The organism is Nocardia yamanashiensis NBRC 100130, from assembly GCF_001613325.1.
Taxonomy (GTDB): Bacteria; Actinomycetota; Actinomycetes; order Mycobacteriales; family Mycobacteriaceae; genus Nocardia; species Nocardia yamanashiensis.
The window spans coordinates 57,672-115,342 of record NZ_BDCD01000008.1 but is presented as its reverse complement, the minus strand read 5'-3'; the positions used below and the strand labels follow the sequence as shown (position 1 = coordinate 115,342).

Below are 57,671 nucleotides of genomic sequence, written 5' to 3'. Positions count from 1 at the left end.
TTCGTCCCCTTCGGCACCGACTTCCAGAACCCCGACTTCGCCAAGGTCGCGGAAGCCATGGGCGCCAAAGGCATCCGCGTCGAAGACCCCGGCGACCTCCGCTCCGCCGTCCGAGCAGCCCTGTCCCACAAGACCGGCCCCGTCGTCCTTGACGTCCTCGTCGACAAATACGCCCTGGCCCTACCCGGCCACGTCCCCGCCGAAACCGCCGAAGGCTTCACCCTCAGCATGGCCAAACAAACCCTCCACGGCGACCTCGACGACGTAATAGCCACCGCCACCCACAACATCCGCCTCCTCTGAGCGGTCACCCTTCGTCAAGAGGACCTCCCGTAGCTCATGACGGGGCATGTCCGAATCGGATACGTTCTATGAGTGTCGATGATGAAGGGTTCCAACGTTCCGGTTGCGGCGACCGCGGTCCGGGTCGAGCTGGGGTGGCAGGCCGGCCCCGGCGGGCGACCCGACGCGGACGCCTCGGCGCTCCTGCTGGCCAATGGGAAGGTGCGGTCCGACAGCGACTTCGTCTTCTACAACCAGCCCGCCCACGCCTCGGGCGCGGTCCGCCACGACGGCAAGCGCCCGGGCCCGCAGACCATCGACGCGCTGACGGTGCACCTGGCCCAGGTGGAACCGCAGATCGAGGCGATCGTCATCGCCGCCTCGGCCGACGGCGGCACCTTCGCGCAATTGCAGGGCCTGCACGTCCGCGTGCTCGATGCCGCCTCCGGCGCCGAACTGGCCCGTTTCGACAGCACCGACGCCACTTCCGAGACCGCGTTCGTGCTCGGCGAGCTGTACCGCCGCCAGGGCGCCTGGAAGTTCCGCGCCATCGGCCAGGGCTACTCGTCCGGACTGGCCGGATTGGCAACGGATTTCGGCATCACCGTCGACGACCCCGGCACGCCCGCGCAGCAGGCCGCCCCCGCACCCCAGCAGGGCTACAACGCTCCCCCGCCGCAGCAGGGCTTCAATGCCCCTCCGCCGCAACAGGGTTACGCCCCTCCGCCACCGCCCTACGGCCAGCAGCCGGGGCAGTCGGCGTATCCGCCGCCGCCTCCGCCGAATTACGCACCGCAGGGTTACAACCAGCAGCCGCCGCCGTTCACTCCGCCGCAGCAGGGCCAGTTCCCCACTCCCCCGGGGCAATACGGCCAGCCCTGCCAGTTCCCGCCGCCCGGTGCACCCGCGCCCGGCGCGGCCCCGGGCGCCCCGGTGAATCTGGGCAAGATCTCCCTCACCAAGGAAGCCCCCGCGGTCTCGCTGACCAAGCAGGGCGCGACCGGCGGCATCATGCGGGTCAATCTGAACTGGATGGTCCCCGGCGCGACCGGCGGCCTGTTCGGCCGCAAGCGCGGCGGCAACGGCGGCCTGGACCTGGATCTGTGCTGCTTCTGGGAGCTGGTGGACGGTTCGAAGGGCTGCATCAGCCCGCTCGACACCATGGGCAATCTGCACCGCGCCCCGTTCATCGAACTGGACAAGGACGACCGCACCGGCGCGAACGCGGCGGGCGAGAACCTGTCCATCAATCTCGACAACACCGCCAAGTTCAAGCGCATCCTGGTGTTCGCCTCGCTCTACGAGGGCGCGCAGGACTTCCGCGGCGTGCACGCCACCGCCACCCTGTACCCGCGCAATTCGCCGCCCATCGAGATGGAAGTCAGTGGCTGCGTGGACGATTCCCGCGAGATGGTGCTGGCGCTGATCGAGAACGTGAACGGCGAGCTGGTGGTGCGCCGCGAGGGCGTCTTCGTGCGCCCGCCGGAGGGTCACCGTTTCTGGGGCAAGATGGCGGTCGATCAGGCCTACCACTGGGGCCTGAAGTGGGGCACCTCGAAGGGCAAGAGCTAATCCGCCCCGAGCGCTCCTGCCGCCCTGCGGATCTCGTCCCGATCGCCCTGCCTGCCGAATAGCTGCAGCAGGGCGTCGGGGATGAGGTGCTCGGCGTACTCGGGCGCGCCGCCCTCATCCGACCGCATGCTGATCACCGCTTCGACCATCCGGAACGGCAGCAGCTCGACCCCCGGCACGCCCTGGTTCCCGGATTCCACGATGGCGGCGGCCGCCAGGCGCTCGTAATGCCGCCTCAGCTCGTTCCGCCGCTCCCGGAACACCGCGAACCGTTCCCCGCGTAGCTCGGGCAGCAGGTACAGCGCACCCAAATTCCAACGGGCGGCGCACAGTTGACGCACGTCGTAGGACGCCAGCGCATACAACCGAACCACCGCCGGCGCCGCCACCCCCGCCAGCCGCTCCGCCAATTCCAATGCCCCGGTGATGGTTTCGGCCAGCAACGCATCCAGGATGTCGTCCTTGGCCGAGAAGTGGTGATACAGCGAAGCCTGCCGGATCCCCACCGCGTCCGCGATCATCCGGGTCGAGGTGTTCCCGTACCCGTTTGCGGTGAACAATTCCGCCGCCGCATCGAGGATCTCCGCACGCGGGGTCTGTCCCGCCCGGCGGCGAGGTTCCAGGCGAGGGCGTCCGGGTCCGACTTGGGTCACGCCCCTCATTCTGTACCACCCCGGGATCCCACCGCCTTTCACCAGGCCGTGAGATTCCTGTCATCCGATAGAAACTCAGGCAACGCAGAAGTTACGCCCCGCCATCCAACGGATACATCGCCATAACCGGCCGAGCGATCGCGAACGCAAAACTTTCAAGCGATAGATATTCGCCGCTCGCCGAAAGGCCCCCCGATGGCCGCCACCCTCGACTCCGTCGCCCCCGACCCGTCTATCTCCGCCGACAGCGCCGACCTCGAACGCTTCGGCTATCAGCCCGTCCTGCACCGCAAACTCGGCCGCTACGCCTCCTTCGCGGCCGGTTTCTCCTTCGTCTCCATCCTCACCACCATCTTCCAATTCTTCGGTCTCGGTTACTCCTTCGGCGGCGCGGCCTTCTTCTGGACCTGGCCGATCGTCTTCGCCGGCCAGTTCCTGGTGGCCCTCAACTTCGCGGAACTCGCCGCCCGCTACCCGATCTCGGGCTGCATCTACCAGTGGTCCCGGCATCTGGCCGGTGAGCTGGTGGGCTGGTTCGCCGGCTGGATGATGATCATCGCCCAGATCGTCACCGCCGCCGCGGCCGCCATCGCCCTGCAGGTGGTGCTGCCCTCGATCTGGAGCGGCTTCCAGTTCTACGGCACCGACAGCGCTCTGACCTCGCACGACGGCGCGGTGAACGCGGTCATCCTGGGCAGCGTCCTGCTCATCGTCACCACCTTGATCAATGTGGTCGGCATCGACTGGATGGCGCGCATCAATTCGCTCGGCGTCACCATCGAGATCATCGGCGTGCTCGCGGTGATCGCGGTGTTCTTCACCCATACCGATCGCGGACCGGGCGTGGTGCTGGAAACCGATCAGGCCGCGCCCGGACCGTACTGGGCCGCCTTCCTGGTCTCCGGCCTGATGGCCGCCTACGTCATGGTCGGATTCGATTCCGCCGGTGAGCTTTCCGAGGAAACCAAGAACCCGCGCCACGTCGCCCCGCGCACCATCCTCACCGCCCTGTCGGTCTCTGCGCTCGGCGGCGGCCTGATCCTGATCGGCGCGCTGATGGCCGCGCCGAGCCTGAGCGACGGTTCGCTGAGCACCGGCGGCCTGGCCTACGTGATCGAGGCCAAGCTGGACAGCCCCGCCGGCAAGGTGGTGCTGGCGTGCGTCGCCTGCGCTATCACGGTGTGCACCTTGGCCATTCAGACCGCCGGCTCGCGCCTGATGTTCTCCATGGCCCGCGACGGCCGCCTGCCCTTCGCCAAGCAGCTCGCCGCCGTGCACCCGCGCTTCGGCACCCCGGTGTGGCCCGCCGTCGTGATCGGCGCGCTCGGCATCGGCCTGCTGGTGCTGAACCTCGGCAATGCCGCCATCTTCGCCACCCTGGCCTCGGTCTGCATCGTCACGCTGTACCTCGCCTACCTGCTGGTCACCGTGCCGCTGCTGATCCGCCGCATCAAGGGCTGGCCCGCCGACGATCCGGCCGCGCAGGGCGAGGGCCTGTTCTCGCTGGGCCGCTACGGGATCCCGATCAACGCGGTCGCGGTGGTGTGGGGCCTGGCCATGGCGATCAACCTGGCCTGGCCGCGCGCCGAGGTCTACACCCCCGCCGGCGGCGGCTGGTGGATGCTCTGGGCCGCACCGCTTTTCGTGATCGCCACCGTGCTGGTGGGCGTCGTGGTGCATCGCCTGGTCACCCCGGCTCGCACCGCCGCCGTCACCGAAGCCGCGGTTCAACCCGCCTGATCGATTCGTAATCGCCTCGAACACAAGGACATCCGATGGCCGAGCTCGACCCCGACTACCGCATGCGCGGACGCCCCGAACTGGCGATGCTGCTCGCCGACCTGTTGCGGCGCGGCTACCTCCGCTGGCGAAATCGCGGCGGGCTCGGCCCCCGGACCGAACTCACCAGCCCGTGACCCTCCGTCATTCCGGCGGGCTCTCAGCCGGAATCCACACGCACCCGATCCCAGACCAGCACCCAACGCAGGGAGCCCCATGACCAGCACAGCCAACAGCCAGCCCGGCACCGCCGACACCGGCGCGGCCCGCGCCCACGCCCGGTCACAGGCTGCGGCCGCGAACATCACCGGCCCGGCACTGCCGGACGGCATCGACTCGGCGAAAGTCACTTTCGCACAACGCATTCCGTCGGGCGGCTACGCCAACGTCGTACTCGCCCGGGGCACCCGGATACGACTGTCGGATCCGGCGGGCGCGGCCTGTGCGCATCTGCTCCTGCTGCGTGACGGATCCCCTTGGGAGCGGCTGAATGTCGCCGACACCGTGAAGGTGCCGTGGCAGGCATACCTGGGCCCCGGCCATCCACTGCTGTCCGATCAAGGCCGGATCCTGGCGACCATCGTCGCCGACACCTCCGCCCACCACGACACCCTGTGCGGCCCTTCGCCGCTGGCCCGGCAGCAGCTGCGCATGGCGGGGTCGAAGCAGGGCTTGGAGCCGCGCGATATCGGCCCGAGCGTGACGTTCTTCCGGGGTGCCCGCGTGGAATCCGACGGCGGGCTCACCCCCACCGGCAGCGCCGGAGCCGGGGCCGCCGTCGAGCTGATCGTTCACCTGCCCGTGACCCTGCTGGTCGCCAACGCACCGCATCCGCTCGACCCCAGCCCGGTCACCGAACTGGACGTCGTGGCCTGGGCCGATCCGGAAGCCCTGGCCCGGCAGCACAATTCCGATCCCGAGTACCTGCGCGCGGTGGAGAACACCGAGCAGGACTGGACCGCACGGACCCTGGAGGCCCTCGTATGATCACCACTCGCACGGTCGTGCTGGACGAGACCGTCCCCGCCAACGCCCCCTGGTCGGCCGTGGTCCGGGCCGGCGAACAACTGGAGATCATCGACCTGCACGGCAATCAGGCCGTGGACTGCCTGCTCTACTCGGCCGCCGATCACGCCGACCGCTACAGCGCCCAGGCCACCGTGACCGCGCAGCGCAATATCTTCCTGACCACCGGCAGCACGCTGCTGACCGATGCGGGCACCGCCCTGATGACGGTGGTCGCCGACGAGGTCGGCAATCACGACACCGTGGCGGGCGCGTGCTCGCAGGAATCCAACACCCTGCGCTACGGCCATCACACCCGGCATCAGCACGCGTGCGTGGAGAACTTCCTCGCCGAGGGCATGAAATGGGGCCTGGGCAAACGGGATCTGGTGTCGAACATCAACTGGTTCATGAACGTGCCGGTGGAGGCGGACGGGACGCTCGGCATCGTGGACGGGCTGTCCGCGCCCGGCAAGACCATCACGCTGCGGGCCGAGATCGACACGCTGGTGCTGGTGTCCAATTGCCCGCAGATCAACAACCCGTGCAACGGTTTCGACCCGACGCCGGTGCGCATGGTGGTGACCCGATGACGACGATGCTCCCGCAACTCTCGGAAACTTCTGTGGCACAGCAGGATTCGGACCCCACGCGAACCTTCTCGGTGCTGCGCCCGGGCATGCAGACGACCATTCAGGACTGGCCGGGGCGCGTCGGCTACTGGCATGTCGGCGTGCCGCCGTCCGGGCCGATGGACGACCTGTCCTTCCGGCTCGGCAATCGCGCCCTCGGCAATGACGAAGGCGCGGCCGGGCTGGAGTGCACACTCGGCGGACCGGCTCTGCGCTTCGACGCCCCGACCTGGGTGTGCGTGACCGGTGCGCCGGTGCCGATCACGGTGAACGGCACGGCGGTTCGGCAGTGGCGCAGCGTGCTGGTGCCGGCGGGCGGCGTGCTCGACGTCGGCATGGTGCGCGGGCCGGGTATGCGCAGTTACATCCTGATCGCGGGCGGCATCGAGGTGGCCGAATACCTCGGCAGCAAGTCCACTTTCACGCTCGGCCGGTTCGGCGGCGGCACCGGTGCGGCGCTGGCCGCGGGCGATGTGCTGCAAGTGGGCGCGGCCGCGGGCCGGGTGACGGCGGGCGTGACCGGCGACGATCAGCCGGTGCTGACCCGCCGCTGGGAGCTCGCGGTAACCGAGGGGCCGCACGGGGCGCCGGAGTTCTTCACGCGCAACGACTTCGACACCATCATCAGCACCGATTACGAGGTGCATTTCAACTCCGATCGGACCGGCGTGCGCCTGGTCGGGCCGCAACCGCAGTGGGCGCGCACCGACGGCGGCGAAGCCGGGTTGCATCCTTCGAACATTCACGACAACGCGTATTCGATCGGCGCGCTGGACTTCACCGGCGACACCCCCATCCTGCTCGGCCCCGACGGGCCCAGCCTGGGCGGATTCGTCTGCCCCGTCACCGTGGTGGCCGCCGAACGCTGGAAGCTGGGGCAGCTCTGCCCCGGCGATACCGTCCGCTTCGTCCCCGTCCGGGCGGACCGCGCCGCCTCGCCGCGCGAACTCGGTGCGGAACGGCGGGCCTCCTGGCCGATCGTGTTGTCCTCGGGCAGTGACGGCGACGACGGCGTACTGGGCCGCCGCGAGGGCGTGGACACCGCGGTGACCTACCGTCGCCAGGGCGATGACGGCGTGCTCATCGAATACGGTGATCTGACACTGGATCTCGAATTGCGCGCCCGCGTGCACGCGCTGCATCAGGCGCTGCTGGAACGGTCGGAACCCGGTATCACCGAGCTGACGCCGGGCGTGCGGTCGCTGCAGGTACGCACCGACCCGGACCGGCTTCCCACCCCCAAGCTGCTGGATCTGCTCGCCGAAGTGGAGACCGATCTCCCGGCGGCCGCCGAACTGGTGGTTCCCAGCCGCACCGTGCGACTGCCGCTGTCCTGGGACGACCCCACCATCCAGGAAGCCATCACGCGCTACATGCACGGTGTTCGGTCCGATGCGCCCTGGTGCCCGTGGAATATCGAGTTCATCCGCCGTATGAACGGATTGCCTTCGGTGGACCAGGTTTTCGACACCGTCTTCGCCGCCGAATACCTGGTGCTCGGCCTGGGTGACGTCTACCTCGGCGCGCCCGTCGCCACCCCGACCGATCCGCGGCACCGCCTGGTGACCACCAAGTACAACCCGGCCCGCACCTGGACCCCGGAGAACGCGGTCGGCATCGGCGGCGCGTACCTCTGCATCTACGGCATGGAGGGCCCCGGCGGGTATCAGCTCGTCGGCCGCACCACCCAGGTGTGGAATCACCGCTCCACCGGAATCGGCGAAGACCCTTGGCTGCTGCGGTATTTCGATCGCATCAGCTGGTATCCGGTGACCGCCGAGGAACTCGGCGACCTGCGCGCCGATTGCGCCGCCGGGAGCTGGGAACCCGAGACCGCGGAGGGGGAATTCCGGCTCGCTGACTATCGCCACTTCCTCGCCGACAATGCGGATTCCATCGCCGAATTCCGCGCGGGACAAGCCGAAGCCTTTGCCGCCGAACGCGATTCCTGGCAGCAGGCCGGGGAGTTCGCCGAAAAGCCCTGAGGGCTCGTCCCGTACACCGCATCGGAGACGACGTCTCCACCGACCATCGCCCCGCCGCCCGCGCCGGAAACGGCGCACCGGGGCCGAATACCGAAGGGCACGCACATGACAGTGTGGATCCACCGCCGCTCCGACAGCGAGATCAGCGCCGAAACCGCCGGCGCCACCGGACCGCTCGCCGGTCTGCGTCTCGCGGTCAAGGACAATGTGGACGTCGCGGGCCTCCCGACCACGGCGGGATGCCCCGAATTCGCTTACACGCCGGTGCAAGACGCGGCAGCCGTCGCGGCGCTGCGTGCCGCCGGTGCGGTGGTGGCGGGCAAGACGAACCTGGACCAGTTCGCCACCGGGTTGGTCGGCACTCGTTCCCCGTACGGCGTGGTGGAGAACGCCGTTCGGCCCGGGTACGTCTCCGGCGGTTCGAGTTCGGGTTCCGCCGTGGCCGTGGCGAGCGGTGAGGTGGATTTTGCCATCGGCACCGATACCGCCGGCTCGGGGCGGGTTCCGGCCGCTCTGCACGGCATCGTCGGCATCAAACCCACGCTCGGGGTGGTATCCACCGACGGCGTGGTGCCCGCCTGCCGCTCCTACGACTGCGTGACCATCTTCGCCGCCGATCTCGGGACGGCGAACCGGGCCATGGCGGCAATGGCCGCCGGCGCGGCCGCCCGGCCCTTCCCCGCGGATGTCCGACTGGCGGCGCCGCCGAATCCGGTGGTCGCGATCTTCGACTCGCTCCCGGATCTGGATCCGCAGTGGCGCAGTGCATTCGATCGCACCGTCGCCGAGCTGCGGGAGGCCGGGGCGCGCATCGTGGAGATCGATCCGGCGCCGTTCCTGGCCGCCGCCCGGCTCCTTTACGATGGGGCCCTGGTGGCCGAAAGATACTCTGCCGTGGGTGAATTCGTGGATTCGCATCCCGATGCCGTGGACCCCACCGTCGGCGCGATCATCAGCGCTGCCCGTGACGTTCCCGCCCATCGCTTGGTGTCCGACCAAGCCGAACTCGACCGCCTGCGCAGCGCCGCCATGTCCGCTCTGGCGGGCGCCGACGTCCTGCTCACCCCCACCGTCCCCGGCCATCCGACCATCGCTGAAATCGCCGCCGACCCCATCGGCGAAAACTCGAAACTCGGTACCTACACCAACTTCTGCAACCTCTTCGACCTCTGCGCCGTGGCTGTCCCCGCCGGGCAGGTCGAGGACGCCCACTTCGGCGTCACCGTCCTGGCCCGCGCCTTCGAAGACGCGGTCGCCTACGACGTAGCCGCCCTCATCACCGGCACCCCCGGCGCCGAACCCGCCTGGCCACTCGAAGTGTGTGACCCCCAAGAACTCATCGTCTTCGGCGCCCACCTGCGCGGCCAACCCCTCGAACACCAGCTCATCACCCTCGGGGCCCGCTGGTCCGGCCCGGTCCGAACCAGCCCCCACTACCGCCTGGCAGCTCTCGACACCACCCCACCCAAACCCGCCGTAACCCGTGTCCCCGAAGGCGAATCCGGCGTCCCCATTGCCGGGGAACGCTGGCTCCTCTCCCCCGCCGCCCTGGGCCACTTCCTCGCCTCACTCCCCTCCCCCATGCAACTCGGCAGCATCGAACTCGCCGACCACACTTGGCACATCGGCTTCAGCTGCGCCGGCGCGGCCGCCCAATCCGCCAAGGACATAAGCGAATACGGTGGCTGGCGGGCCGCACTAGCTGCGGGCGCGGTCGGCTGACGGTTTCGGGTGATCGCCCGCGACCTGCGTGTTCGCCCGAAAGTTGGGATCGGTAGGGGGCGGGTGCCGACGTCTACTTACGGCATGACATTTTCTCAGCCTCCCGCCGACCACCCGCAGTCCACCGGTTTGAACAAGAAGACGAGCGCCATTCTGTCCTATGCCTTCGGCTGGGTCACCGGCATCATCTTCTTGTTCATCGGCAAGAACGACCCGGACGTGAAATTCCACGCCGCGCAATCGGTTGTGTTCTTCGGCGCCGTGTCGGTGCTGAATATCGTCCTGAGCATCCTGGGGTCCTTCCTCGGCGCCCTCGGGATCATCTTCAGCCTCGCCGGACTCGTCCTCGGGCTCCTGACCCTCGTCGTCTGGATCATGGCGATGGTGCAGGCCAACAACACCGGCGGTGTCCGCGCCCCGCTTCCCATCGTCGGAAAGTTCATCGCCCCCTATGCCGATCAGCTGGCCGACTCGGTCAAGTAACCACACACTCGAAAAACCCACGGCCCGAGTTTCGCTCGGGCCGTGGGTCGTTCACGTCGGCTGTCGCGCCGCGGCCCATTGTGCAAAATTGCATTTTATGCCCTGGTCGGGGACCTAATACCGTCGAATTCATGGAACGCAGCTTTGATTCGGCCGAGGAACTTTCGACTGCTTTGCGTGCGGGTGCGGTGACGTCGGTGGAGTTGACCGACGAGGCGATCGCCCGCATCGAGCGCGAGGACAAGGAGATCAATGCGATCTGTGTGCCGGACTTCGATCGGGCGCGAGCGGCGGCGCGGGAGGCCGATGCGGCGCTGGCGCGGGGTGAGGATCGGCCGCTGCTCGGTATTCCGGTGACGGTCAAGGAGTCGTACAACATGGCCGGGCTGCCTACGACCTGGGGCATGCCGGAGCATCGGGACTTCGTGCCGGAGCAGGACGCGGTGCAGGTGTCGCGGTTGAAGGCGGCCGGTGCGGTGATCCTCGGCAAGACGAATGTGCCGTTGGGGCTGCAGGATATCCAGAGCTTCAACGAGATCTACGGCGTCACCAACAACCCGTGGGATCACGCTCGTACCTCGGGCGGGTCATCTGGCGGGTCGGCGGCGGCCTTGGCATCCGGGTTCGGTGCGCTGTCCATCGGCTCGGATCTCGCGGGTTCGCTTCGCACGCCCGCTCATTTCTGCGGGATCTACGCGCACAAACCGACGGTCGGGCTGGCTGCCACGCGCGGCATGGTCGCGCCGCCCGCTCCGGCTCTTCCCACCGATCTCGACCTGGCCGTCGTCGGCCCGATGGCGCGTACCGCGCGCGATCTCACCCTCCTGCTCGACGTCATGGCCGGACCGGACCCGCTGACCCACGGCATGGCGTACCGGGTGACGCTCCCGCCCGCCCGCCACGAACGGCTCTCCGATTTCCGAGTCCTGGTCATCGAAGACCACCCGTTCATCCCCACCGGATCCGCGGTGCGGACAGCCGTGAACCGTGTCGCCGACGCGCTCGCCGACAGCGGCGCCCGCGTCGAACGACACAGCCCCCACCTGCCCGACTTGGCCGAAGCCGCAGCGCTTTACCGACTCTTCCTCTTCTCCGGCAACTCCGCCCGCTTCCCCGTCGACGCCTACGAGCAACTGCAAGCCCAGGCCGCCGCCTTGAACCCGGCGGACCAAAGTCTCGGCGCCGCACTGGTGCGGGGCATGGTCCTCACCCACCGCGACTGGCTGGAAGCCGCCAACCGCCGCGAACTCCACCGCCACGCCTGGCGGCGCCTGTTCACCGAATTCGACGCCGTCCTCTGCCCGATCACCCCCACCCCCGCCTTCCCGCACGATCACGACCCCAACCTGCCGGAACGCCGAATCACCATCGACGGCAACGACTACCCGTACTTCGACCAGCTCGTCTGGGCGGGCCTTGCCACCATGCCCGGCCTGCCCAGCACCGCCATCCCCACCGGTTCGTCTCCCGAAGGTTTGCCGGTGGGCGTCCAGCTCATCGGCCCGATGTTCGAAGACCGCACCCCATTGCGTCTGGCCGAACTGCTCGAACAGCGGATCGGCGGCTTTCGAACCCCGACCGTCGATTCCGGCCGTCAGGGCCCCGGAGCGGTTGCGGGCTAACGGATCTCCAACTGGTAGGTGACTTCGACCCAGAAGCCGCCGGGCTCGTACTCGCCACCGAAGGTGAGGACGTAATCGCCCGGGGCGAGGTCATCGAGGCGGACCCAAAGCCCCCAGGCCTTGGCCTTGAACCGCCCGGCTTCACCGAAGGGTCCGCCTGCCGCCGCCGTGACCCGAAATGCCTTGCTGTTGTTCACCACTCGCACGGGCAGCGAAACGCCGTTGAGAGCGGCATGACCGGTAGCCGCGGGCGCAACCGGCACTTCGCCCCGCGCGAAGAATCCGTCCGGAACCTTCTGGAACATATTGAATGCCGGAAAGAAAATCGGCCGCCCATGCGGCACCGTGCACCGCCGCTCGGCCCGCCCACCGAAAGTCCCCGCCAGAAACCACACATCCGCCGGCTGATCGATCGCGGCGAACTCCCCCGTCTCGTCCACCACCGGATTCTTGGCATTCGGCACGGACATAGCCCACTGCCACCACCGAGCCGCCAATTCGACGTCGCTACTCGCCATCTCCACTACCCAAACCCTCGCTGCATAATCGAACCAGCAGGAGGCTATACGAACCATCCGGTCTGCGCCGGTCCGCGCGGAACAGGATCGGCCGGAAGGATATTCGATGCAACCCTGGGTGACGATCTGCCTACCACCCGACGCACTCGCCGACCTGAAAACCGCGATCGCCCAAGCCCTGGCCCCTTTCGACCGCCACCAAGGCTTCCCCCACCAAAACATGTGGACCACCTGGCAAACCCGCCCCGCCGAACCAGCAGCCGGCTTCTACGTCCGCCCCGGCCACGAAAACGACCCCCGCCTGATCCACGACGCCCCCAACCAATTCGGCATCACCCTGATCCCCACCCCCCGAGAATGCGCAGGCGGCCCCAAGTCCCTCCTCAACATCCCCACCCACAACCTCTCCCACCCCGACATCCTCACCCTCGACGGATGGTGGATCGAGCCGAACGGCACCCACCGCTATAAGGACAACGAATCCAACCCCCCGCCCCCACCCACCGACATCGAAAACTACCTGGATTCCTTACCGGACGACACCGTGCTCGTCCGCGTCTACTGCCATGTTCGAGGGTCGGAGCTACGAACGCGGCATTCCCCCATGCGGGCTGTTGAGCACTAAGGGGGCCGAGCCTTCCCGCAGGTAGCCGAACTGCGGGAAGTACTCGATGTGCTGGTGTCCGCCCACGGTCATGGCCCCCACCTCACGAAGGTCCTCCGCCAGCAGCACACGACTTTCCCGATCGCCCACCACCACCAACACCCGCCGCGACTCATCGACCCTGATCAGAACCCCTGGACCAGCATCCGAACGAACCTCGACAGCAACAAGCTCCTCGGTCTCGACTCTCCCCTCCCCCCTGACCACCACGGCAGCAAGCTCCACGAATTCCGAAGCGGCACCACTGATGTCGACCATCCCGTCACTGAACTCCTCGACCCGCAAACCTCTCCTATGACAACAGCGCAGCCAGTTTCACCCATCAAACGCACTATTCTGCCGAATGGAGGGTGTCCAGCTGGCGGCTCTACTCGTCGTCCTCGTCCCACCCGTTCTGATCTTCCTCATCCTGATCGTCCCGAAGCTGGTCCAGCCACCGTTGATACAGCGGACCGTTGAACACCAGATTGACCGCCCCGGTCAGGGGCGTCAGGCTGATCACGACCTGAGGTAGTTCCCAGGCGGTCTCGATCTCCAGTCCGCTCGTGTGCCATGTCGGCGAGCCGAGTCCAGCAGCAAGTGAATCGCGAACTCTCGAATAGTGTTCTGCCACTTCAGCATCAGCAGGTGGTTGCGCCCCCACGGGGCTGGTCGCGACATAGGCGGAGATGAACTCGATATCCTGACCGGCTTTCCTCAGCGCGGGAACGCGATGCAGACCGGTGAAGACATACGAGACCGGTTCGGGGACATCGAGGTCGGTCTCCAACGACACCAGCAGATCGCTGCGGCTCACCTCGCGCCAGCCGGTGACCTCGCAGAGGCGGCGAACATCTCGCCTCGTCCAGGTCCAATCGAACTCCGCTGCAATACGAGCGATCCGCACAGCGCCGTGGAGATCGGCGGACATCGTCATGGTTCTCCCCAGGGACACGCGGATGGATCGACAAGCCTTCGTACAAGATCATCTGCTGCGAATGCATGTGTCAATCCAGAACCGCACTCAAATGCCGCCTACAAGGCGGGTGAGGTCACTTGTCTCTGAGCCGAAACCCTGGAGGCCGGTCCTCCTTGTCGATCTGTTCGATGTAGTTCTCGGCGGCCCGACTCTCGGTCAGGTCGTACCCCGGGAGCATCAGATCCCCGTACGTCCGCGGTGGCGCGTTGGTCAGCTCGCCACGTCGCTGCCGACGGCGGATATTCCGGAACATCCACCAGCACCCCATCAGCACTGCGGCCAGCGCAACGAGCGTCAGGAGAAGGCCCATGTGATCGACCCTAGCCCCGCTCATTTCCAAACGTCCGGAACTGCCGCATACCGCGCCGGGCGACCCGTCCAGTATGGACCCGCGAAAAATGAACAGACCCAGGTGAACTCGGGTCGGTTCAGTATGCGCTCATGCCAGCGGGTTCAAGCGGTCATCGCAGCACTCTGGCTGTCGATACCCACCACGTGGGATCCACGTGAAGTAGCGCGAATTGGCGTCCGGCGGAGTTCGGCGACCTCATTTACGATCGTCGTGGCGGCCATCAGGTCGCGCAGTTGTCCCATGATTGGAATCGCTTTGCTCGTCTCGAAAATCGCTACCGGGCTCGCCGCCGCGGGTGCTGCCGTTTTGTTCGCCGTCCCCGCCTCGGCATCGCCCGCGGCAGAGCTTCAGCCGGTCGCGGGACCCCACAACTACGGCCCGATACAGGACGCGCATTTCGGGTTCCTGCTTATCCAGCGGGATGGCATTGAGGCGTTTTCCGGCATCCTCTCGGATTTCCCGACCATTTCCGAGGGTGGCCATGCGGTCTGCAATCTGCTCGCGAGTGGCCTGTCGAAGCCCAAACTGGCCGAACTCATCAGCGAGGCTCCGGGCGAGTTCGACTCGGCGATGGCCTTCGTAAACGCCGCCGAGACTGCCTATTGCCCTGGCTGATGCCGGGGCATGGCCGGCCCGACCCGAAACACTCGCCGCATCCCCGCCGACTCGCGTGACGAAAACCGAATGACCCCGAATTGCGGTCGCACCAACGCGTACGACGCACGGTCATGATCCGAAATTTGTTGCGTGCGAGCTGGACACCCGGTGCAAGGGCGGCAATGATCTATCGGTCGGTGCCGTTCGTCTCAGGGGTTGGGTTCATGTCGTTGTTGGGCAGGGCCGCGCTGGTCGCGGTGCTTCCGATTGCGGGTGCGCTGGTGGTCGCGGGGAGCGGGACGGCGCAGGCGGCCGGTGATCTGTATGGCGCGATCGCTATCTACCAGCAGAAAACCCCCGGCACCCCGTGGGAGCACCACACCGGTGTTGTTGTGGCGGTGGACTATCCGTCGCAGGCCGCCGCGGACGCCGCTGCTCTCGCCGGGTGCACCGTCGACCGCTGCACCGTTTTCGCCCGAGTCCACAACGAGTGCGGCTCGGTAGTCGAATACGACACCTGGACAGCATGGTCGAATGCTGTGGAGCCGGTCTACTACACGGGTCGTGGCCCAACCGCCACTGCGGCGGAAAATGCTGCCCTGGACTTGGGAAACCGGGGCCTGGGCTTCCCTACCAGTCTCCTTTTCAATCTCGGTCTCGCTCGAGTCGTCGCACCGCTGTCGGTCCTCGACACCATCTGCACCTCGAACGCCGGCTGAAACTTTTTGCCGCCCTTGCAGTTTCGGCGGACTCGACCAACCGGACCCGTCCCGGTAACGCACTACGCGGCTACCGGCGGCTGGGTGTCGCCGGTAGCCGAGGGGCGTGCGTGGGTCATCGATTGAACGGCGTGCGCAGTGTGGTGATCGAATCCCGGCGCTCGTAAGCGATCCAGGCGAAGATCGCGGTCAGCGCCAGCGGGAATGGAGCCAGTCCAGGGGTGCCGGTCAGGAAGAGGTTGAAGCCGGCGGCCAGGAAGGTGACGATCGCCAAGCCGATTGCGGCGGGTGACGCCAGGCGGGGCACCATGAGCCCGACGCCGCCGGCTACCTCGGCGACCCCGATGAAGACCAGCAGCGCCAACGGGATCGAGAAGGCGGTGGCGTTGGTTTCCATCAGCGTGTGCGGGATGACGAGCTTGGGCCCGCCGGAGGCGATGATGAAGAACAGGCCGAGCACGATCTGCAGGGTCCACAGGACGCGGTGGCGGATCTTGCCGGGGGCGGTGACGGTGGTCGCGGGGGCGGTGATGGCGGTCATTTCTTGTTCCTTGGTCGGGTCGGTCGCGCCGGGCTGGCAGTGCTTTCAGGTAATCAGTGCACGACGTCGAAGATGTTGAGCTGCAAGCCGTTTGCATAGGCCTGGGATTGGACGAGCTGGAGCTTCCGGGTGTCCTTGTCGGTGGCGGAGAACATGCGCTTGCCCGCGCCGAGCAGCAGCGGGAACACCACTAGGTGGTAGCGGTCGATCAGCCCGGCGTCGGACAGGTCCTGGTTCAGGGCAGCGCTGCCGTGGATGATGATCGGTCCGCCCTTGGTCTCCTTGAGGGCGGCGACCTGCTCGATGGAACGCAGGATCGTGGTCTCGCCCCAGTTCGTGACCAGATCCTCGTCGGCCAGCGTCGTGGAGACGACGTACTTGGGCATCGACTTGTAGTCGGCGAACTCCGCCATGTCCGGCCAGACCGGGCTGAATGCCTCGTAGCTGACCCGGCCCATCAGGATCGCGGTCGCTTCCCGCTGTTCACGTCCCTTGATCTCGAAGGCGTCGGGGATGAACTCGGTGTGCTTGAAGGTCCAGCCGGAATTGCGGTAGCCGGGCTCGCCACCGGGCGCTTCGACGACACCGTCGAGGGAGATGAAGGCCGAGCTGATCAGGGTGCGCATCGGATGTCCTGTGGGTTGAATTCGATCTGGACGCTGTACAGAAGAGAAGATACACAGACTTTCTGGACGGTGTCCAGTTATAATCTGAACGTCGTCCAGAAAATGGCTTGACCAGGGAAGAGGCACTACATGAGCGAGAGTGCGGCGCAGCAGGCGCGCCGAAGTACGTACCGGCACGGCGCGTTACGCGAGGCACTGCTCGAAGCGGGAGTGGCGATGGCGCGGGAGGGCGGCGGACCGCAGGCGATCGTGCTGCGCGAAGCGGCGCGGCGGGCCAGTGTCGCCCCGAACGCCGCCTACACCCATTTCAAGGATCGCGAAGCGTTGGTGCAGGCCGTGGCGCGGTACGCACTGGCACGGCTCGCGGCGACCATGGTCGCCGAGCAGGAGGCGATTGCCGGCACCGGCGATCCGGCCGCCGCCGCACGAGCCCGATTCCACGCCGTCGGAATCGGCTACATCCGCTTCGCCCGCGAGGAACCCGGCCTGTTCCGCACGGCGTTCGCGACCCAGCACGATGTCTCCGCCGTCGCCGAACCCGCTGCCGCCGGACCCACCGGACGATCGGCGATCGAACTGCTCACCGAATCCCTCGACGGCCTGGTCGAAGCCGGCCTCCTATCACCCGAAAACCGCCCCGGCGCAGAGTTTCTCGCCTGGCCCACCGTGCACGGACTGGCCTACCTCGCCGTCGACGGCCCGCTGCGTTTCCTCGAACCAGCCCAACTCGACGACCTCACAACCAGATTGGTGGAGATGCTCGACCGCGGGATATGAACAATGGAGCCGCGTGGTGCGCGAGATTGAGTAGCTCGCTCAGAGTAGCCGCGGAGCACGGAGGGTTCCGTACGACTCAGGAACTCGTGCTCGCGAATGGGACGACGTTGTGGGGGATGCTGCGGCCGCGCTGAACGCGGTTGCGGGCCTCTCTTTCGATTCGCGCGCGAATCTCGGCGACGCTGTGACCGGGTCGGCTGTTGGCTCGTGCCTCGTGGCAGGGGCGGCGCATCGGAGGCATGGTTGCGCCTAGCAGCAGACCGGCCAGGACTCCGGAGGTTGCGCAGATGAGTTCTCCGATCATTGTTCGCGCCTTCGGGTTTCGGGATCTGGGTGATCGCCGGTGCGGGGCGCCCAGATATTCCAGGTAGTGCTGCCGCGCTGCAGGTAGGGCACGAGCTTGGTGAAGTAGCGCTTGACTTCGCAGTCGTCCGGGCAGTCGCGGTGACGGTCGAGAGCATGTTGTGCCACAGCGAGATTCAAGACGGGATGGTCTGGCATCTGGTGGAAGCACGGATTGTCGCCCATCGGTCAACTCCCGACGTGAGGGGTGTCGGCCGGCACGAGGCGCCCGGATTCGATCAGGACACCGCGTGCTTGGGCTTTGGCGGGGCATACCGAGACGGGACAATGCTTGTGCTGCTGCATGATTCGGTGAGCGCGTGAGAGCGTCAGCGTATTTGCCGGGACGGCGGTGTGGCTGACGGGCGGAAGGTCGAGCATCGCGAAAACCTCCAATGGCTGCTGGTGTTCGATGATCGGAGTTGGAATTCGACAGTGGCGACATAGCGGACATTTCGGCTGCTTGTCTGATCGAATTCCGTTTATCGAAGCCAACTTCCGGTCTACTCCGCGTAAGAGCGGCTTGGAAGTTCCGTCTTGTCGAAATCAACGTGAAGGTGCCAAACTTTCAGGGCGGATACTTCCAGAATTCAGCCCGTTCGATAGCGAGGCTAGGCAATGGCTGGTTCCACCCTGGTGAGCAGAGCACTCGGCCGGATGTTGGCCCAATACCGCAGACGAGCTGGGATGACCGCCTATGCGGCCGCCCAGATCGTCGAGACCTCACAGCAGACCCTGGGTCGCATGGAAGACGGGCTGAAGTCGAAGGTGCCTCAGCTATGGATCAATGCTTTTGCCGACGCTTACGGCCTGAGCGATGACGAGCGGCGGGTATTGATCGGTTTGGCCCAGGAGCTCGCCTCTGCCCAGAAGAATTGGTGGCGCGCGTACACGGACGAATTGCGCTCGGGATTCGACCATTACATGGGTTTGGAGAGCGCCGCACGCAAGCTTGCCACTTGGAAGGTCACGCTGGTTCCCGGCCTGCTTCAGACGCCGGAGTATCGACGGGCGGTCATCTGGCTGGAGTCGCCGAACCTGCCGCCCGAACAGGTCGAAAAACGGATCACGGTTGCGATGCGTCGCCAGAACCGACTGGAGGAAACGGGTTTCGCCATCGAGGCACTGCTGTTCGAAACCGTATTGCGAGATGAGGTCGGCGGACCGGCGGTGATGGCGGACCAACTCCGCCGGCTCGCCGACATCGGCTGCCGGCCGGACGCTTCGGTGCGGGTCGTACCGTTCAACGCGAGAACGCATCCTGGTTCTCTGGTCGGATCCTTTGTCCTGCTGGAGTTTCCGAAGCTGCCGGCAACCGGGATCCAAGAACCCCCGGTCGTCTATGTGGAGGGTTTCGCAGGGGACCTGTATCTGGAACAGGAAGCCGAAGTGAAGCGCTATCGCGATGCCTACACGGAGATCAGCCGGGTAGCGTTGGACGCGGAGGCGAGCAGACAGCTCATTTTGTCGATAGCCGAGGAGCACACCCAGTGAACACCGATCTGACGTCAGCCCACTGGTTCAAGAGCACTCGGAGTCATGGCAGCGGCGAATGCGTGGAGACAGCGCATTTACCCGGCGGCTCGGTGGGTGTGCGGGACTCGAAGCTCGGTGAGGAGAGCCCAATCCTGGTGTTTCGAGCGGCGTCGTGGGATGTCTTCGTAGACAGCCTTCGCGTGGGGGCATTCGATATCTAGGGCTCGTCTGCGGCATCGGGTTGCCGGTCCTGGGATCCGATGGTTCCCTTACTACCCGGATCCCATCGGGTGATCCGGGTCGAACTGCTCGGCAACGATTCAGGATTGATGTAACCGATAAGGCTCATGCGAGCAGCCTGAGCAGGAGCACCGACGCCGCTGCGCTACCCGCGCGTCAGGGCAGGGTCTGCAGGACTGCCTCGGATTTGTAGGTGGTCTTGCCGGATCCGGCACTGTCGCATTCCCACAGCACCGTCGAGTTGGCCGGGAAATGGAGATCGACGGAGGCTTGCCAGGGCACCGAGTCCAGCATCGCGGAGCCGGTCGATGCCTGCTGCTTGGCCACATTGGCCGACAGATTGACCAGCGGGAGGAGACTCATGCCTTTGCATGTCCAGGCCGAACCGTCCGCGGGCGCATCGACATGGATCACGCCGGCCGGCATGAGGGTGATCGTCGGCGGCTGCGGCGCGGACGCGCTACCCGTGCCGGCGAATCCTGTTCCCGCACCGGAGATCCCCGAAGACACCAGCGCCGCCGCCAGTACTCCCACCCGGAAAACGTTTCGTACCAACATAACTCCCCATTCGATAACGCGCGCCGAACACAGCGCGCGGCAGCAAATGTACTCGATCGTCCGGCAGCACCGCGAGGAGAGCTCGACGGGTGCCCGCCGATACGAGACCCGGGCCTCCGGCGCGGTTGCCGGCATATCGGTTATTTCGTCACCTGGGCGGCTTCGGGGTGGGTGGCGTCGCGGATGATGCGCAGACTGGTCACCAGGTCTTCCAGCTGGTCGGGGGTGAGCAGACTGGTGAACCCATTTGTCTTGGTCTGGTTCGCCAGGTCGGTGACCGGTTCAGCCCTGCGGCGAGGTAGCGGGAACCGCTGCGATGGCCTCGATTTCGCAGAGCACGCCGGGGCGGGCGAAGGCGGCGACGGTGAGGACGGTGATGGCGGGAGGCGGGGCGGTGCGGGCGCCCCAGATCTCGAGGAAGGCCTCGTAGCCGTCGCGGACCGGCTCGCCGTCGGCTACGAACATGGTCCATTTGACGATGTTCTCGAGGTCGGCGCCGGCTGCCAGGAGGCAGGCTCGGACGTTGGTGAGGGCTTGGCGGGATTGTTCTTTGAGGGTCGGGCCCACCAGTTGGCCCGACGCGTCGATGCCGTTCTGGCCGCCCACGTAGATGGTGTCGGCGGCCGACGACACCCGGACCGCCTGGCTGAAAGCCGGGCTGGCGGGTAGGGATTCGGGGTTGATGTGGGTTACGAGGCTCATGGGGGCAGCGTAGGCAGGTCGACCGACAGGGTGGGCTATTGCGTTACCTGCGCGGCTTCGGGATGGGTGGCGTCGCGGATGATGCGGAGGCTGGCCACCAGGTCCGCGAGCTGGGCGGGGGTGAGCAGGCTGGTGAACCATTTGTCCACGCCGTCCAGGTAGGCGGGGAGGACGCGCGCTACGCGGGTGGCGCCGGCGGCGGTGAGGACGGCATAGGAGCTGCGGCGGTCGGCGGGGTCGGGTTCGCGGCGTACGAAACCGTTGCGTTCCAGGCGATCCACCAGGCGGGTGACGCCGCTGGTGGAGAGGTTGGTCTGGTTCGCCAGGTCGGTCATACGGAGTTTGCGGCCGGGAGAACGGGTCAGGCGCATGAGGGCGTTCAGGTCGAGGCCGGAGAGTCCGTTGCCTTTCCAGGTGGACTCGATTCTGGCGAGGATGCCGTCGTGTGCCTCGTAGAGGAGGCCTACCGCGGTCAGGCGAGGGTCGTCGAAGAGCTGTTTGGTGTCCACCTGACCAGCGTAAACCATGAACTTTCAGTGCGGATAGTTGACACGCGGAACAATTCTTGTAGATTGTTGACAACGCAATATTCCGCACAGCAACTAATGGAGGTTCCGATGAGCGAGGCGCAGCGGCAGTGGGTGGCCGGGTTCCGGGCGCCGCTTGTGAATCCGGCGGAGCGGATTCGACTGGCCGCGCCGCGTGGATTCGACAGGGAGACGGTGCGGCAGGTGGCGCATCTGGCCGGGGGTGGGTCGGCGGTGCGGGTGCGGTTGACCAACCGGTACTCCGAGCACGAACTGGTGATCGGGTCGGCGCGGATCGCGGTGCGCGACAGCGGCAATGCGATCGTGGCGGAGACGGATGCGGCACTGCTGTTCGACGGCGCGGCCGAGCTGCGGATTCCGGCGCACGGGGACGCGATCAGCGATCCGGTCGAGCTGCCGGTGACCGCGGGCACGGATGTGGTTGTCAGCCTGTACTTCCCGGCGGCCACGGGCGACACCGCTTTCGCGCACATCCCGGTGGAAACCAGCTGGATCGCGGCGGGCGACCGGACGGGTGCGATCGCCCTGCCCGACGCCGCCGAGCACACCTCCCGATTCGTGCTGACCGGCGTGGACGTCCTCGCCGACGCCGGGACGCCGGTGCTGGTCGCGTTCGGTGACTCCTGGTTCGAGGGCGTCGGTTCCACGCACGGCGCGAACCGGCGGTCGGTGGATCGGCTGAACGCGCGACTGCCGTTGGGCTGGGCGGTGAATCAGGGCATCGGCGGGAACCGGCTGGTGACCGATCAGATCGGCGAGCGCGGGCTGGCGCGGTTCGAGCGGGATGTGCTCGCAGTGCCGGGCGTGGCGGCGGTGTGGGTGAACTTCGGGATCAACGACCTGATCCTGGACGATGCCACCACGCCCGCCGAGCAGCTCATCGCCGGGTACACGGAGCTGGCACGGCTGGCGCACGCGGCCGGGCTGCCGATCTACGCCAATACCATCGGCCCGTTCGGTGGCGCCTACTACCCGAATCTCAATGTGGCCGAGGGAATTCCGGTGCGCCGCCAGGTGAACGAGTGGCTGCGCGGCACCGACGTGTTCGATGCCGTCTTCGATCCCGCCGCGGCGGTGGAGGATCCGGAGCGCCCGGACTTCATCCGCCCCGAATTCGATTTCGACGGCATGCATCTCAATGACGCCGGCCACGACGCCATCGCCGCATCGGTGGATCTGACCGCTCTCACCCTGACCCCGCGGCCTGGTCTCGCCGGAGCCCATTAACCCCGCTTCTCGACGAAAAGCGGGCAGATCCGGGTGGCTCGGTCCCGGCATCTGCCCGCCCGTCCAGCCTGGCGAGCCCCCGCCCGAAAAGCGGCAGTAGTCCGCTACCCGATTTCGCGCCCCCTGGCACCACCGGTCCGAGTAGCCGTGAATCTTCTTCCTGGAGCACCGAATACGCAGGTCAGCGCGGTTGCCCCGGATAGCACAACGCCGGTGACGGGCACGCTGTGCCAGTCACCGGCGAGTACGTCGATCAGCCTTCGGCAACCACCCGAATCTCGTCCCCGGCCTGGTCAACCGGGTCGGCGGGGGTGGTGAACCAGTGGGTCACCTCGCCTTCGTCGAGGTCGGTTGCCAGGTCGCCGGTGGGGAGTACCGAGAGGGCGCCCGCGGTGGCGGAGACCAGGAATTCGTCCACCGCCGGGCGGCCGGTGGCCGCGGTGGTGAAGGTGGTGGATTCGTAGTCGATCTCGTGGTCGGTGCGGAGCGCGGTGGCCCGGTCCAGCGCTTCGGCCTGGGTGAGGGTGGCCCAGGAACCGTCGGGTGCGCTGTAGACGAAAGCCGGGTCGGCTTCGGTCAGGGGGCGGACGCGGTCGGCGTAGGAGACCGGGTGCGAGGGGCGGGCCGCCAGGTCGGCCTTGACGGCCGGGTCGGCGGGGACCAGCCAGCGCACGGCGCCCTCGACGGGTTCTTCGGCGATGCCGAAACTGGCTCCGGCGGCGAGGATTTCACCGAGGGACAGGCCCTGGGCGAAGAGCGCCGCGGCACCGGCCTTCTGAACCGCCCAGACCGCCACCACCGAGTCCACCGAGTGCGGGAGGGCGATGGCGACGATGTCGCCGGGGCCCGCGCCGCGGTCGATGAGCAGGCGCGCCAGCTGCGAGCTGCGGCGGTCGAGGACGTGGTAGGCCACTTCCTCGCCGTCGGCCAGCAGCGCCGGAGCCTGCGGATCCTCTTCGACGACCTCGGCGAGCACGTTCGCGACGGTCCGGTTGCCGACCCGCGCCGCTTCGGAATCGGTTGCGACGACGGTGCTTTCGGCGAGGATCCGAGCGCGCTCGTTCTCGTCGAGGATGTCGATGTCGCCGACCAGGCCCTTGGGATCGCCGAGCAGGGTATCGAGCACCCGGTTCAGGCGCGCGGCGAGGATCTCGACCTCTTCGGCGGTGAACCGGCTGTCCAGGTACCGCATCGCGATCTCGATGGTCGCCCCCGCCATGACGGTGAGGCTCATCGGGTAGTGGGTGTTGTCGTTGATGCCCACGCCGTTGACCGACATGCCGTCGATGGAGCTGGCCGCCGCGATGGCGTCCTTGTCCACCGGGTACGACTCGAACACGACCAGGGTGTCGAATTCCGCGCCCGGTCCGGCCAGGCGCTGGATCTCGCTGAACCCGATGTGATGGTGCTCGAGCAGATCGGCCTGATCGTGCTGGACGCGTTCGAGCAGCCCGCCGATGGTGAGGCGGTCATCGACCCGGATGCGCACCGGCACCGTGTTGATGAACAGGCCCACCATGGATTCCACGCCCGCCAGGTCGCCCGGGCGGCCGGACACGGTCGCGCCGAACACCACATCGCTGCGCCCGGTGAGGCGGCCGATGAGCACCGCCCACGCGGTCTGCACCAGCGTGTTCAGCGTGACGCCCAGTTCCTGCGCCCGCTTGGTGAGCTGGCGCGTGCGCTCGGCGTCGATATCCAGTGTGTAGCGGCCGATTTCGTACTGCTCGTCCTTGCGCGGGGCGGGTGCGAGCGTGGTCGGCTCGCTGACCCCGGCCAGGGCGCGCTTCCACGCGTCCAGCGATTCCTGCCGGTTCCGCCCGGCCAGCCAGGCCAGGTAGTTCCGGTAGGACGCCACTCGCGGCAGCGCGGACACGTCGCCGCGCACCGCGTACAGCACCAGCAGGTCGCGCATGAGCAGCGGCATGGACCAGCCGTCCACCAGGATGTGGTGGGTGGTGATCACCAGGTGCCACTGGTCTTCGGCCACGCGGAACACGATGAACCGCATGAGCGGCGCGACGGTCAGGTCGAAGTGGTCGGCCCGGTCCGCGTCGATGAGCTCACGCATGCGCGGATTGCGTTCCGGCTCCGGCAGATCCGTCAGATCCACCACCCGGAACGGCGCTTCCACATTGTCCAGCACCACCTGGTGCGCCTGCCCGTCCGCGTCGGTGACGAAGGCGGTCCGCAGGCTCGGGTACCGGTCCAGGATGGCCTGGGCGGCAGCGCGCAGGCGTTCGGTGTCCACCGTGCCGGCCAGGTCGAGCAGCGCCTGGATGGTGTAGACGTCCACCGTGTTCTGAGTGAGCATGGCGTGGAACAGCAGACCGCCCTGCAGCGGCGACAGCGGCCACACGTCGGCCAGATTCGGGTAGGCCCGCTCCCAGACCTCGATATCGGACTGGGTCACCTGCACCAGGTTCATATCCGACGGCGTGAAGCCGCCGGCCTCGGGACGCTGCGCGTGGGTGGCCAGCGCGGTCAGCGCCGCCACGAACAGGTCCGCGAACTCCTGTACCCGTTCGCGCTCGAGCAGCCCGGTCGGGTAGGCGAAGGACGCGCCCAGCTGCGGGCCGTCCTCGCCGTCGGTGACGATGGCATTGATGTCGAGGGTGGCGTTGGCGGGCATGTCGGTGTCCATCTCGCCGTCGAGCCGGCCCAGATCGTCCACCGGCACCCAGCCCACATCGGCCATGCCCTCGGGCACGGAACCGGCGGAGGCGCGGCCCAGGTAGTTGAAGCTGATCTGGCCGACATCGCGCAGCTGTGCGCCGGTCTCGGGGTTGAGATGGCGCAGCATGCCCCAGCCCAGCCCCTTGTCGGGCAGCGCGAGCAGCTGTTCCTTGACCGATTTCACGATGTCGCCCAGGGCTTTTCCGCCCTCGAAGGCATCGGCGAGATCGGCCCCGTCCAGGTCCAGGCGGACCGGGAAGGCGGCGGTGAACCAGCCGACCGTGCGCGAGAGGTCCGCGCCCGGCACGATTTCCTCTTCGCGGCCGTGGCCTTCGAGCTTGATCAGCGCCGAACCGCCCGCGGTCTCGCCGCGCCAGCGCGCGACGGCCATGGCCAGCGCCGACAGCAGCCCGTCGTTGACGCCGCCCCGGTACAGCCCCGGCAGCGAGGTCAGCACGGCGTCGGTGATAGCGGCCGGCACCGAGACCTCGACACGCTCCACGGTGGCGAAGGTGTCGATCGCCGGATCGAAGGCCCGCGAACCCAGTTGCGGGTCGGGGGTTTCGGTGACGCGCTGCCAGAACGGCAGTTCCGCGACGCGCTCCGCCGACGCCGACTGCTCGACGAGGGCGTGCGCCCAGCGCCGCAGCGAGGTGCCGGTCTCGGGCAGCGCGATCGGCTGCCCGAAGGCCAGCTGCGACCAGGCCAGACCCAGGTCCGGGATCAGGATGCGCCAGGAGACGCCGTCCACCACCATGTGGTGCGCGACGATCAGCAGCACATCGCGGCGGGCGATGACGCCCTCCTCGGTCGCGCCGAAGGCGAACCAGATGAACTGCACCATGGCCGCGTTCGCCGGATCGAGACGGCCGAGCGCCGCGTCGAATTCGACGCTGGCCGCCTTGGTCAGCCCCTCGTCGGAGATGTCGCCGGGCAGTTCGACCCGATGCACGAGGGCGTCGACGTCGACCGCGCCCTTGGGCAGCGCCTCGAATTCGAAACCGTCCGTGGCGTTCCCGCGCAGGCGCGAGCGCAGCACGTCGTGATGGTCGTACAGCGCTTCGATGGCCCCGACCAGGGTGGCCCGGTCGATGCCGTCCGGCAGCCGCAGCGGCATGGACTGCGAGAACCGTTCGTAGGACGAACCACTCGACAGGATGGCGTGCATGATCGGCGTCAGCGGAATGTCGCCGACCCCGCCGCCGGGCAGTTCGGCCAGGCGCTGCTGGGTGGAATCGCCCGCGAGCGTGGCCACTTCGGCCAGTCCGGCCACGGTGCGCTGTTCGAACACGTCGCGCGGTGAGAACACCACGCCGCGCGCCTTGGCCCGCGACACCAGCTGGATGGACAGAATCGAGTCGCCGCCGAGCGCGAAGAACGAATCGTCCGCGCCGACCTGCTCCAGGCCGAGGACGTCGGCGAACACCTCGGCGAGCAGCGCTTCCATCTCGGTGACGGGGGCGCGGAAATCGCGTGCGGTGAACACCGGTTCGGGCAGCGCCCGCCGGTCCAGCTTGCCGACCGGGGTCAGCGGGATGGCGTCCAGGACCGTGATGGCCGTCGGCACCATGTATTCCGGCAGGCGACCGGCGATGTGCTCGGTCAGCGCCGGAATGTCGATGGAGCGTCCCGCCACCGGCAGCACGTAGGCCGCCAGGATGGTGGCCCCGGCGTCGGTCTTGTGGCCGACGGTGACCGCGAAGTCCACGCTCTCGTGCGAGGCCAGCGCCGCGTCGATCTCGCCGAGTTCGATGCGGAAGCCGCGCACCTTGACCTGGAAGTCGTTGCGGCCCACGTACTCCACTTCGCCGGTGGGGGTCCAGCGGACCACGTCACCGGTGCGGTACATGCGCTCGCCGTCCACGAACGGGTTGGCCACGAACCGCTCGGCCGACAGACCCGGGCGATCGTGATAGCCCCGGGAGAGCTGGATACCCGACAGGTACAGCTCGCCCGCGACGCCGACCGGCACCGGCCGCAACCGGCTGTCGAGGATCAGCGACCGCATACCGCGGATCGGGCCACCGATGGTGACCAGATCGCCCGGGGTCAGCGCATCGCTGATATTCGTCATGATCGTGGTCTCGGTCGGACCGTAACCGTTGTGGAACGCGCGAATCGTGCGGTCCGCCAGCGGAATCGCCCACTTCTCGACCAGATCGGCCGGGACGGCTTCACCGCCGGCGACCAGCACCCGCAGGCTGTCGAGGCCCTTGGGATCGAGGGTGGCCAGCGCCGCCGGGGTGATGAAGGCGTGCGTGGCCCGCTCGCGCTTGATCAGCTCGGCCAGTTCCTCGCCGCCGTAGATGCCCGGCGGGACGATGACCAGGGTGCCGCCCGCACCGATGGCGAGCAGGTACTCCAGCACCGATGCGTCGAACGACGGCGACGCGAAGTGCAGTGCGCGCGAACCGGAATCGAGGTCGTAGCGCACGATCTGCTCGGTGCTGAAGTTGGCCAGACCCGAGTGGGTGACCACGACGCCCTTGGGCATGCCAGTGGTGCCGGAGGTGTAGATGACGTAGGCCACGTGCTCCGGCCGCACCACGCCCCAGCGTTCCGCGTCGGTGACGAGTTCGGCCGAGTGCGAGGCGATCTCGGCCTGCACGATGGGATCGTCCAGGGAGATCCAGCCGGCCAGGCTCTTGACCGGCGGCAGCCCGTCCAGTTCGGCGTCGACGGTGAGGCCGAGCACCGCGCCGGAGTCGTTGACCATGTGCGCGATGCGGTCCGCCGGGTAGGACGGATCGACCGGCACGAACGCCGCGCCCGACTTGGCGACGGCCCAGATGGCCAGCACCGATTCGAACGAGCGCCGGATGGCCACGGCGACCCGTGTTTCCGGTCCGGCGCCGCGCTCGATGAGCACCCGCGCCAGGCGCGAGGAGGCGGCATCGAGTTCGGCGTAACCGAGGGCCTGGCCGTCGAAGACGACCGCCTCGCCGACCGGGTTGTTGGCGACGGCCTCGGCCAGCAGGTCCGGCAGTACGCGCGGCGCGATGGCCGGACCGCCGGTGCGGGCGATCAGGTCGGTGCGCTCGTCGCTCTCCAGGATCTCGAGATCGCCGACGGCCTTACGCGGCGCGGCGATGATCTCGCCGAGCAGGCGCAGGAATCGCTGCGCGAACCCTTCCACCGTGGACTGGTCGAACAGGTCACGGGCGTAACCGAATTCGGCGTACATGCCCGCGTCGGTGTCGTCGGCGCGCGCCTCGGTCAGGGTGAGCATGAGGTCGAACTTGGCGACCTCGTTCTCGAAATCGACCGCCGCGACCCGCAGTCCGGGCAGCTCGAAGGAGCTGTCGGGCAGGTTCTCGAACGACAGCGCCACCTGGAACAGCGGATGCCGCGCGGTGGACCGCTCGGGGTTGAGCAGTTCGACCAGGCGCTCGAACGGAATGTCCGCGTGCGCGAACGCCTTCAGGTCGCTGTCCTTGGCCCGGGCCAGCAGTTCGGTGAAACCGTCCTGGCCGTTCACCTCGGTGCGCAGCACCAGGGTGTTGACGAACATGCCGATCAGGTTGTCCAGCTCGGCTTCGCCGCGGCCCGCGATGGGCGCGCCGATGGCGATATCGCTGGTGCCGGACAGGCGGGCCAGGAACACCGCGAGGGCGGTGTGCACGACCATGAACATGGTCGCGTTATTGGCCCGCGCGATGCGCTGCAGACCGCGATGCAGTTCCTTGTCGATCGGGAACAGCACCCGGCCGCCGCGGAAGGACTGCGCCAGCGGGCGCGGCCGATCCGAGGGCAGGTTCAGCTCGTCGGGCAGGTCGGCCAGTGCGCCGCGCCAGAATTCGGCCTGGGCCGAGATCAGGCTGGTCGCGTCGTCCTCGTCGCCGAGCACTTCGCGCTGCCAGATGCTGAAGTCCGCGTACTGCACCGGCAGCGGCGTCCAGCCCGGTTCGGTGCCGGCGGCACGCGAGGCGTAGGCCACCATCACGTCGCGGGTGAGCGGGCCCATGGACCAGCCGTCCGCGGTGATGTGGTGGGTGACGAACACCAGCACGTGCTCGACGGCGTCCGGCTGTTCGGGGTCCTCGACCCGGAACAGCTTGGCGTGCAACGGCACTTCGGTGGTGACGTCGAATCCGGTGGTGACCAGTCCGGCGACCCGGTCGAGCACCTGCGCCGGGGCGACGGTGATCGGGGTCAGATCCGGAATCGCCTGCGCCACCGGCACGATCACCTGCGCGGCGGTGCCGTCGACCTGCGGGTAGATGGTCCGCAGCGTCTCGTGGCGGCCGATCACGTCGCCCACGGCCCGCTGCAGCGCGTCCACGTCGAGCGCGCCGGTGAGGCGCACGGCGACGGGCACGTTGTAGGCGGCCGAGGCGGTGTCGAACTGGTTCAGGAACCACATGCGCGACTGGGCGAGCGAGAGCGGCACCCGGTCCGGACGCGGTCCGGCGGTGAGCGCCTTGCGATCTCCCGCACCGGCGTGCTGTTCCACCCTGGCGGCCAGGCCGGCCACGGTGGACGCCTCGAACAGCGCGCGCACCGGCACCCGAGCGTCCAGGGCCGCGCCGATGCGGGCGGCGACCTGGGTGGCCAGCAGCGAGTTGCCGCCGAGCGCGAAGAAGTCGTCGTCCGCGCCGATCCGCTCGACGCCGAGCACCTCGGCGAACACCCCCGCCACGATCTCCTCGATCGGGGTGGCGGGCGCGCGGAAGGCGGCGGCCTCGAACTCCGGCTCCGGCAGCGCCTTGCGATCCAGCTTGCCGTTGACGTTCAGCGGCAGCGCGTCGAGCACCACGAAGGCGGACGGCACCATGTAGGACGGCAGCGCGGCGTTCAGCGCCGACTTCACCTGTGCCACATCGATATCCGTGCCGACCAGGTAGGCGACCAGGCGGTCGCCGGTGCGCTGATCGGACTTGGCCAGCACCGCGGTCTGCGCGATCTCCGGCAGCGCCAGCAGCGCGGCCTCGATCTCGCCGAGCTCGATGCGGAAGCCGCGGATCTTCACCTGGAAGTCGATGCGGCCCCGGTACTCCAGCTCGCCGCCCGCGTTCCAAGCGACGAGGTCACCGGTGCGGTACATGCGCTCGGCCGTCCCGAACGGGTTGGCCACGAAGCGATCCGCCGTGAGGTCGGAGCGCCCGAAGTACCCGCGGGCCAGCTGCTCACCGGCCAGGTACAGCTCACCGGGCACGCCCGGCGCGACGGGATGCAGCCGCTCGTCGAGCACGTACACCCGGCTGTTCCACTGCGGCAGGCCGATGGCGACCGAGCCCTGATCGGCGTCGGTGACCAGGTGCGTGGTGATGGACACCGCGGCCTCGGTCGGGCCGTACAGGTTGAACAGGTGCGCGCCCGGGTTGGCGGCCCGGAAGCGCTGCGCCACCGCGGCGGGCAGCGCCTCACCGATGGCCAGCACCCGGCGCAAGGTGTGCGAGCGCACGCCGCCGTGGTCCGGCGCGGCGACCAGCAGCGCGTCCAGCATGGACGGCACCAGGTGCAGGGTGGTGACCCGCTCGCGCTCGATGAGCTCGTTCAGGTACACCGGGTCGCGATGGCCGTCGGCCGCCGCGATGACCAGGCGGCCACCGGAAACGGCCGCCGACCAGAACTCCCACACCGAGAGGTCGAAGGTGGCCGCGGTCTTCAGCAGCACCGCGTCGTCGACGCTGAGGCCGAATTCGGCGGTCTTCCAGCGCAACTGGTTGACGATGGCCGCGTGCGGCACCGCCACGCCCTTCGGGCGACCGGTCGAACCGGAGGTGAAGATGACGTAGGCGGTGTTCGAAGGACGCAGCGGCGCAAGGCGTTCCGCGTCCCGCACCGAATCGGTCGAGACCTCGCTCAGATCCAGCTCGTCGATCCGCACCACCGGCGCGACCGGCGTCGAGAGCTGCGCGTCGGCATTGGTGAGCACGCAGACCGGAGCGGCGGTTTCGAGGATGTAGCCGGTGCGATCGGCCGGCTGATCCGGATCGATCGGCACGTACGCGCCGCCCGCGACGGACACCGCGTACATGGCCACGACCAGATCCACCGAACGGCGGAAGGCCAGCGCCACCCGCTGATCCGGGCCGACGCCCAGCGAGATCAGATGCCGCGCCAGGCGATTCACCCGATCGCCGAGTTCACCGTAGGACAGCACCGCGCCGTCGGGTCCGATGAGCGCGACCGCGGTCGGGATATCGGTGACCATCGAATCGAGCAGTGACGGCAGCGTGGCCGCCCGGCCCAGCTGATGCGCGGTGTTGTTGCGCGCCAGCACCAGTTCGGCGCGCTCGGCCGGCGCCAGGATCTCGTAGTCGCCGACGGCCGTGGCCGGTGCGGCCACGATCTCGCCGAGCAGGCGCACGAAGCGATCCACGAAGCCCTGCACCGTCGGCCCGTCGAACAGGTCGGTGGCGTAGGTGAAGATGCCGGTGATGCCCACCGGCGCACCGGTTTCGTCGTACCGGTCGGTGGCGATCAGGTGCAGGTCGAACTGCGAGATCCCGGAATCGACATCGAGTCCGGCCACGGTCAGGCCGGGCAGTTCCAGGCTGGACTGGGCCAGGTTCTGGAACGACAGGCCGACCTGGAACAGCGGGTGCCGCGCGGTGGAGCGCACCGGGTTGAGCACCTCGACCAGGCGCTCGAACGGCACGTCGGCATTGGCGAAGGCCTGGATGTCGGTTTCGCGCTGGCGGGCAAGGAGTTCGGTGAACGACGCGCCCGACCGCACCCGGGTCCGGAAGACCAGGGTGTTGACGAACATGCCGATCATGTCGTCCAGCACGGCTTCGCCACGACCGGCCATGGGCGTGCCGATGGCGATGTCGTCGGTGCCGGACAGGCGGGCCAGCAGCACCGCGAGGGCGGTGTGCACGACCATGAACAGCGTCGCGCCCTCGGCGCGCGCCAGATCGACCAGCGCCCGGTGGATTTCACCGTCGATGCGCACCTCGACCTTGCCGCCGGCGAAGGACTGCACGGCGGGCCGCGGGCGATCCGAAGGCAGGTCCAGCTGATCCGGCAGGTCGGCCAGGGCCTGCTGCCAGTAGGCGACCTGCTTGGCGGCGAGCGATTCCGGATCGCTCTCGTCGCCCAGCAGTTCGCGCTGCCAGATGGAGTAGTCGGCGTACTGCACGGGCAGCGCCGCCCAGCCCGGCTTCTGCTTGATGGAGCGGGCCGCGTAGGCGGTCATCACATCGCGGGTCAGCGGGGCCACCGAGGATCCGTCACCGGAGATGTGGTGGATCACCAGCGCCAGTACGTATTCCGCGGGCGGAGCGGTGTCGCCGGTGATGGCCGGGAACTGACCCGTCGGGGCGATATCGGCATTGTCGAAGGTGTAGGCCGCGGCCAGGGCGGCGGCCTTGGACTGCGGGGTGACCTCCGGGGCGGGCGGTTCGATACGGAACAGCGCCACCTTCAACGGCACCTCGGCGGTGACGTCGAACGGCGTGGAGACCAGTTCCACCACGGCCGCGGTGACATCGTCCGCGGCCACGGTGCGCACCTCGAGCTGCGGCACGGCCTGGGCCGGCGGCAGCACGACCTGCACCGCGCCGTCCTCGGTCTGCGGGTAGACGGTGCGCAGGATCTCGTGGCGGGCAACGACATCGGCGATGGCGGCGCGCAGCGCCTCCACATCCAGCAGACCGGTCAGGCGCACCGCGACGGGCACGTTGTAGGCCGCGGACTGCTGGTCGAAGCGGTTGAGGAACCACATGCGCTGCTGCGCGAGCGAGAGCGGGATGTTCTCCGGGCGCGGTCCGGCGACGAGCGCCTTGCGGCCGCCCGCCCCGGCGTCCTGTTCCACCCGGGCGGCCAGCGCCGCCACGGTGGACGCCTCGAACATCAGGCGCACCGGCACCCGGGTGTTGAGCGCCTCGCCGAGACGCGCGGCCACCTGGGTGGCGAGCAGCGAGTTGCCGCCCCACTGGAAGAAGTCGTCGTCCAGGCCGATGCGACCGGATTCGACACGCAGCACGTCGGCGAAGACACCGGCCACGATCTGCTCGATCGGGGTGACCGGCGCGCGGAACACCGCCTTCTCGAAGGTGGGCTCCGGCAATGCCTTCCGGTCGAGCTTGCCGTTGGCGTTCAGCGGCAGCGCGTCCAGGGGCATGAAGACCGACGGCACCATGTACGACGGCAGTTCGGCGGCGAGGGCGGTCTGCAACTGCTGCTTGTCCGGTTCGCCGTCCTGGCCGACCACGTAGGCGACCAGGCGATCGCCCAGTACCGGATCGGTGTGCGCGACCACGGCGGCCGAGGCGACCGCGTCCAGGCGCAGCAGCGCCGATTCGATATCGCCCAGCTCTATGCGGAAGCCGCGGATCTTCACCTGGAAGTCGGTGCGGCCCCGGTATTCCAGTTCTCCGTCGGCCTGCCAGGCCACCAGGTCGCCGGTGCGGTACATGCGGGAACCGTTGTCCGCGAACGGGTTCGCGACGAACCGATCCGAGGTCAGGTCGGCGCGGCCGTAGTAGCCGCGCGCCAGCTGCGCACCGGCCAGGTACAGCTCGCCGGACACGCCCACCGGCACCGGCCGCAGGCGCGAATCCAGCACGTACACCTGGGAATTCCATTCGGGCGAGCCGATGGACACCGTCTGCTCGTCGCGTTCGGTGACCCGGTGGTTGGTGATGGACACCGCGGCCTCGGTCGGGCCGTACAGGTTGAACAGCTCGGTGCGCGGATGCTCGCGCACCATGCGCTGGGCCAGCGGCGCGGGCAGCGCCTCACCGATGGCCAGGACCCGCCACAGCGAATCCGGCAGGCCGTCGGTGAGCAGGGCGTCGAGCATGGACGGCACCACGTGCAGGGTGGTCACCCATTCCCGCGCCATCAGCTCGTTCAGGTACGCCGGATCCTTGTGCCCGTCGGGCGCGGCGATGACCAGGCGGCCACCGCAGGCCGCGGCGGACCAGAACTCCCACACCGAGAGGTCGAAGGTCGCGGCGGTCTTCAGCAGCACCGCGTCGGCCGGGTCGAGGCCGAATTCGGTGACCTTCCAGAGCAACTGGTTGACCACGGCGGCGTGCGGCAGCGCCACACCCTTCGGGCGGCCGGTGGAACCGGAGGTGAAGATGACGTACGCGGTGTTCGCGGGGGTCAGCTTCCGGATGCGGTCGGCATCGGTGACCGGCTGATCCGAGTGCCCGGACAGGTCGAGTTCGTCGATGCGCAGCACCGTGGCCAGCTCGGTTTCGAAACCGGCCGCGGCGGTGGTGAGCACGGCGGCCGGAGCTGCCGTCTCGAGGATGTAGCCGACGCGCTCGGCGGGCTGATCCGGGTCGATCGGCACGTACGCCGCACCGGCCTTGGCGACCGCGTACATGGCCACCACCAGATCGACCGAACGGCGAATGGCCAGGGCCACCCGGTCTTCGGTGCCGATGCCGCGCGCGATGAGCTCGCGCGCCAGCCGGTTCACGCGGGCGTCGAGCTCGCGGTAGGTCAGCTGTTCGCTGTCGTCGCCGTGGTCGGCGACGATCGCGGTCGACTTGGGATCGGCGGCGACGGCGGCGTCGAGCAGCGAAACCAGCGTGGCGGCAGCGGCGTTCGGGAACACCGCGTCCAGCTCGTGCGCGGTGTTGTTCCAGCGCCGCAGGATTCGCTCGTGCTCGGTCTCGTCGAGCAGGTCGATCTCACCGACGGTGATGGAGCCGTCGGCGATGATCGCGTCCAGCACCCGCACGAACCGGTCCGCGAACGACCGCACGGTCGATTCGTCGAACAGGTCGGTGGCGTAACCGAATTCGGTGAGGATCTCGGCCGGCGCGCCGTCCTCGGCGTACCGGTCGTAGAGCGTCACGTGCAGGTCGGTCTTGGCCAGCTGCGATTCGAACTGCACCGCGCTGACGTGCAGTCCCGGCAGTTCGAACGCGGTCTCGGCCAGGTTCTGGAAGGACAGGCCGACCTGGAACAGCGGATTGCGCGCGGTGGAACGGACCGGGTTGAGCACATCCACCAGGCGCTCGAACGGCACGTCGGCATTGGCGAAGGCTTCCAGGTCGCGTTCGCGGACCTCGGCGAGCAGTTCGGCGAAGGTCGCGCCCGCGTCCACCTGGGTGCGGAACACCAGGGTGTTGACGAACATGCCGATCAGATCGTCGAGTTCGCGCTCGCCGCGACCCGCGATCGGGGTGCCGACCGCGATGTCGTCGGTGCCGGACAGCCGCGCCAGCAGCACCGCCAGGGCCGCGTGCACGACCATGAACAGCGAGGCGTTGTTGGCGCGCGCCACCTCGTGCAGCTTGGCGTGGCGCTCGGGATCGATATCGAAGCGCAGCGCCTTGCCGTGGAACGACTGCGCGGGCGGGCGCGGCCGGTCGGTGGGCAGCTCCAGCTGATCCGGGAGGCCGGTCAGCGCGCGGGTCCAGTACGAGACCTGCTGCGCGGCGATCGATTCCGGATCGGTTTCGTCGCCGAGCACCTCGCGCTGCCACAGCGCGTAGTCGGCGTACTGCACCGGCAGCGGCTGCCATTGCGGCGCTTCGCCATTGGCGCGGGCCACGTAGGCGGCCATGATGTCGCGCGCCATCGGGCCCATGGAGGAGCCGTCGGCGGAGACGTGATGGACGGTGAACGCGAGCACGTGCTCTTCGGTCTCGGCATCCTCGACCCGGAACATCTTGACCGCCAGCGGGACCTCTTCGATGACGTCGAAGGTGGTCATGGCGAATTCGATGATCTTGCCGAGCAGTTCGGCCTCGGTCACGACCTCCGGGATCAGCGTCAGGTCGGTCTGCGCGGTCGGCAGGATGACCTGGTGCGGGCCGTCGGCCGAGCGCGGGTACACCGTGCGCAGCACCTCGTGGCGGGCGATCACGTCGGCGATGGCCTGGCGCATGGCCTTCAGGTCCAGCGCGCCGGTGAGCCGCACCGCCAGCGGGATGTTGTCGACCGCCGAAGTGCTGGTGTCGAACTGGTTGAGGAACCAGTAGCGCTGCTGCGCCGGGGACAGCGGCAGCTGCGCCGGACGCTCCCCGGCCACCAGGCTGGGGCGGCGGCCGGAACCGGCATTGCGCTCCACGCGGGCGGCCAGGGCCGCCACGCTGGAGGCTTCGAACAGGTCGCGCACCGCGAGCTGGGTGTCCAGGGCCGCGCCGAGGCGGGCGGTGACCTGGGTGGCGATCAGCGAGTTGCCGCCGAGCTCGAAGAAGTCGTCGTCGAGACCGACGCGACCGCCGGAGCCGCCGGCCGCGTTCAGGCCCAGCACGTCGGCGAAGATGCCCGCCACGATCTCCTCGATCGGGGTGGACGGGGCGCGGAACACCTTGGCCTCGAAGACCGGGGCCGGGAGCTGCTTGCGATCCAGCTTGCCGGAGGCATTGAGCGGGAAGGCGTCCAGCACCACATAGGCGGCCGGGACCATGTAGCCGGGCAGGTCGCCGGCGAGGGCGGCGCGCACGGCGTCGGTGTCGACGGTGTGGCCGGCGGCCGGGATGACGTAGCCGACCAGCTGATCGCCGAGGCGATCGTCGGAGCGGACCACGACCACGGACTGGGCGATGGACTCCTGGGCGGTGAGCGCGGCCTCGATCTCGCCGAGCTCGATGCGCAGACCACGCAGCTTGACCTGGAAGTCGGTGCGGCCCAGGTACTCCAGCTCGCCCGCGCCGGTCCACTTCACCAGGTCGCCGGTGCGGTACATGCGCTCGCCGGTGTGGAACGGGTCGGCGACGAACCGGTCGGCGGTCAGTTCCGGACGCGCCACGTAGCCGCGCGCCAGCTGGATGCCGGACAGGTACAGCTCGCCCGCGACGCCCGGGGCGACCGGGTGCAGACGCGAATCCAGCACGTACACACGGGTATTGAAGACCGGCGCGCCGATCGGCACCGACAGCGTGTCGGCGTCCTCCACCTCGTGGTAGGTGACGTCGACGGCGGCTTCGGTCGGGCCGTACAGGTTGTGCAGGCGCGCGCCGGTCAGCTCGCGCAGCTTGTGCGCGGTCGGGGCCGGGAGCGCTTCACCGGAGGCGAACACCTGGTGCAGCGTGGTGACTTCGGCGGCCTTGGGCTCGGCCACGAAGACCGAGAGCATGGACGGCACGAAGTGCGCCGTGGTGACGCCCTCGCGCACGATGACCTCGGCCAGGTAGGCCGGATCGCGGTGGCCGTCCGGCTTGGCGATGACCAGGGTGGCGCCGATCTGCAAGGGCCAGAAGAACTCCCACACCGACACGTCGAAGGTGGCGGGGGTCTTCTGCAGCACCACGTCGTCGTTGTACAGGCCGTATTCGGTCTGCATCCACACCAGGCGGTTGACGATGGCGGTGTGGGTGACGGCCACGCCCTTCGGCCGGCCGGTGGAGCCGGAGGTGAAGATGACGTAGGCGGTGTTGTCGCCGCGCAGCGGGGCGCGGCGCTCGGCATCGGTGATCGGATCGCCGGGGTACTCCAGCAGATCCAGGTCGTCGATGCGCAGCGTCTTCACATCGGATTCGAAACCGTCACGCGCGGTGGTCAATACGACGACCGGCTGGGCGGTCTCCAGCACGTAGGTGTTGCGCTCGATCGGGTGATCCGGGTCGAGCGGCACGTACGCGCCGCCGGCGGTGATGACGGCGTACATGCCGACCACCAGATCCAGCGAGCGCCGCATGCCCAGGGCCACATAGGAATCCGGGCCGACGCCCTCGGCGATGAGGCGGCGCGCCAGCTTGTGCACGCGCGTCGCGAACTCGCCGTAGGACAGACCCGTCCCCTCGAACACCAGCGCGGGCGCGTTCGGCGTCAGCGCGGCCTGGGTCTCGAACATGGACGCGAGGGTGACCTCGCCGGCGCTCGCCTTGCCCGCGCGCACGACGCGCAGCACGTCGTACTCGGTGGCGTTCCAGCCGCGCAGCACCCGGCGGCGCTCGGACTCGTCCAGCAGTTCGATATCGCCGACCGGGGCGGCCGGGGCGGCGACCACGGCGGCCAGCAGGCGCACCAGGCGATCGGAGAACCCGGCCACCGTGGCGGCGTCGAACATATCGGTGGCGTAGGCGAATTCGGCGGCCATGCCGTCGGCGACGCCGTCCGCACCGATGCGCTCGGTCAGGTTGAGGTGCAGGTCGAACTTGGCGGTGACCACGTCCAGGGGCACGCCGGCGACTTCCAGGCCGGGGAGCGCGAAGCTCGCCTCACCGGTGTTCTGGAACGACAGCATGACCTGGAACAGCGGATGCCGGGCCTGCGAGCGGACCGGGTTGAGGATCTCCACCAGGCGTTCGAACGGCAGGTCGGCGTGACCGAAGGCGGCCAGGTCGCTTTCCTTGGTGCGGGCCAGCAGTTCGGTGAAGCTCTGCTCCCCCGCGACCGGCGTGCGCAGCACCAGGGTGTTGACGAACATGCCGATGGCGTCGTCCAGCGCGGCCTCGCCACGACCCGCGACCGCGGTGCCGATGGCGATGTCGTCGCCGTTGCTCAGGCGCGCCAGCAGTGCCGCGAAGGCGGCGTGCACGACCATGAACAGCGACGCGCCGTGCTCGCGGGCCAGGGCGTTCATGCCGCGCAGCAGGTCGGCGTCGATCGAGAACTCGTGCACCCCACCGCGGTTGGACGCCACGGCCGGACGCGGGCGATCCGACGGCAGGTCGATCTGGTCCGGCAGCCCGGCGAGGCTGTCCGACCAGTAGGCGACCTGCTGCGAGATCAGCGATTCGGCGTCGTCCTCCGAACCGAGGGTCTCGCGCTGCCAGAGCGCGAAGTCGGCGTACTGCACCGGCAGCGGCGCCCACTGCGGTGCGAGACCGTTCGAGCGCGCCGCGTACGCGACCATGATGTCGCGCGCCAGCGGACGCACCGACCAGCCGTCGCCGGAGATGTGGTGCACCACGAAAACGAGGACGTGCGTGGGGGTTTCGGCGTCGGCGACGCGGAACACGCCCGCCCGCACCGGCACCGCGGCGGTCACGTCGAAGCCGGTGAGCACCAGCTCCGCGATGCGTTCGCGCAGTTCGGCTTCCGGCACCGTGATCGGCGCGAGGCCGTGGCTGGTGCGGCGGCCGGCGGCGGCGTCGACCTCGGCCATGGTCAGGCCGGTGGCGTCGGCGTAGGCGGCGGCGCGCGGGTCGAAGGCGAGGCTGACCTGGTCGGCGGGCAGGATCACCTGCACGCCACGGCCTTCCGCGTTCTCCGGGTAGACGGTGCGCAGCACCTCGTGGCGTTCGATGACGTCGCCGACCGCGTCGAGCAGGGCGTCGATATCGAGATCGCCGGTGAGGCGGACGGCCATCGGGATGTTGTTGACGGCCGACGCGGTGTCGAAGCGGTTCAGGAACCACATGCGCTGCTGGGCGAGCGACAGCGGAATCTCCTGCGGCCGCTCCCCCGCCACCAGCGCGGCCCGGCTGCCGGTGCCGGTCTCGGCCGCGACGCGCGCGGCCAGCGCCGCGACGGTCGGCGCCTCGAACAGCACCCGCACCGGAATCCGGCTGTCGAGGGCCGCGCCGAGGCGGGCCACCACCTGGGTAGCGATCAGCGAGTTGCCGCCGAGCTCGAAGAAGTCGTCGTCCAGGCCGATGGCCTGCTCGGTGCCGAGCACCTCCGCGAATACCGCGGCGACGGTCTCCTCGGCCGGGGTCGACGGCGCGCGGAACTCGCGCGCCTCGAACTCCGGCTCGGGCAGGGCCCGGCGGTCCAGCTTGCCGTTCGCATTGAGCGGCATGACATCCAGCACCACGAGCGCGGCCGGGACCATGTACGACGGCAGGCGTGACGCCAGATGCGTCCGCAGCGCGTCGGTATCCACGGCAGCGGCGGCAAGTTCGGCCGAACCGGCCGGCACGCCCGCTGCCGCGAGCGCGGCGGCGGTGGGCACCACGTAGCCGACGAGACGGTCACCCGTGCGCGGGTCGGAGTTCATGACCACGACCGCTTGGCCCACGGAATCGAACGCGGTCAGCGCGGATTCGATCTCGCCGAGCTCGATGCGGAGACCACGCAGCTTCACCTGGAAGTCGGTACGGCCCATGTACACGATGTCGCCATTGGCGTTGCGACGCACCAGGTCACCGGTGCGGTACATGCGCTCACCAGCCGCGAGCGGGTTGGCCACGAAGCGATCCGCGGTCAGATCGGCCCGGCCGACGTAGCAGCGCGCGAGCTGGTCGCCGGCCAGGTACAGCTCACCCGAGACACCCGGGGCGACCGGATGCAGACGCGAATCCAGCACGTATGCACGGGCATTCCACACCGGGCGACCGATCGGGACAGCGCCCCGCACGTCCTCCGCGACCGGCGCATAGGTGGCGTGCACGGTGAATTCCGTGGGTCCGTACAGGTTGTGCAGCGGCGCGTCGCTGACGCGACGGAACGCCCGCACCACGTCGGACGTAAAGGCTTCACCGGCGATGAGCAGCGCCCGCAGCGAGGTCAGCTGGGCCGCGTCCACACTGGACGCGAACACGCTGAGCATGGACGGCACGAACGAAGTGAGGGTGACGCCCTCTGCTGCGATCACGTCCGCCAGGTACTGCGGATCGCGGTGCCCGTCGGGCGTGGCGATGACCATGCGGCCACCGGTGGCTATGGGGGCGAACAGCTCCCAGACCGATACGTCGAAGGTCTGCGGGGTCTTGAACAGTACGACGTCGTCGGTGTCGAGACCGTATTCGTTGCTGATCCACGCGATCTGGTTCACCGCGGCGGCGTGCGAGACGGCCACGCCCTTGGGGCGGCCGGTGGAACCGGAGGTGAAGATCACGTACGCGGCGTTCGAGGCACGCAGCGGCGCAATCCGATCCGCGTCGGTCAGCGGCGCGTCGGAGTAACCCGACAGGTCCAGCTCATCGATGCGCAGAACCGTGCCTCGCAGCGCGGCCGGAACCTCGGCAGCTGCGGACGACCCGTCCGTTCCGGCGTGGTTCTGGCCGGAATCCGCCGCGCTCGCCAATTCGGCGACGTCGAAACCATCACGCGCGGTGGTCAATACGACCACCGGGTCGGCGGTCTCGATGACGTAGGCGATGCGGTCGGACGGCTGGTCCAGGTCCAGCGGCACGTACGCGCCACCGGCGGCCAGGACCGCGTACATCGCGATGACCAGGTCGGTGGAGCGGCGAATGCCCAAGGCCACCAAGGTGTCCGGGCCCACGCCCGCTTCGACGAGCTTGCGGGCGAGCTGGTGCACGCGCCCCGCGAACTCGCCGTAGGACAGACTCGTCCCCTCGAAGGTGAGCGCGGTTTCGGCGGCGGACTGGACGGCTTGGGCTTCGAACACCGAGACCAGGGTGTTCGCGGCGGCGTCCGTCTTGCTCCGGCGCGAGCCGCCGGTGAGCGCGACGACCGCCGGGCCCATGTCGATGGCGGTGTTGTTCCAGTGCGTGACGACCTGCTTGCGCTCGGCGGCGTCCAGGAGCTCGATATCGCCGAGGGCGCGATCGGGTTCCGCCGCGATGCCTTCCAGCAGGCGGGCGAAGCGCTGTCCGAACGCCGTCATGGTGGCGGCGTCGAACAGGTCGGTGGCGTAGATGAGTTCGGCGGTCAGGCCGGCGGGGACCGCGCCGTGGCCGTTGCCGGCCGCGTCGGTGGCGGAAGTCTGCTCGGTCAGCACCAGCTGGAGGTCGAACTTGGCGGTGTCGATCGGCAGGTCCACGCCGCTGACGGTGAGCCCGGGCAGCTCCAGTTCGGAGACGCCCTGGTTCTGGAGCGACAGCATGACCTGGAACAGCGGGTGCCGGGCCTGCGAGCGGGCCGGGTTGAGGATCTCCACCAGGCGCTCGAACGGCAGGTCGGCGTGGCCGAAGGCCTGGATGTCGGTGGCGCGCACCGATTCCAGCAGTTCGGTGAAGCTCGCGCCGCCGTCGACCGGGGTGCGTAGCACCAGGGTGTTGACGAACATGCCGATCAGGTCGTCGAGCGCGCGCTCGCCACGACCGGCGACCGGGGTGCCGATGGCGATATCGGATTCCCCGGACAGGCGCGCCAGCAGGGTGGCCAGCGCGGCGTGCGCCACCATGAACAGCGTCGCGCCCCGGGTGCGGGCCAGTTCGGCCAGCTTGCCGTGGGTTTCGGCGTCGATGGTGAACACGTGGGTGGCGCCGTGGCCCGAGGCCACCGCCGGACGCGACCGGTCGGCGGGCAGTTCGAGCTGGTCGGGCAGGCCGCGCAGGGTTTCGCCCCAGTACGAGATCTGCTGGGAGATCACCGATTCGGGATCGGACTCGTCGCCGAGCACGGCGCGCTGCCACAGGGCGAAGTCGGCGTACTGGACTTCCAGCGCGCGCCAGCCCGGTTCGCCGCCTTCGACGCGAGCGCCGTACGCGGTCATGACATCCCGGGTGAGCGGGCCCATGGAGAAACCGTCGGCCGAGATGTGGTGCACCACCAGCGCGAGCACGTGCTCGGTGGGGCTGATCTCGAACAGGCGGGCCCGGAACGGCACCTCGGCGGTGACGTCGAAGCCGGTCAGCACCAGCTCCGAAAGCGCCTGCGGCAGGCCGGCTTCGGTGACCTCGATCGGGGTCAGGTCGGGGATGACCTGGCCGGTCGGGACGATCTCCTGGTAGGCGGCGCCGTCGATCTCCGGGTAGCGGGTGCGCAGCGATTCGTGGCGCGCCAGCACATCGGCGACGGCGATCTGCAGGGCCTGGCGATCCACCAGACCCGACAGCCGCACGGCGGCCGGGATATTGTCCACGGCCGATTCGGGATCGAACCGGTTGAGGAACCACATGCGCTGCTGCGCGAGCGAGAGCGGCAGGCGCTCGGGGCGTTCCTGCGCGGTCAGCGCCTGACGCGCGCCCGCACCGGTATGGGTTTCGGCGCGTGCGGCCAGGGCGGCCACGCTGGAGGCCTCGAAGATCTCGCGCACGCCCAGCTGGGTGTCCAGGGCGGCCGACAGGCGGGCCGCGACCCGGGTGGCGCTGAGCGAGTTGCCGCCGAGGGCGAAGAAGTCGTCGTCCAGGCCGACCCGTTCCAGGCCGAGGATCTCGCCGAACACCCCGGCCACGATCTGCTCGACCGGGGTGACGGGGGCGCGGAAGACCGCGGCCTCGAACACCGGCGCGGGCAGCGCCTTGCGGTCCAGTTTGCCGGAGGCGTTGAGCGGGAACTCGTCGAGCACCATCAGGATGGACGGCACCATGTACGCGGGCAGGCCGTCGCCCAGTTCCGCGCGCACGGCTTCGCTGTCCACCACGCGCCCGGCGGCCGGGATCACGTAGGCGACCAGCTGATCGCCGGTGTGCACGTCGGAGCGCACCACGACCACCGATTGCGCGATGGCATCGAGTGCGGTCAAAGCGGATTCGATCTCGCCGAGCTCGATGCGCAGACCGCGCAGCTTGACCTGGAAGTCGGTGCGGCCGATGTAGTCGAGTTCGCCGTCGGCGGTCCACACCACGAGGTCGCCGGTGCGGTACATGCGCTCGGATTCGCCGAACGGGTTGGCCACGAAGCGATCCGAGGTGAGGTCGGGGCGCGCCACATACCCGGTGGCGAGCTGATCGCCCGCCAGGTACAGCTCACCCGCGACGCCCACCGGAACCGGCCGCAGGCGCGAATCCAGCACGTAGACCTGGGTATTGAAGACCGGGCGGCCGATCGGCACGGAATCGATGTCGGCGTCCACGACCCGGTGGTAGGTGACGTCGACGGCGGCTTCGGTGGGGCCGTACAGGTTGTGCAGCTCCGCGCCGGTCAGCTCGCGCAGCTTGTGCGCGGGCTTGGGCGAGAGCGCCTCACCGGAGGCGAACACCATGCGCAGGCTGGTGCACTGCGCGGCAGCGGATTCCGCCACGAACACCGCGAGCATCGACGGCACGAAGTGGGTGACCGTCACGCCCTGGGCGGCGATGAGCTCGGCCAGGTAGGCCGGATCGCGGTGGCCTTCCGGCTTGGCGACGACCAGCTTCGCGCCGATCTGCAAGGGCCAGAAGAACTCCCACACCGACACGTCGAAGGTGGCGGGCGTCTTCTGCAATACGACGTCGTCGGCGGTCAGCCCGTATTCGGACTGCATCCACACCAGGCGGTTGACGATGGCCGAGTGCGGCACCGCCACGCCCTTGGGGCGGCCGGTGGAACCGGAGGTGAAGATGACGTACGCGTTGTTCGATTCGCGCAGCGGGGCCCGGCGTTCCGAGTCCTTCAGCGGCGCGGCCGAGTAGCTGGACAGCTCCAGCAGATCGATGCGCACCTGCGCGGTGTCGATCGGCAGGTCCTCGCCGGAGGTCAGCACGGTGACCGGATCGGCGGTGGCCAGGATGTATTCGATGCGCTCGGCCGGGTGGTCCGGGTCGAGCGGCACGTACGCGCCGCCGGCCACGGTGACGGCGTACATGCCGACCACCAGGTCGAGGGAGCGGCGCATGCCCAGGGCCACGAAGGATTCCGCGCCGACGCCGCGTTCGATCAGCCAGCGCGCCAGACGGTGCACCCGATCGGAGAACTCGGCGTAGGACAGACTGGTCCCCTCGAAGCTGACAGCGGTCGCGTCGGGGGTCCGCGCGGCCTGCGCTTCGAACAGCGCGACCAGGGTGTCGGCGTCGTCGCCGGAGGCGGTGAGCACGCGGGTGAGCGCACCGGTGGCCGCCGCGTCGTCGACATCGCGGCGCAGGCTCGAATCCACCACGCCGCCGGTGAGTTCCAGCAGTGTCGCGTCCACGTCGAAGCCGGTGTCGTTCCAGCGGCTGACGACCAGTTCGCGTTCGGCGGCATCGAGGAGTTCGATATCGCCCACGGCCGCATCGGGTTCGGTGGTGAGCGCGTGCAGCACCCGGATCAGGCGGTCGGCGATGCGTTCCACGGTCTGCGCGTCGAACAGGTCGCGCAGGTAACCGGCCCGAATGCGCAGGCGGGTGTCCAGCTGGGCGATGAGCGTCAGCGGGTAGTGGGTGGCGTCGGCGGCGTCCAGGCCGGTGACGGCCATGCCGTCGATATCGGCGGCCTGCGCCTGAATGCCTTCGGCGTCAACGGGATACGACTCGAACACCACGAGGGTGTCGAAGAGCCCGCCGATGCCCGCCGCCGACTGGATGTCGGCGAGACCGATGTAGTGGTGATCGAGCAGGTCGGCCTGTTCGCCCTGGGTGCGGGTGAGCAGCGCGCGCACCGGTTCGGCCGGATCGAAGGCGACCCGCACCGGCACGGTGTTGATGAACAGGCCCACCATGGATTCCACGCCGGACAGCTGGGCCGGGCGGCCGGACACGGTGGTGCCGAACAGCACGTCGTCGCGTCCGGTGAGGCGGCCGAGCAGCACGCCCCAGGCGACCTGGAGCACGGTGTTCGGGGTGACGCCGAGATCGGCGGCCAGGGCGGTGAGGCGCGCGGTGGCGGCCTCGTCCAGTTCGAAGAAGTGCTCGCCGGACAGCGCCGTGATCTCGCGGCCGGCATCCGGGCGGGTGAGCAGGGTCGGCTCGGAGACGCCGCGCAGCGACCGCTGCCAGGCGTCCAGCGAGGCCGTACGATCCTGCGCCGCAACCCATTCCAGGAAGTGACGGTAGGAGCGCACCGGCGGCAGCACGCTGGTGTCGGAATGCGTGGCGTACAGCACCAGCAGGTCCTGCATGAGCAGCGGCATGGACCAGCCGTCGAGCAGGATGTGGTGGTTGGCCACGGCCAGCTGCCAGCGATTCGCTTCGACACGGACCAGGGTGTAGCGGATGAGCGGCGGCTCGGTCAGGTCGAATCGCCGCATGCGGTCGGCGGCGATGAGCTCGGCGGCCGCGGCCTCCGGGTCCTGTGCGCCGGTGACGTCGTGTTCGGCCCACGCCACGTGGACGCCGTCGATGACCAGCTGCACCGGCACGCCCGAGGCATCGGAAACGTATGCGGTGCGCAGGATTTCGTGGCGTTCCAGCAGCGCCTGGGCGGCCGCGCGCAGGCGGTCGCCGTCCACCCGGCCGGTGAGGGTGAGCACCGCCTGTGCGGTGTACACGTCCACCGAGGTGGCGGCCAGCTGGGCGTGGAAGAGCAGACCGGCCTGCAGCGCGGACAGCGGCCACACCTGGGTGAGCCCGCCGAATCGCTGCTCCCAGCCGTCGATATCGCGCTGGGTGATCCGGACCAGGCCGAAGTCGGACGGCGTGTGCCCGCCCGCCTGCGCCGATTCCGCGTGGTGCGCGACGGCTTCCAGCGCGGCGGTCCACACGGTGGCGAACTCGGCCACCTCGGCCGCGCCGAGCAGGGTGCTCGGGTAGCCGATGTTCGCGGTCAGCTTGTCGCCCACCACGATGGCGTTGATGTCGATCGGGGCCATCGCGGGCATATCGGCGTCGTAGGCGCCGGCCAGGTCGCCCAGCTCGGGGGCGGGGATCCAGCCGAAGCCGCGCAGCGCGTCCGGCACATCGCCCTCGTTGACGCGGCCCAGGTAGTTGAAGCTGACCTGGCCCGGCAGCTGCTTGGGCAGCTGGTCGGCGGTGGCCTGGTTCAGGTAGCGCAGCAGGCCGTAGCCGATGCCCTTGTCCGGCACGGCGAGCAGCTGTTCCTTGACCGTCTTGATGGCGCGGCCCATGGCCTCGCCGCCGGCCAGCGCGGCGTCCACGTCGATGCCGGCGAGGTCGAAGCGCACCGGGAAGATGGCGGTGAACCAGCCGACCGTGCGGGACAGGTCCGCGCCCGGCACGACCTCTTCCTCACGGCCGTGGCCTTCCAGGCGGATCAGCGCGGAGTCGTCGGCCGCAATTCCCTTGTCCGCGCGCCACTTCGCGACGGCCAGTGCGAGCGCGGTCAGCAGACCGTCGTTCACGCCGCCGTGGAAGAGCGCGGGCACGGTGGTGAGCAGCGACTTGGTGACCTCGGCGGACACCTCGACGCGATGCTTCTCGATGGCGGCGGTGACGTCCACGGCCGGATCCAGCGCCCGGGTGGTGAGCAGCGGGTCCGGGCCCTCGACGACGCCACGCCACCAGGCGAGTTCGGCGACCCGCTCGTCGGTGGCGGCGTCGCGCTCGAGCGCGTGCGCCCAGGTGCGCATGCTGGTCGCGGGGGCGACCAGTTCGGGGGTCTGCCCGGCGGACAGCTGACCCCAGGCGGTGACGAAGTCCGGCACCAGGATGCGCCAGGTGACGCCGTCGACCACGAGGTGGTGCGCGGCGACGACGAGGCGGCCCGCACGCGGGCTCGTGGTATCGGAAGCCGCGGGAGCCAGCCACAGGAACCGGATCACCACGCCGGTGGTCGGATCCAGCTTGTCGAGGGTGGCATCCAGTGCGGCGGTGGCGATCTCGACGAGTTCGGCATCGGTGGCGGCCGGATCGAATTCGACGCGGTCGATGAGCGCGTCCACGTCGACGGCGCCGACGGCGGCCGTCTCCACGATCCAGTCCGCGCCCGGCACCCGGCGCAGGCGCGCCCGCAGCATGTCGTGGCGGTCGATGACCGCGCCGACGGTGGCGGCGATACCGGCCCGGTCGATGCCGATCGGCAGCTCGAGGGCCATGGTCTGGTTGAACCGGCCGAATGCGCCCGGCCGCTCCACCATGAACCGCACCACCGGGGTGAGCGGCATGACGCCCACGCCGCCGCCGGGCAGCTCGACCAGCTTGGGCGCCGAATCGCCCTGGCCGTCAGCGGTTTCCGCGACCGACGCCAAGCCGGACACGGTGCGCTGCTCGAACACGTCGCGCGGCGAGAACACCACGCCGCGCGCCTTGGCCCGCGACACCAGCTGGATGGAGACGATGGAGTCGCCGCCCAGGGCGAAGAAGGAATCGTCGATGCCGACCCGCTCCAGGCCGAGCACCTCGGCGAACACCTCGGAGATGGTCTGCTCCACCGCATTGCGCGCGGCGCGGAAGACCACCTCGGTGGCGAACACCGGCTCGGGCAGGGCCTTGCGGTCCAGCTTGCCGACGGGGGTCAGCGGCACCCGGTCGATGATCATGACCGAGGACGGCACCATGTACGCCGGCAGGCGCTGCTCCACGTGCGCGGTCACGGCGGCCACATCGATCGAATGACCCGGCGTGGCAACCACATACGACACCAGCGAGGTCGCGCCGGCGGCGTTCTTGTGGCCGACGGTGACCGCGAAATCCACGCTCTCGTGCGAGGCCAGCGCCGCGTCGATCTCGCCGAGCTCGATACGGAAGCCGCGCACCTTCACCTGGAAGTCGGAGCGGCCCACGTATTCGACCTCGCCGGTACGGGTCCAGCGGACCACGTCACCGGTGCGGTACATGCGCTCGCCGTCCACGTACGGGTTGGCGACGAAGCGATCGGCGGTCAGGCCCGGCCGCGCGTGGTAGCCGCGCGCCAGCTGGATGCCCGACAGGTAGAGCTCACCCGCGACACCGACCGGCACGGGGCGCAGGCGGTTGTCGAGGATCAGCGATTGCATGCCGCGGATCGGGCCGCCGATGGTGACCAGATCGCCCGGCACCAGCGCATCGCTGATATTGGTCATGATGGTGGTCTCGGTGGGGCCGTAGCCGTTGTGGAAGGCACGAATCGTGCCGTCCGCCAGCGGAACCGCCCACTTCTCCACCAGATCGGCCGGGACGGCCTCACCACCGGCGACCAGCACGCGCAGGCTGTCGAGCCCGGCCGGGCCGAAGGTGGACAGCGCGGCCGGGGTGATGAAGGCGTGCGTGGCCCGCTCGCGCTTGATCAGTTCCGACAGCTCGTCGCCGCCGTAGGTGCCCGGCGGGACGACCACCAGGGTGCCGCCCGCGCCGATGGCGAGCAGGAACTCCAGCATGGACGCGTCGAACGAGGGCGAGGCGAAATGCAGTGCGCGCGAATCGGAGTCGAGGGCGTAGCGCTCGGCCTGCTCGACGGTGAAGTTGGCCAGACCGGCGTGGGTGACCACGACGCCCTTGGGCAGACCGGTCGAACCGGAGGTGTAGATGACGTAGGCCGGGTGCTCCGGGCGCAGCGGGCGGACCCGCTCGCCGGCGTCGATCGCGGTGTCCGCGAAGGCGTCCAGCTCCAGGTCGTCGATGACGAGCCATTCCACCGATTCCGGTAGATCGGCGCGCACCGAGGCCACGGTCAGGCCGACCGGCGAACCGGAGTCGGTGACCATGTGGGCGATGCGGTCGGCCGGGTAGTTCGGGTCCACCGGCACGAAGGCGGCGCCGGTCTTGGACACCGCCCATTCGGCGAAGTAGGAGACGTCCGAACGCGGGACGGCGATGGCGACCAGGTCCTCGGTGCCGATGCCGCGCTGAATCAGTAGGCGCGCCAAGCGGTTCGAGCGCTGATCGAGCTCGCCGTAAGACAGACTCGTTCCCTCGAACACGACGGCGGTCGCTTCGGGATCGATGGCGACGGCGTCGGCGATGAGGTCCGGCAGGGTGCGCGCCGGGACGGGGGGCAGCCCGAAGCGCGCGACCAGATCGCCGCGTTCGGCCTGATCGAGAATGTCGATCGCGCCGACCTTGATCTCCGGATCGGCGGCCACGGCCTCCAGCACGCGCAGCCAGCGCTGCGCGAAACCGGCGGCGGTGGTCTCGTCGAACAGATCGGTGGCGTAGGTCAGCGCCAGCGCCATGCCCGAATCCTGCTCCGACAGCGTGAACTGCAGGTCGAAGCGGGAGATGTTCTCGTCGAGATCGAGTGCCGCGACGGTCAGGCCCGGCAGTTCCAGGGTGGTGCGATCCAGGTTCTGGAAGGCCAGCATGACCTGGAAGAGCGGGTTGCGGGCCTGCGAGCGCTCGGGTGCGAGGAGTTCCACCAGGCGCTCGAACGGCACGTCGGCATTGCCGAAGGCGTCGAGGTCGGTGTGCCGGGCGCGATCGAGCAGATCGGTGAACGATTCCGCCGGGTCGATGCCGGTGCGCAGCACCAGGGTGTTGACGAACATGCCGACCAGGTCGTCCAGCGCGGCTTCACCGCGACCGGCGACCGGGGTGCCGACGGCGATATCGTCGCCGCCGGACAGGCGGGCCAGCAGCACCGCGAGGGCGCTGTGCATGACCATGAACAGGGTCAGGCCGCGCTGGCGCGCAACGTCTTCCAGCGCCACGACGAGCTCCGGGGACAGGGTGCGCAGCAGGGTCGCGCCGTGATGGGAGGCGATGGCGGGGCGCGGGCGGTCGGTCGGCAGCGCCAGCTCGTCCGGCACGCCGTCCAGCACCCGCTGCCAGTAGCCCACCTGGCGGGCCATCAGCGAGGACGAATCCTCCTCGGAGCCGAGTACTTCCCGCTGCCAGATCGCGAAGTCGGCGTACTGCACGGCGAGCGGCGCCCAGCCGGGCACCGCGCCCTGGGTGCGAGCGGTGTAGGCCACCATGACATCCCGAGTGAGCGGGGCCATGGAGAAACCGTCACCGGCGATGTGGTGCACGACCACGACGAGCACGTGTTCGCGTGCGGCGGTGGTCTTTTCGTCCGCGTCCTCGTTCGATTCGGCGGCCGCACTCGCGGCATCCGGGTTCGGGACCCGGAACAGGCGCGCGCGCAACGGGACCTGGTCTGCGACATTGAAGCCGAGCGTCGCGAAGGCGGTCACGGCGGCGGTCAGTTCCTCCGCCACGACGGTGACCGGGCGCAGGTCGAGGGCGATCTCCTCGGCCGGCACCACCACCTGCATCGGCGTGCCGCCGTGCTCGGGGTAGCGGGTGCGCAGCGACTCGTGGCGGCGCACCACGTCGGCGACGGCCAATTCCAGTGCGGCGGTGTCGAGTTCACCGGTGAGGCGGATGGCCATCGGCAGGTTGTAGGCCGCCGAGTGGGTGTCGTACTGGTTCAGGAACCACATGCGCTGCTGTGCGAACGACAGCGGCACCAGTTCGCCGGCCGGGCGCGGGCGGGCGACCAGCTTGGCGCGCGACGCGCCGTCGGCGTGCGATTCGATACGGGCCGCGAGGGCCTCGACCGTGGTGGCCTCGAACAGGGTGCGGACCGCGACGGTGGTGTCGAGGGCCGAACCGATGCGCGAGACCACGCGGGTGGCGATGAGCGAGTTGCCGCCCAGATCGAAGAAGTCGTCGTCCAGGCCGACCCGGTCCAGGCCGAGCACCTCGGCGAAGACCGCGGCGACGGTTTCCTGGGTCGGCGTCTCGGCGGCGCGGAAGGCGCGCGCCTGCACGGCCGGCGCGGGCAGCGCGCGGCGATCCAGCTTGCCGTTGACGGTCAGCGGAATGTGGTCCAGCGCCACGGTGGCGGCCGGAACCATGTAGGACGGCAGGCGTTCGCCCGCGCCGTCCCGCACGGCCAGCAGCCAGTCGTCCGAACCGAGCGCGAGACCCTCGAACGCGGTCCCGGCGGAATCCGTTGCGGTGGTGGCGGTTTCCGGCACCACGTAGGCGACGATGCGCTGATCGCCCGGCTGGTCCTCGCGCACGATCACCGCGGCCTGCGCCACGCCCGGCTGGGCGAGCACGGCGGCTTCGATCTCGCCGAGTTCGATACGGAAGCCGCGGACCTTGACCTGATCGTCGGCGCGGCCCAGGTATTCCAGCTCGCCGAAGCGGTTCCAGCGCGCGACGTCACCGGAGCGGTAGAGGCGGGTGCCCGGCTCACCGAACGGGCTCGCGACGAATCGGGCCGCCGACAGGTCGGGGCGGCCGAGGTAGCCGCGCGCCAATTGCGGTCCGGCCACGTACATTTCGCCCGCGACGCCGACCGGCACCGGGTGCAGGCGGTCGTCCAGAACGTACACGCGCAGTCCGGCGATGGCGCGGCCGACCACGGAACCCGTTGCGGCGGCGATGGTTTCGGCATCCAGGAAGCGCACCGACACGTGCACGGTGGTCTCGGTGATGCCGTACATGTTCACCAGGTGCGGCTTGGCATCGCCGTGGCGGGCCACCCAATCCGACAGGCGGCGCAGTTCGAGCGCCTCACCGCCGAAGATCACGTAGCGCAGCGCGAGAGGCTGTTCGGCCCCGGCCGCGCCGGCGATGCGTTCGGCCTCGGCCAGCTGATAGAAGGCCGACGGGGTCTGGTTGAGCACCGTGACCCGTTCGCGGCGCAGCAGTTCCAGGAACTGTTCCGGCGAGCGCGAGACGTAGTAGTCGACGACCACCAGGGTGCCGCCGTAGAGCAGCGGGCCCCACAGTTCCCACACCGAGAAGTCGAAGGCGTAGGAGTGGAACAGCGTCCACACGTCGTCGGCGCCGAAACCGAATTCGCGATCGGTGTTCGCCATGAGCCGCACCACGTTCCGGTGCGCCACGGCCACGCCCTTGGGGCGGCCGGTGGAGCCGGAGGTGTAGATGACGTAGGCGACGTGGTCCGGGCGCAGCGGGCTGCGGCGGTCGGCGTCGGTGATCGGCGAATCGTCGGCGTCCTCGATATCGCCGGCTTCCATGGCGAAGCCGTCGATGAGCAGCGTCGGCAGGTCGCCGGGCAGCTCGACCTGCGCGGTGGTGTCGATGACCACGCTGGTCGGCTTGGCGTCCGACAGCACGTAGGCGATGCGATCGGCCGGATAGGTCGGGTCGATCGGCACGTATCCCGCGCCGGTCTTGATGACCGCGAGCAGGCCCACCACCAGATCCAGCGATCGCGGCAGCAGCACCGCGACCAGCGATTCCGGTCCCGCGCCGTCGGCGATCAGCCTGCGCGCCAGCACATTCGCGCGCCGGTCCAGATCGGCGTAGGTCAGTTCCTCCGCGCCGAAGCGCGCCGCGACCCGCTCCGGGTTGGCGGCCACGGCGGCGTCGAACAGGCTCGACAGGGTGGCGTCCGGATCCACGAACGGCGTGGCCAGCGTGCCCGCCGCGGCCGCGGACAGCCCGGATCCGCCGCCGAGCACGATGCCCGCGATGGCGGCTTCCAGCTCCGCGGCGGCCTCGGCCAGGTCGTCGGCGGCAGCGGCCAGCGCGGCCGCGTCGGCGGCGGTCAGCTCGGTGTCGGCAGCGTCGGCGGCACGGGCAACGTCAGCCCCGGCAACGTCGGCTCCGGCAGTGTCGGCCGCACCGTCAAGGTCGGCGGCTCGGCCGCCCGCAGCTACATCGTCGGCCGCATCGAGCGCGGACTGCCCGGCAACGTCTTCCCTTGCCGCACCGGCGGTTCCGGCCGCCTCGGTGAGCTCCGCCATCTCGGCGCGGGCGGCGCGGATGGTGGCGCGGGCGGACTCGGCCAGGGCGACGATGTCGTCACCGGCCGAGACCCAGTTCTCGGCCACATTGTGGCGCTCGCCCTCGCCGAGGAGGTCGATATCGCCGATGAGGGCGGCCGGATCGTCGGCGACGGCGCGCAGGATGCGGACCAGGCGCTCGGCGAAGGCGATGACCGTCTCGGGGTCGAAGAGGTCGGTGGCGTAGTTCCAGGACAGGCCCAGCGAGCCGTCGGCCTGCTCGCTGACGGTGAGCTGGACGTCGAACTTGGCGGTGCCCGGGTCGAATGCGACGACCTCGAGTTCGAGCGCTCCCCCGCCCGGCGCTTCGGGCAGCGAGAACGCCGCCGCGTCCTTGGCCGCGGCGGCCTCGAAGGTCAGCGCCACCTGGAACAGCGGGTGGTGCGCCTGCGAGCGGACCGGGCTGAGCACGTCGACCAGGCGCTCGAACGGCACGTCGGCGTGCGCGAAGGCGGCCAGGTCGGTGCGGCGCACCTGGGCGAGCAGATCGCGGAAGGCGGTGTCGCCCTTGACCTCACTGCGCAGCACCAGGGTGTTGACGAACATGCCGACCACGTCGTCCAGCGCGCGCTCGCCACGGCCCGCGATCGGGGTGCCGATGGCGATATCGGTGGCGCGGGACAGGCGCGCGGCCCAGGTCGCCAGCGCGGCGTGCACCAGCATGAACAGGGTGACGTCGTTTTCGCGGGCGACGCCGGTGAGCGCGCGGTGCAGCTCGGCGTCGATCGAGAAGTCGTAGGTGCCACCGGCATTGGTGGCGATCTCCGGGCGCGGCCGGTCGGCGGGCAGCTCGATCTGCTCGGGCAGGTCGCGCAGCTGTTCGCCCCAGTAGGCGATCTGGCGGGCCGCGAGGGATTCGGCATCGCTTTCCGCGCCGAGGATCTCGCGCTGCCACAGCGCGTAGTCGGCGTACTGCACCGGCAGCGGTTCCCAGGCCGGGACCGCGCCGCGGGCGCGATCCAGGTAGGCGGCCACCACGTCCCGCAGCAGCGGGCGCAGCGAGAAGCCGTCGGCGCTGATGTGGTGCAGCACCAGCACCACCACGTGGGTGGCGGCGTCGCCGTCGACCCGCAGCACGGTGGCGCGGAACGGCAGCTCGCGGGTCACGTCGAAGTAGACCGACGCGAGTTGCGTGATGCGCGAAGGCAGTTCGGCGAGGGCGACGGTCTCGGTGCCGACCTCGAAGCTGACCTCGGACAGCGGCAGCACGCGCTGGAAGCCGTCGCCCTCCACCTCGGGGTAGACGGTGCGCAGCGCTTCGTGGCGGGCCAGCACATCGCCCAGGGCGGCGTGGAAGGCGTCGAGATCCACGGCGCCGGTGAGCTTCAGCGCCACCGGGATGTTGTTGACGGCGGTGCGGTTGTCGAAGCGGTTCAGGAACCACATGCGCTGCTGGGCCGGGGACAGCGGCACCAGGGCGGCGGTCTCGCCGGTCGGCAGCGTCACCGCGGCCGGGCGTTCCTGGGCGGTCAGCGGGGCGCGGGCGCCGGTGCCGACGCGCGAATCCAGGTGCGCGGCCAGGGCGGCCACGGTGGTGGCCTCGAACAGGGTGCGCAGCGGGATGTCGGCGTCGAGCGCGGCGGACAGGCGCGCGATCACCTGGGTGGCGATCAGCGAGTTGCCGCCGAGTTCGAAGAAGTCGTCGTCCAGGCCGACCCGGTCCAGGCCGAGCACGTCGGCGATGGTGCCGGCGACGGTCTGCTGCACGGGGGTGACCGGCGCGCGGTACACCTTGGCGGCGAAGGTCGGGGCGGGCAGCGCCTTGCGGTCCAGCTTGCCGGAGGCATTGAGCGGGAAGGCATCCAGGACCATGAACGCGGCCGGGACCATGTAGGCCGGAAGCTGTTCGGCCAGTGCGTCCTTCACCGCGTCGAGGTCGAGGCGACCGTCGGCGGCGACCAGGTAGGCGACCAGCTGATCGCCGGTGCGCTCGTCGTGGCGGACCACGACGACGGCCTGGGCGACGGCGGGCAGCGCGGTGAGCGCCGACTCGATCTCGCCCAGTTCGATGCGCAGACCGCGCAGCTTGACCTGGAAGTCGGTGCGGCCCAGGTATTCCAGCTCCCCGGCCGGGGTCCAGACCACGAGGTCACCGGTGCGGTACATGCGGGCGCCCGCGCCGAAGGGGTTGGCGACGAAGCGATCCGCGGTCAGGTCGGGGCGCGCCACATACCCGGTGGCGAGCTGATCGCCCGCGAGGTAGAGCTCACCCGCGACACCCGCCGGAACCGGCCGCAGCCGCGAATCCAGCACGTACACCTGGGTATTGAAGACGGGCGCGCCGATCGGCACCGAGGCGATATCGGCATCGACGACCTCGTGGTACGTGACGTCGACGGCCGCTTCGGTCGGGCCGTACAGGTTGTGCAGGCGCGCACCGGTCAGCTGCCGCAGCTTCTGCGCGACCGGGGCGGGCAGGCCCTCACCGGAGGCGAAGACATTGCGCAGGCTCACGCAATTGGCGGCGGCGGGCTCGGCCACGAACACCGCGAGCATGGACGGCACGAAGTGGGTGACGGTGACGCCCTCGCGCACGATCAGCTCGGCCAGATAGACCGGATCGCGGTGGCCGTCCGGCTTGGCGACCACCAGGGTCGCACCGACCTGCAAGGGCCAGAAGAACTCCCACACCGACACGTCGAAGGTGGCCGGGGTCTTCTGCAGCACCACATCGTCGGCGGCGAGCCCGTACTGGGCGTGCATCCACACCAGGCGGTTGACGATGGCGGCGTGCGAGACCGCGACGCCCTTGGGGCGGCCGGTGGAACCGGACGTGAAGATCACGTACGCGGTGTTCTCCGGGCGCAGCGGGGCCGTGCGGTCGGCGTCGGTCAGCGGCGCGCCGGAGTAGGCGGAGACATCCAGCTCGTCGATGAGCAGCACATCCGCCATTCCACCGGTGAGCTCGAAACCGTCACGCGCGGTGGACAATACGACGACCGGACGGGCGGTCTCGAGGACATAGGCATTGCGCTCGGCCGGGTGATCCGGATCCAGCGGCACATACGCGCCACCGGCCGCGACCACGGCGTACATGCCGACGAGCAGGTCCAGCGAACGGCGCATGCCGAGGGCGACCAGGGTGTCCGGGCCGACGCCCGCCGCGACCAGGTGCCGCGCGAGGCGGTGCACCCGGTCGGCGAACTCGGCGTAGGACAGACTCGTCCCCTCGAAGCTGACGGCGGTCGCCTCGGGGGTCAGCGCGACCTGGGCTTCGAACAGCGAAACCAGGGTGGCGGCAGCGCCTTCGGTGACGACCGGCAGGGCGGCGTCGAGTTCGAAGGCGGTGTCGTTCCAGGCGTGCAGGACGCGGTGGCGTTCGGCGCTTTCGAGGAGTTCGACCTCACCGACCAGCTGGGCCGGATCGGCCGCCACGGCCTCGAGCACGCGAACGAAGCGGCGCGCGAACACATTCGCGTATTCGGCGTCGAAAAGGTCGGTGGCGTAGACGAGTTCGGCGGCCATCGACGCGGTGTCCGAGGCGCCGTCGGCGAGCACTTCGCTCAGCGTCAGCTGCAGGTCGAACTTGGCCGTCTGCTGGTCGATGCCGAGTTCGGCGACGCTCAGCGCGGGCAGTTCCAGAGCGGTGCGGCCCAGGTTCTGGAAGGACAGCATGACCTGGAACAGCGGGTGGCGGGCCTGCGACCGCGCCGGGTTCAGCACCTCGACCAGCCGCTCGAACGGCACGTCGGCGTGCGCGAAGGCCTGCAGATCGCGCTCGCGCACGGTCTTCAGCAGTTCGGCGAAGCTGGCGCCGGTGTCCACCGGCGAGCGCAGCACCAGGGTGTTGACGAACATGCCGACCAGGTCGTCGAGCGCCTGTTCGCCACGACCGGCGACCGGGATGCCGACGGCGATGTCATCGGTATTGCTCAGGCGCGCCAGCAGGGCGGCGAAAGCGCTGTGCACCACCATGAACAGGGTGGTGCCGTGGGTCTGGGCGACCCGGTTCAGCCCGGCGATCAGCTCGCCCGGCACCTCGAAGCGGTGGGTGCCCGCGTTGTAGGTGGCCACGGCCGGCCGCGGCTTGACCGAGAGCCGCAGCTCGTCGGGCAGCCCGCCCAGGGTCTCGCGCCAGTAGTCCAGCTGCTCGGCGACCAGCGAACGCGGATCTTCTTCCGAGCCCAGGGTTTCGCGCTGCCACAGCGCGTAGTCCGCGTACTGCACGGGTAGTTCCGGCCAGCCGGGGGCTTCGCCGTTGCTGCGCGCGATGTAGGCGGTCATGAGATCGCGCACCAGCGGGTTCATCGAGAAACCGTCGGCGGCGATGTGGTGGGCGACCAGCACCAGCACGTGATCGTCGGCGGCCAATCGGAAGGCGCGCAGGCGAATCGGCGGTTCGGCGGTGACGTCGAAGCCCGCGCCCGCGAAGGCGTAGACGGCGGCGAACAGTTCGCCCTCGGTCACGTCGGCCACATCCAGCTGCGGGATGGCGCGCGCGGTCGGCAGCACCTTCTGGAAGGCGACGCCCTCGTGCGACGGGTAGACCGTGCGCAGCGATT

At 69.1% G+C, this 57,671-nt stretch carries 29 protein-coding genes (2 of these 29 cut by a window edge); 17 read left to right on the top strand and 12 right to left on the bottom strand.

The window, feature by feature from the left end; translation table 11 throughout:
- A protein-coding gene (locus NY1_RS08765; protein WP_067710308.1) for a thiamine pyrophosphate-dependent enzyme crosses the window boundary here: on the top strand, window positions 1-303 show its 3' end. 1,431 nt of this gene lie to the left of the window's left edge; only the last 303 of its 1,734 coding nucleotides appear in the window; the start codon falls outside the window, past its left edge; the stop codon is at window positions 301-303.
- A gap of 78 nt (window positions 304-381) precedes the next feature.
- A complete protein-coding gene (locus NY1_RS08760) occupies window positions 382-1,854 on the top strand; it encodes a TerD family protein (RefSeq protein WP_067710305.1) in 1,473 nt (490 codons plus the stop codon).
- Here NY1_RS08760 and NY1_RS08755 read toward each other — a convergent pair.
- Entirely contained in the window at window positions 1,851-2,507 is a 657-nt protein-coding gene (locus NY1_RS08755) for a TetR/AcrR family transcriptional regulator (RefSeq protein ID WP_439956004.1), read from the bottom strand. The genes NY1_RS08760 and NY1_RS08755 overlap by 4 nt on opposite strands.
- A gap of 195 nt (window positions 2,508-2,702) precedes the next feature.
- Between NY1_RS08755 and NY1_RS08750 the strand changes: the two genes are divergently transcribed.
- From NY1_RS08750 to NY1_RS08720, 8 genes are all read left to right on the top strand, one after another.
- Window positions 2,703-4,247, top strand: coding sequence for an amino acid permease (locus tag NY1_RS08750; protein ID WP_067710301.1), 1,545 nt, complete (start codon window positions 2,703-2,705; stop codon window positions 4,245-4,247).
- Between the two features lie 35 nt (window positions 4,248-4,282).
- A complete protein-coding gene (locus tag NY1_RS42700; protein WP_157762124.1) occupies window positions 4,283-4,423 on the top strand; it encodes a hypothetical protein in 141 nt (46 codons plus the stop codon).
- A 79-nt stretch (window positions 4,424-4,502) separates the two neighbouring features.
- Window positions 4,503-5,273, top strand: coding sequence for a DUF1989 domain-containing protein (locus tag NY1_RS08745; RefSeq protein WP_067710299.1), 771 nt, complete (start codon window positions 4,503-4,505; stop codon window positions 5,271-5,273).
- Window positions 5,270-5,884, top strand: coding sequence for an urea amidolyase associated protein UAAP2 (locus NY1_RS08740; protein WP_067710297.1), 615 nt, complete (start codon window positions 5,270-5,272; stop codon window positions 5,882-5,884). Before NY1_RS08745 ends, NY1_RS08740 begins: the two co-directional genes overlap by 4 nt.
- 5 nt (window positions 5,885-5,889) lie before the next feature.
- Window positions 5,890-7,908, top strand: coding sequence for a 5-oxoprolinase/urea amidolyase family protein (locus tag NY1_RS08735; RefSeq protein ID WP_084534785.1), 2,019 nt, complete (start codon window positions 5,890-5,892; stop codon window positions 7,906-7,908).
- Window positions 7,909-7,995: 87 nt separating this feature from the next.
- Window positions 7,996-9,630 (top strand): allophanate hydrolase, encoded by a 1,635-nt coding sequence (atzF, locus tag NY1_RS08730; RefSeq protein ID WP_084534784.1) that lies wholly within the window; start codon window positions 7,996-7,998, stop codon window positions 9,628-9,630.
- A gap of 84 nt (window positions 9,631-9,714) precedes the next feature.
- The gene (locus NY1_RS08725) at window positions 9,715-10,113 is read left to right on the top strand and encodes a DUF4870 domain-containing protein (protein WP_067710293.1); all 399 of its coding nucleotides are present in this window, start codon (window positions 9,715-9,717) and stop codon (window positions 10,111-10,113) included.
- Window positions 10,114-10,244: 131 nt separating this feature from the next.
- Entirely contained in the window at window positions 10,245-11,735 is a 1,491-nt protein-coding gene (locus NY1_RS08720; protein ID WP_067710291.1) for an amidase, read from the top strand.
- Here NY1_RS08720 and NY1_RS08715 read toward each other — a convergent pair.
- Window positions 11,732-12,175 carry a hypothetical protein gene (locus tag NY1_RS08715; RefSeq protein WP_157762123.1) on the bottom strand — a complete coding sequence of 148 codons (444 nt, stop codon included), beginning with the start codon at window positions 12,173-12,175 and terminating at the stop codon, window positions 11,732-11,734. The two genes, NY1_RS08720 and NY1_RS08715, sit on opposite strands and share 4 nt — an antisense overlap.
- 184 nt (window positions 12,176-12,359) lie before the next feature.
- Between NY1_RS08715 and NY1_RS42695 the strand changes: the two genes are divergently transcribed.
- The gene (locus tag NY1_RS42695) at window positions 12,360-12,878 is read left to right on the top strand and encodes a hypothetical protein (RefSeq protein WP_157762122.1); all 519 of its coding nucleotides are present in this window, start codon (window positions 12,360-12,362) and stop codon (window positions 12,876-12,878) included.
- Here NY1_RS42695 and NY1_RS08705 read toward each other — a convergent pair.
- The 3 genes from NY1_RS08705 to NY1_RS43610 form a co-directional block, all read right to left on the bottom strand.
- The gene (locus NY1_RS08705) at window positions 12,837-13,202 is read right to left on the bottom strand and encodes an Imm32 family immunity protein (RefSeq protein ID WP_169815322.1); all 366 of its coding nucleotides are present in this window, start codon (window positions 13,200-13,202) and stop codon (window positions 12,837-12,839) included. The two genes, NY1_RS42695 and NY1_RS08705, sit on opposite strands and share 42 nt — an antisense overlap.
- Window positions 13,203-13,284: 82 nt before the next feature.
- Window positions 13,285-13,833 carry a DUF6301 family protein gene (locus NY1_RS08700; protein WP_067710285.1) on the bottom strand — a complete coding sequence of 183 codons (549 nt, stop codon included), beginning with the start codon at window positions 13,831-13,833 and terminating at the stop codon, window positions 13,285-13,287.
- Between the two features lie 115 nt (window positions 13,834-13,948).
- Window positions 13,949-14,185: a hypothetical protein gene (locus NY1_RS43610; protein ID WP_169815321.1), complete on the bottom strand. Its 237-nt coding sequence runs from the start codon at window positions 14,183-14,185 to the stop codon at window positions 13,949-13,951.
- Between the two features lie 282 nt (window positions 14,186-14,467).
- Between NY1_RS43610 and NY1_RS43605 the strand changes: the two genes are divergently transcribed.
- Entirely contained in the window at window positions 14,468-14,842 is a 375-nt protein-coding gene (locus tag NY1_RS43605) for a DUF732 domain-containing protein (protein ID WP_067710281.1), read from the top strand.
- Window positions 14,843-15,048: 206 nt separating this feature from the next.
- Entirely contained in the window at window positions 15,049-15,543 is a 495-nt protein-coding gene (locus tag NY1_RS08685; RefSeq protein ID WP_169815320.1) for a DUF4189 domain-containing protein, read from the top strand.
- Window positions 15,544-15,658: 115 nt separating this feature from the next.
- Here the strand turns inward: NY1_RS08685 and NY1_RS08680 are convergent, their stop codons facing one another.
- On the bottom strand, window positions 15,659-16,084 hold the full coding sequence (locus NY1_RS08680) for a DoxX family protein (protein WP_067710277.1): 426 nt from the start codon (window positions 16,082-16,084) through the stop codon (window positions 15,659-15,661).
- 53 nt (window positions 16,085-16,137) lie between these two features.
- Window positions 16,138-16,710, bottom strand: a complete 573-nt coding sequence (locus tag NY1_RS08675) for a dihydrofolate reductase family protein (RefSeq protein WP_067710275.1) — start codon at window positions 16,708-16,710, stop codon at window positions 16,138-16,140.
- A gap of 129 nt (window positions 16,711-16,839) precedes the next feature.
- On the opposite strand from NY1_RS08675, the gene NY1_RS08670 reads away from it, so the two are divergent.
- A complete protein-coding gene (locus NY1_RS08670; RefSeq protein ID WP_067710273.1) occupies window positions 16,840-17,487 on the top strand; it encodes a TetR/AcrR family transcriptional regulator in 648 nt (215 codons plus the stop codon).
- A 300-nt stretch (window positions 17,488-17,787) separates the two neighbouring features.
- On the opposite strand, the gene NY1_RS41835 is transcribed toward NY1_RS08670, so the two are convergent.
- On the bottom strand, window positions 17,788-18,015 hold the full coding sequence (locus tag NY1_RS41835) for a hypothetical protein (protein WP_084534781.1): 228 nt from the start codon (window positions 18,013-18,015) through the stop codon (window positions 17,788-17,790).
- Between the two features lie 432 nt (window positions 18,016-18,447).
- Here NY1_RS41835 and NY1_RS08660 point away from each other — a divergent pair, with 432 nt between their 5' ends.
- Window positions 18,448-19,323, top strand: coding sequence for a helix-turn-helix domain-containing protein (locus NY1_RS08660; protein WP_067710270.1), 876 nt, complete (start codon window positions 18,448-18,450; stop codon window positions 19,321-19,323).
- The gene (locus NY1_RS08655) at window positions 19,320-19,526 is read left to right on the top strand and encodes a DUF397 domain-containing protein (protein WP_067710268.1); all 207 of its coding nucleotides are present in this window, start codon (window positions 19,320-19,322) and stop codon (window positions 19,524-19,526) included. The genes NY1_RS08660 and NY1_RS08655 overlap by 4 nt, the downstream gene beginning before the upstream one ends.
- A gap of 175 nt (window positions 19,527-19,701) precedes the next feature.
- Here the strand turns inward: NY1_RS08655 and NY1_RS08650 are convergent, their stop codons facing one another.
- The 3 genes from NY1_RS08650 to NY1_RS08640 all read right to left on the bottom strand — a co-directional run bounded on the left by NY1_RS08650 (window position 19,702) and on the right by NY1_RS08640 (window position 21,314).
- A complete protein-coding gene (locus NY1_RS08650) occupies window positions 19,702-20,103 on the bottom strand; it encodes a hypothetical protein (RefSeq protein WP_169815319.1) in 402 nt (133 codons plus the stop codon).
- Between the two features lie 282 nt (window positions 20,104-20,385).
- On the bottom strand, window positions 20,386-20,805 hold the full coding sequence (locus NY1_RS08645; RefSeq protein WP_067710265.1) for a RidA family protein: 420 nt from the start codon (window positions 20,803-20,805) through the stop codon (window positions 20,386-20,388).
- A 35-nt stretch (window positions 20,806-20,840) separates the two neighbouring features.
- A complete protein-coding gene (locus tag NY1_RS08640; RefSeq protein WP_233434256.1) occupies window positions 20,841-21,314 on the bottom strand; it encodes a MarR family winged helix-turn-helix transcriptional regulator in 474 nt (157 codons plus the stop codon).
- Window positions 21,315-21,422: 108 nt separating this feature from the next.
- Between NY1_RS08640 and NY1_RS08635 the strand changes: the two genes are divergently transcribed.
- Complete coding sequence (locus NY1_RS08635; protein WP_233434255.1) at window positions 21,423-22,580, top strand: GDSL-type esterase/lipase family protein; 1,158 nt, start codon at window positions 21,423-21,425, stop codon at window positions 22,578-22,580.
- Between the two features lie 253 nt (window positions 22,581-22,833).
- On the opposite strand, the gene NY1_RS08630 is transcribed toward NY1_RS08635, so the two are convergent.
- Window positions 22,834-57,671, bottom strand: partial view of a non-ribosomal peptide synthetase gene (locus NY1_RS08630; RefSeq protein ID WP_067710259.1) — the 3' portion only. The gene runs 9,865 nt beyond the window's last position; the window shows 34,838 of its 44,703 coding nt (coding positions 9,866-44,703); the start codon falls outside the window, past its right edge — the gene reads right to left on this strand; it ends in the stop codon at window positions 22,834-22,836.

Bases quoted from the DNA above. Each gene is read 5' to 3' on its own strand.
- NY1_RS08760 (WP_067710305.1), top strand. From the start codon at position 382: ATGATGAAGGGTTCCAACGTTCCGGTTGCGGCGACCGCGGTCCGGGTC.
- NY1_RS08750 (WP_067710301.1), top strand. From the start codon at position 2,703: ATGGCCGCCACCCTCGACTCCGTCGCCCCCGACCCGTCTATCTCCGCC.
- NY1_RS42700 (WP_157762124.1), top strand. From the start codon at position 4,283: ATGGCCGAGCTCGACCCCGACTACCGCATGCGCGGACGCCCCGAACTG.
- NY1_RS08745 (WP_067710299.1), top strand. From the start codon at position 4,503: ATGACCAGCACAGCCAACAGCCAGCCCGGCACCGCCGACACCGGCGCG.
- NY1_RS08740 (WP_067710297.1), top strand. From the start codon at position 5,270: ATGATCACCACTCGCACGGTCGTGCTGGACGAGACCGTCCCCGCCAAC.
- NY1_RS08735 (WP_084534785.1), top strand. From the start codon at position 5,890: ATGCTCCCGCAACTCTCGGAAACTTCTGTGGCACAGCAGGATTCGGAC.
- NY1_RS08725 (WP_067710293.1), top strand. From the start codon at position 9,715: ATGACATTTTCTCAGCCTCCCGCCGACCACCCGCAGTCCACCGGTTTG.
- NY1_RS08720 (WP_067710291.1), top strand. From the start codon at position 10,245: ATGGAACGCAGCTTTGATTCGGCCGAGGAACTTTCGACTGCTTTGCGT.
- NY1_RS42695 (WP_157762122.1), top strand. From the start codon at position 12,360: ATGCAACCCTGGGTGACGATCTGCCTACCACCCGACGCACTCGCCGAC.
- NY1_RS08700 (WP_067710285.1), bottom strand. From the start codon at position 13,833: ATGACGATGTCCGCCGATCTCCACGGCGCTGTGCGGATCGCTCGTATT.
- NY1_RS43610 (WP_169815321.1), bottom strand. From the start codon at position 14,185: ATGGGCCTTCTCCTGACGCTCGTTGCGCTGGCCGCAGTGCTGATGGGG.
- NY1_RS43605 (WP_067710281.1), top strand. From the start codon at position 14,468: ATGATTGGAATCGCTTTGCTCGTCTCGAAAATCGCTACCGGGCTCGCC.
- NY1_RS08685 (WP_169815320.1), top strand. From the start codon at position 15,049: ATGTCGTTGTTGGGCAGGGCCGCGCTGGTCGCGGTGCTTCCGATTGCG.
- NY1_RS08680 (WP_067710277.1), bottom strand. From the start codon at position 16,084: ATGACCGCCATCACCGCCCCCGCGACCACCGTCACCGCCCCCGGCAAG.
- NY1_RS08675 (WP_067710275.1), bottom strand. From the start codon at position 16,710: ATGCGCACCCTGATCAGCTCGGCCTTCATCTCCCTCGACGGTGTCGTC.
- NY1_RS08670 (WP_067710273.1), top strand. From the start codon at position 16,840: ATGAGCGAGAGTGCGGCGCAGCAGGCGCGCCGAAGTACGTACCGGCAC.
- NY1_RS41835 (WP_084534781.1), bottom strand. From the start codon at position 18,015: ATGGGCGACAATCCGTGCTTCCACCAGATGCCAGACCATCCCGTCTTG.
- NY1_RS08660 (WP_067710270.1), top strand. From the start codon at position 18,448: ATGGCTGGTTCCACCCTGGTGAGCAGAGCACTCGGCCGGATGTTGGCC.
- NY1_RS08650 (WP_169815319.1), bottom strand. From the start codon at position 20,103: ATGTTGGTACGAAACGTTTTCCGGGTGGGAGTACTGGCGGCGGCGCTG.
- NY1_RS08645 (WP_067710265.1), bottom strand. From the start codon at position 20,805: ATGAGCCTCGTAACCCACATCAACCCCGAATCCCTACCCGCCAGCCCG.
- NY1_RS08635 (WP_233434255.1), top strand. From the start codon at position 21,423: ATGAGCGAGGCGCAGCGGCAGTGGGTGGCCGGGTTCCGGGCGCCGCTT.